49 protein-coding genes, 1 tRNA gene, 2 rRNA genes, 1 other RNA gene, 2 pseudogenes and 1 riboswitch are annotated in these 56,269 nt (G+C 48.8%); of the genes and pseudogenes, 16 read left to right on the forward strand and 39 right to left on the reverse strand.

Features of this window, described 5'->3' with window-relative positions; all coding sequences use genetic code 11:
• The 15 genes from AB4124_RS32640 to rpoE form a co-directional block, all read right to left on the reverse strand.
• Positions 1–99, reverse strand: a 16S ribosomal RNA gene (locus AB4124_RS32640); the annotation flags it as partial.
• A 333-nt stretch (positions 100–432) separates the two neighbouring features.
• Positions 433–702 (reverse strand): pro-sigmaK processing inhibitor BofA family protein, encoded by a 270-nt coding sequence (locus tag AB4124_RS32645; RefSeq protein ID WP_076326396.1) that lies wholly within the window; start codon positions 700–702, stop codon positions 433–435.
• Between the two features lie 43 nt (positions 703–745).
• Positions 746–1,036, reverse strand: a complete 291-nt coding sequence (locus AB4124_RS32650; protein WP_076326395.1) for a hypothetical protein — start codon at positions 1,034–1,036, stop codon at positions 746–748.
• 225 nt (positions 1,037–1,261) lie between these two features.
• Entirely contained in the window at positions 1,262–1,861 is a 600-nt protein-coding gene (gene recR, locus AB4124_RS32655) for a recombination mediator RecR (protein ID WP_071222338.1), read from the reverse strand.
• A gap of 25 nt (positions 1,862–1,886) precedes the next feature.
• Entirely contained in the window at positions 1,887–2,198 is a 312-nt protein-coding gene (locus AB4124_RS32660) for a YbaB/EbfC family nucleoid-associated protein (RefSeq protein ID WP_009595540.1), read from the reverse strand.
• A 40-nt stretch (positions 2,199–2,238) separates the two neighbouring features.
• Positions 2,239–3,951 (reverse strand): DNA polymerase III subunit gamma/tau, encoded by a 1,713-nt coding sequence (gene dnaX, locus AB4124_RS32665; RefSeq protein ID WP_098741282.1) that lies wholly within the window; start codon positions 3,949–3,951, stop codon positions 2,239–2,241.
• A 294-nt stretch (positions 3,952–4,245) separates the two neighbouring features.
• Positions 4,246–4,512, reverse strand: an RNA gene (gene ffs, locus AB4124_RS32670) — signal recognition particle sRNA large type.
• A 117-nt stretch (positions 4,513–4,629) separates the two neighbouring features.
• The gene (gene rpmE / locus AB4124_RS32675) at positions 4,630–4,827 is read right to left on the reverse strand and encodes a 50S ribosomal protein L31 (RefSeq protein ID WP_006207505.1); all 198 of its coding nucleotides are present in this window, start codon (positions 4,825–4,827) and stop codon (positions 4,630–4,632) included.
• 178 nt (positions 4,828–5,005) lie between these two features.
• The gene (locus AB4124_RS32680; RefSeq protein ID WP_430183391.1) at positions 5,006–6,283 is read right to left on the reverse strand and encodes a radical SAM protein; all 1,278 of its coding nucleotides are present in this window, start codon (positions 6,281–6,283) and stop codon (positions 5,006–5,008) included.
• 32 nt (positions 6,284–6,315) lie between these two features.
• Entirely contained in the window at positions 6,316–7,644 is a 1,329-nt protein-coding gene (gene rho, locus AB4124_RS32685; RefSeq protein WP_071222335.1) for a transcription termination factor Rho, read from the reverse strand.
• A gap of 152 nt (positions 7,645–7,796) precedes the next feature.
• Positions 7,797–9,056 carry a UDP-N-acetylglucosamine 1-carboxyvinyltransferase gene (locus tag AB4124_RS32690; protein ID WP_071222334.1) on the reverse strand — a complete coding sequence of 420 codons (1,260 nt, stop codon included), beginning with the start codon at positions 9,054–9,056 and terminating at the stop codon, positions 7,797–7,799.
• A 307-nt stretch (positions 9,057–9,363) separates the two neighbouring features.
• On the reverse strand, positions 9,364–10,218 hold the full coding sequence (gene fba, locus AB4124_RS32695; RefSeq protein WP_441975333.1) for a class II fructose-1,6-bisphosphate aldolase: 855 nt from the start codon (positions 10,216–10,218) through the stop codon (positions 9,364–9,366).
• Between the two features lie 173 nt (positions 10,219–10,391).
• Positions 10,392–10,784, reverse strand: a complete 393-nt coding sequence (locus AB4124_RS32700; RefSeq protein ID WP_339269290.1) for a response regulator — start codon at positions 10,782–10,784, stop codon at positions 10,392–10,394.
• A gap of 249 nt (positions 10,785–11,033) precedes the next feature.
• Positions 11,034–12,635, reverse strand: a complete 1,602-nt coding sequence (locus tag AB4124_RS32705; protein WP_071221150.1) for a CTP synthase — start codon at positions 12,633–12,635, stop codon at positions 11,034–11,036.
• A 642-nt stretch (positions 12,636–13,277) separates the two neighbouring features.
• Positions 13,278–13,844: a DNA-directed RNA polymerase subunit delta gene (gene rpoE, locus AB4124_RS32710; protein ID WP_076326390.1), complete on the reverse strand. Its 567-nt coding sequence runs from the start codon at positions 13,842–13,844 to the stop codon at positions 13,278–13,280.
• A 367-nt stretch (positions 13,845–14,211) separates the two neighbouring features.
• On the opposite strand from rpoE, the gene AB4124_RS32715 reads away from it, so the two are divergent.
• The gene (locus tag AB4124_RS32715) at positions 14,212–15,360 is read left to right on the forward strand and encodes a S8 family peptidase (protein WP_076326389.1); all 1,149 of its coding nucleotides are present in this window, start codon (positions 14,212–14,214) and stop codon (positions 15,358–15,360) included.
• 101 nt (positions 15,361–15,461) lie between these two features.
• On the opposite strand, the gene argS is transcribed toward AB4124_RS32715, so the two are convergent.
• The 5 genes and pseudogenes from argS to AB4124_RS32740 all read right to left on the reverse strand — a co-directional run bounded on the left by argS (position 15,462) and on the right by AB4124_RS32740 (position 20,254).
• Positions 15,462–17,141, reverse strand: a complete 1,680-nt coding sequence (gene argS / locus AB4124_RS32720) for an arginine--tRNA ligase (RefSeq protein ID WP_441975334.1) — start codon at positions 17,139–17,141, stop codon at positions 15,462–15,464.
• A complete protein-coding gene (locus AB4124_RS32725; RefSeq protein WP_076326387.1) occupies positions 17,138–17,563 on the reverse strand; it encodes a DUF1934 domain-containing protein in 426 nt (141 codons plus the stop codon). Before AB4124_RS32725 ends, argS begins: the two co-directional genes overlap by 4 nt.
• A gap of 355 nt (positions 17,564–17,918) precedes the next feature.
• A complete protein-coding gene (locus tag AB4124_RS32730) occupies positions 17,919–18,590 on the reverse strand; it encodes a GNAT family N-acetyltransferase (protein ID WP_076326386.1) in 672 nt (223 codons plus the stop codon).
• A gap of 84 nt (positions 18,591–18,674) precedes the next feature.
• Positions 18,675–19,346 (reverse strand): annotated as a pseudogene (locus AB4124_RS32735) (GNAT family N-acetyltransferase).
• 50 nt (positions 19,347–19,396) lie between these two features.
• Complete coding sequence (locus AB4124_RS32740) at positions 19,397–20,254, reverse strand: carbon-nitrogen hydrolase family protein (protein WP_441975335.1); 858 nt, start codon at positions 20,252–20,254, stop codon at positions 19,397–19,399.
• 342 nt (positions 20,255–20,596) lie between these two features.
• Here AB4124_RS32740 and AB4124_RS32745 point away from each other — a divergent pair, with 342 nt between their 5' ends.
• Complete coding sequence (locus tag AB4124_RS32745; protein ID WP_071221142.1) at positions 20,597–21,121, forward strand: phosphatase PAP2 family protein; 525 nt, start codon at positions 20,597–20,599, stop codon at positions 21,119–21,121.
• A gap of 155 nt (positions 21,122–21,276) precedes the next feature.
• Positions 21,277–23,346 carry a serine hydrolase domain-containing protein gene (locus AB4124_RS32750; protein ID WP_441975336.1) on the forward strand — a complete coding sequence of 690 codons (2,070 nt, stop codon included), beginning with the start codon at positions 21,277–21,279 and terminating at the stop codon, positions 23,344–23,346.
• Between the two features lie 98 nt (positions 23,347–23,444).
• On the opposite strand, the pseudogene AB4124_RS32755 reads toward AB4124_RS32750, so the two are convergent.
• The 3 genes and pseudogenes from AB4124_RS32755 to speE form a co-directional block, all read right to left on the reverse strand.
• A pseudogene (locus tag AB4124_RS32755) lies at positions 23,445–23,804 on the reverse strand (SRPBCC domain-containing protein); the annotation flags it as partial.
• Positions 23,805–24,444: 640 nt separating this feature from the next.
• A complete protein-coding gene (gene speB / locus AB4124_RS32760) occupies positions 24,445–25,314 on the reverse strand; it encodes an agmatinase (protein WP_076326381.1) in 870 nt (289 codons plus the stop codon).
• A 17-nt stretch (positions 25,315–25,331) separates the two neighbouring features.
• Complete coding sequence (gene speE / locus AB4124_RS32765) at positions 25,332–26,159, reverse strand: polyamine aminopropyltransferase (protein WP_441975337.1); 828 nt, start codon at positions 26,157–26,159, stop codon at positions 25,332–25,334.
• A 335-nt stretch (positions 26,160–26,494) separates the two neighbouring features.
• On the opposite strand from speE, the gene AB4124_RS32770 reads away from it, so the two are divergent.
• Positions 26,495–28,555: a transglycosylase domain-containing protein gene (locus AB4124_RS32770; protein WP_441975338.1), complete on the forward strand. Its 2,061-nt coding sequence runs from the start codon at positions 26,495–26,497 to the stop codon at positions 28,553–28,555.
• A 113-nt stretch (positions 28,556–28,668) separates the two neighbouring features.
• On the opposite strand, the gene AB4124_RS32775 is transcribed toward AB4124_RS32770, so the two are convergent.
• Positions 28,669–29,550 (reverse strand): hypothetical protein, encoded by an 882-nt coding sequence (locus AB4124_RS32775; RefSeq protein ID WP_076326379.1) that lies wholly within the window; start codon positions 29,548–29,550, stop codon positions 28,669–28,671.
• 410 nt (positions 29,551–29,960) lie between these two features.
• On the opposite strand from AB4124_RS32775, the gene AB4124_RS32780 reads away from it, so the two are divergent.
• From AB4124_RS32780 to AB4124_RS32790, 3 genes are all read left to right on the forward strand, one after another.
• Entirely contained in the window at positions 29,961–30,344 is a 384-nt protein-coding gene (locus AB4124_RS32780) for an ArsR/SmtB family transcription factor (RefSeq protein WP_076326378.1), read from the forward strand.
• Complete coding sequence (locus tag AB4124_RS32785) at positions 30,345–32,603, forward strand: heavy metal translocating P-type ATPase (RefSeq protein WP_441975339.1); 2,259 nt, start codon at positions 30,345–30,347, stop codon at positions 32,601–32,603.
• A 183-nt stretch (positions 32,604–32,786) separates the two neighbouring features.
• The gene (locus AB4124_RS32790) at positions 32,787–33,956 is read left to right on the forward strand and encodes a copper amine oxidase N-terminal domain-containing protein (RefSeq protein WP_441975340.1); all 1,170 of its coding nucleotides are present in this window, start codon (positions 32,787–32,789) and stop codon (positions 33,954–33,956) included.
• A gap of 95 nt (positions 33,957–34,051) precedes the next feature.
• Here the strand turns inward: AB4124_RS32790 and AB4124_RS32795 are convergent, their stop codons facing one another.
• Positions 34,052–34,570: a YwhD family protein gene (locus AB4124_RS32795; protein ID WP_441975341.1), complete on the reverse strand. Its 519-nt coding sequence runs from the start codon at positions 34,568–34,570 to the stop codon at positions 34,052–34,054.
• Positions 34,571–34,719: 149 nt separating this feature from the next.
• On the opposite strand from AB4124_RS32795, the gene AB4124_RS32800 reads away from it, so the two are divergent.
• The 6 genes from AB4124_RS32800 to AB4124_RS32825 all read left to right on the forward strand — a co-directional run bounded on the left by AB4124_RS32800 (position 34,720) and on the right by AB4124_RS32825 (position 40,586).
• Positions 34,720–36,711, forward strand: coding sequence for a M1 family metallopeptidase (locus tag AB4124_RS32800; RefSeq protein ID WP_430139521.1), 1,992 nt, complete (start codon positions 34,720–34,722; stop codon positions 36,709–36,711).
• An 11-nt stretch (positions 36,712–36,722) separates the two neighbouring features.
• On the forward strand, positions 36,723–37,550 hold the full coding sequence (locus tag AB4124_RS32805; protein WP_076326373.1) for a hypothetical protein: 828 nt from the start codon (positions 36,723–36,725) through the stop codon (positions 37,548–37,550).
• 349 nt (positions 37,551–37,899) lie between these two features.
• Positions 37,900–38,040: riboswitch (cyclic di-AMP (ydaO/yuaA leader) on the forward strand.
• A gap of 4 nt (positions 38,041–38,044) precedes the next feature.
• Complete coding sequence (locus AB4124_RS32810; protein ID WP_076326372.1) at positions 38,045–38,518, forward strand: C40 family peptidase; 474 nt, start codon at positions 38,045–38,047, stop codon at positions 38,516–38,518.
• Positions 38,519–38,955: 437 nt separating this feature from the next.
• A complete protein-coding gene (locus AB4124_RS32815; RefSeq protein ID WP_076326398.1) occupies positions 38,956–39,429 on the forward strand; it encodes a C40 family peptidase in 474 nt (157 codons plus the stop codon).
• Between the two features lie 138 nt (positions 39,430–39,567).
• A complete protein-coding gene (locus AB4124_RS32820; protein ID WP_430204974.1) occupies positions 39,568–40,068 on the forward strand; it encodes a GNAT family N-acetyltransferase in 501 nt (166 codons plus the stop codon).
• 161 nt (positions 40,069–40,229) lie between these two features.
• A complete protein-coding gene (locus tag AB4124_RS32825) occupies positions 40,230–40,586 on the forward strand; it encodes a c-type cytochrome (protein WP_076326397.1) in 357 nt (118 codons plus the stop codon).
• Between the two features lie 99 nt (positions 40,587–40,685).
• Here AB4124_RS32825 and AB4124_RS32830 read toward each other — a convergent pair whose 3' ends face one another.
• Together AB4124_RS32830 and AB4124_RS32835 are read right to left on the reverse strand one after the other, a co-directional pair.
• Positions 40,686–41,000 (reverse strand): 4a-hydroxytetrahydrobiopterin dehydratase, encoded by a 315-nt coding sequence (locus AB4124_RS32830; RefSeq protein WP_098741259.1) that lies wholly within the window; start codon positions 40,998–41,000, stop codon positions 40,686–40,688.
• 109 nt (positions 41,001–41,109) lie between these two features.
• Entirely contained in the window at positions 41,110–41,403 is a 294-nt protein-coding gene (locus AB4124_RS32835; protein ID WP_076326369.1) for a hypothetical protein, read from the reverse strand.
• A 191-nt stretch (positions 41,404–41,594) separates the two neighbouring features.
• Here AB4124_RS32835 and motA point away from each other — a divergent pair, with 191 nt between their 5' ends.
• Entirely contained in the window at positions 41,595–42,395 is an 801-nt protein-coding gene (gene motA, locus AB4124_RS32840) for a flagellar motor stator protein MotA (RefSeq protein WP_339269259.1), read from the forward strand.
• Positions 42,379–43,185, forward strand: coding sequence for a flagellar motor protein MotB (gene motB, locus AB4124_RS32845; protein WP_098741256.1), 807 nt, complete (start codon positions 42,379–42,381; stop codon positions 43,183–43,185). The genes motA and motB overlap by 17 nt, the downstream gene beginning before the upstream one ends.
• Positions 43,186–43,299: 114 nt before the next feature.
• On the opposite strand, the gene rluF is transcribed toward motB, so the two are convergent.
• Together rluF and AB4124_RS32855 are read right to left on the reverse strand one after the other, a co-directional pair.
• Positions 43,300–44,001: a 23S rRNA pseudouridine(2604) synthase RluF gene (rluF, locus tag AB4124_RS32850; protein ID WP_076326366.1), complete on the reverse strand. Its 702-nt coding sequence runs from the start codon at positions 43,999–44,001 to the stop codon at positions 43,300–43,302.
• Between the two features lie 33 nt (positions 44,002–44,034).
• Entirely contained in the window at positions 44,035–46,329 is a 2,295-nt protein-coding gene (locus tag AB4124_RS32855) for an ATP-binding protein (RefSeq protein WP_430183377.1), read from the reverse strand.
• Positions 46,330–46,690: 361 nt separating this feature from the next.
• Here AB4124_RS32855 and tadA point away from each other — a divergent pair, with 361 nt between their 5' ends.
• On the forward strand, positions 46,691–47,185 hold the full coding sequence (gene tadA, locus AB4124_RS32860) for a tRNA adenosine(34) deaminase TadA (protein ID WP_076326364.1): 495 nt from the start codon (positions 46,691–46,693) through the stop codon (positions 47,183–47,185).
• Between the two features lie 87 nt (positions 47,186–47,272).
• Here the strand turns inward: tadA and AB4124_RS32865 are convergent, their stop codons facing one another.
• The 10 genes from AB4124_RS32865 to rrf form a co-directional block, all read right to left on the reverse strand.
• Positions 47,273–48,358, reverse strand: a complete 1,086-nt coding sequence (locus tag AB4124_RS32865; protein WP_339269253.1) for a hypothetical protein — start codon at positions 48,356–48,358, stop codon at positions 47,273–47,275.
• A gap of 307 nt (positions 48,359–48,665) precedes the next feature.
• Positions 48,666–48,815, reverse strand: coding sequence for a spore protein (locus tag AB4124_RS32870; protein WP_076326362.1), 150 nt, complete (start codon positions 48,813–48,815; stop codon positions 48,666–48,668).
• Between the two features lie 107 nt (positions 48,816–48,922).
• Positions 48,923–49,264: a hypothetical protein gene (locus tag AB4124_RS32875; protein WP_076326361.1), complete on the reverse strand. Its 342-nt coding sequence runs from the start codon at positions 49,262–49,264 to the stop codon at positions 48,923–48,925.
• A gap of 169 nt (positions 49,265–49,433) precedes the next feature.
• A tRNA-Ser gene (locus AB4124_RS32880) sits at positions 49,434–49,522 on the reverse strand.
• A 72-nt stretch (positions 49,523–49,594) separates the two neighbouring features.
• On the reverse strand, positions 49,595–50,878 hold the full coding sequence (gene serS, locus AB4124_RS32885) for a serine--tRNA ligase (protein WP_441975342.1): 1,284 nt from the start codon (positions 50,876–50,878) through the stop codon (positions 49,595–49,597).
• 188 nt (positions 50,879–51,066) lie between these two features.
• Positions 51,067–51,654, reverse strand: coding sequence for a pyridoxal 5'-phosphate synthase glutaminase subunit PdxT (pdxT, locus tag AB4124_RS32890; protein ID WP_441975343.1), 588 nt, complete (start codon positions 51,652–51,654; stop codon positions 51,067–51,069).
• Positions 51,655–51,669: 15 nt separating this feature from the next.
• Positions 51,670–52,551: a pyridoxal 5'-phosphate synthase lyase subunit PdxS gene (gene pdxS / locus AB4124_RS32895; RefSeq protein WP_215163952.1), complete on the reverse strand. Its 882-nt coding sequence runs from the start codon at positions 52,549–52,551 to the stop codon at positions 51,670–51,672.
• 163 nt (positions 52,552–52,714) lie between these two features.
• A complete protein-coding gene (locus AB4124_RS32900) occupies positions 52,715–54,133 on the reverse strand; it encodes a D-alanyl-D-alanine carboxypeptidase family protein (protein ID WP_441975344.1) in 1,419 nt (472 codons plus the stop codon).
• A gap of 152 nt (positions 54,134–54,285) precedes the next feature.
• The gene (guaB, locus tag AB4124_RS32905; protein ID WP_441975345.1) at positions 54,286–55,743 is read right to left on the reverse strand and encodes an IMP dehydrogenase; all 1,458 of its coding nucleotides are present in this window, start codon (positions 55,741–55,743) and stop codon (positions 54,286–54,288) included.
• A gap of 422 nt (positions 55,744–56,165) precedes the next feature.
• Positions 56,166–56,269, reverse strand: a 5S ribosomal RNA gene (rrf, locus tag AB4124_RS32910); the annotation flags it as partial.

Genomic DNA, 56,269 nt, shown 5'->3' on the forward strand with positions numbered 1-56,269 from the left:
ACTCTCAGGAGTGCAAGCACTCCATCAAGTCCGCTCGACTTGCATGTATTAGGCACGCCGCCAGCGTTCGTCCTGAGCCAGGATCAAACTCTCCAATAAAGTGTTTGACTTGCTCATTTCTTAACTGACGAGAATTTGTTCAATTCTCTTTATGCTCCGTCATCCAACAAACCAGGGCTTGTAATGATGATTTCGCAATGGATTTCATTAGTGAAATCCTTACTCACTCGTTGTTCAGTTTTCAAAGATCAATCATTTTTTGTTTGTCATCCGCATCTCAGCGGCGACTTTTATAATATATCATACTAGCTTGCTGTTGGTCAAGAAGTTTTTTTGATTATTTTTTCAACCAATTGTCTACCTGACCGGTGAATCTCTATCACCCAGAATCAAACGGGCGAACATTAATGTATCATAGAATATAAGGCTGCGTCAACTACCTAATATCGTTATTTTTAATCCAACAAGAAGGGCCACGCCCGGCAAGCCCAGAACCATGACGGTTCCTATGGTCATCGGGTTCAGTGGAATATACGTTTCGGCCGCCAATCCCGAGAAATTCACAACATAGATAGCCACTGCCGAGAGAGCAAGATGGGCACCGAATACGGTTAACCATCCCAGCCCGAGCTTATTTCTAAACACAACATAGATAAGCAGTAAGAGCGATATGCAAAGCGTGCCCAGAACAATCAATTTCATAGTTACCCTCCTTTAAGTCATTATGGATTCTCTCATCTTTCGGTTAGCCATTCTCTCTTTTTTGCTCGATATATTGCATCCTCGCTCCATCCAGATTGAGCTGCTTGGCCTGTTTGAGATTCATCTGGTATTTGCGCTCCGCTGCCTCCAGCATATAAATCGCATAATCAATCTGATCCTGCCCCGTAGCCTCTTGAAACAGCAAGTGCGCCCGCTCCCACTCCATCTGGGACCTCTGGACATCCAGGAATACGTGCCACATCCGTTCCTGATCCTCTGCCGTGATATACGTTTCCTCCTCTTGCTTCTTCGACTGCTTCCACCATATCTTCATCACGTTCACTCCCTATGAATATGAATGATTAACACTGCCCTTAATAAGACCATCTGTAACATTCATATCGAGAGAGGGACAAACTTAGAACCAAAAGAACTCTTCCACCCTCTACTTTTGCACGATGTAATAAATAAAAAAACGAGCCATCAGAATCTCTTCCGATGCTCGTTCGCGTATATATGCTTTCAAATCTCAAATAGATGTTGCAGGAATCACAAAATATCAGTTCAGTTCTCTTCGGCCCTCGAGTGCCTTGGATAAAGTCACTTCATCTGCATACTCCAAGTCACCGCCAACAGGCAGTCCATGGGCAATTCGGGTCACCTTAATGTCAAAAGGACGGACCAAACGCGATATGTACATCGCCGTTGCCTCTCCTTCGATATTGGCATTCGTGGCCAGAATCAGCTCTTTCACTCTCTCATCGCTAAGACGTGTCAGCAGCTCCTTCAGACGGATTTCATCCGGTCCGATCCCTTCCATCGGAGATATGGCTCCGTGGAGGACATGATAGTAGCCATCGAATTCCTTCGTACGCTCCATCGCCACAAGATCCTTGGCATCCTGTACAACGCAGATGGTCGAAGCATCCCGGGTCTTGTCCTGACATACCCGGCATGGATCCGTATCGGTGATGTTGCAGCAGACGGAGCAGTAGTGCAGATTCCTTTTGACACTGACTAGCGCTTTGGCAAAATCAATAACGTCATCTTCCTTCATGTTCAGAACATGAAAAGCCAGGCGGGCGGCCGTCTTCGGCCCCACACCCGGCAGTCGCGTAAAGGCGTCGATGAGCTTCGCGATCGGTTCAGGATAGTACAAATGTAACTACTCCTTCTAGGTTAGATTAGAACAAGCCCGGAATTTTCATGCCGCCTGTGAATTTGCCCATATCAGCATTTGCGATTTCTTCAGCCTTGGCAAGTGCATCGTTAACCGCAGTCAGTACCAGATCCTGCAGCATTTCCACATCATCCGGGTCAACCGCCTCAGGCTTGATGTTGATGGACAAAATTTGTTTATGTCCATTCGCTTCCACGGTAACCACGCCACCGCCGGAAGTTCCTTCAACGGTTTTCGTAGCGAGCTCTTCCTGAGCCTTCAGCATTTGCTCCTGCATCTTTTTCACTTGCTTCATCATTTGGTTCATATTATTCATGATTCATCTCTCCTTATAATAGGGTGCACGTAGAGACGTGCTAGTCTTTTATGACAACGAGGTCTTCTCCAAACAACTGGATCGCCTCATCAATCCATGGTTTCTCCCCACCGGCCTCGGCTTCTTCATGCTCAAGCTTAAGCTCTTCTGCCTGAGGCTTGCCCACTCCTTCTACCGCGTCACTCCAGTCACGAAGCATCATGGTAACCAGATGATACGGCTTGCCAAGCGTGGACTCAAGAACCCCTTCAATCACCTGTTTGTTGGCAGGTTTCTCCGTGGTTTCGCGGTGGATGTTGTTTTTAAAAGCGACAAGAACCTTGTCTTCCCATACGGACACAGGTTCTCCATCCATCAGCCAAGCGTGGACCGTCACCTTCTCCTCTTTCACATTCTGCAGAATTTGGGCCCACTGTCGATGAACAGAAGTATAATCCTCCCCCGTTCGGCAAGATATATACTGATCCATATGCTGCGGGATCTTGGCTGATGAAGCTGCTTTCGGTGCCGGTGTACGGGTGGACTTGGCCGGTTCACGTTGACCAGATGCAGGAACGCCGTTTTGTATCAGTCGCTCCAGCTTTTTCTCAAGTGAGGCTACATGCTGCTTCAGCTGAGCGAGCTCCCCCGCATCGGCTGTATTCTGAGCTCTGGCCCCACCCGCTGATTGAGTTATACCGGAAAGCTTGAGCAATGCCACCTCAAACAGAGTCTGCGGCTGCGAGGCGTATTTCATCTCACTCTGATACCGGTTCAGCGTATCGATCATTTGAAATAGTTCGTCTCGGCTGAAGGCATTCGCCATCTCCTGAAACTCTGCCGGATTCAAAACCCGGTCGGTCAGCTTATCGGCGCTAGGAACCATCTTGATCATCAGCAAATCGCGGAAATAATACAGGAGATTCTCCATGCATTTATCTGCACTTTTCCCCTCCTGCATGAATTGCTCCACGATCTGCAGCACAAGTCCGGCATCCCCCTGTTTCACGGCACTGGCCAGACGGCCAAACTGCTCCGAGGCAATCCCGCCCGTCATGTCCATGACCTGCTGGTAAGATACCGTGCCTCCTGTGAAGGAGGCAATCTGATCTAGAATGCTCAGTGCATCCCGCATACCGCCATCCGATAGACGTGCGATATACTGCAATGCTTCAGGCTCTGCCGTAATGCCTTCTTCTCCGCAAATCTGCTCCAGACGCCCGGTCTGTTCGTCCAAGGAAACCCTCCGGAAGTCAAACCGTTGACAGCGTGAGATGATCGTTGCCGGAAGCCTGTGGGGCTCTGTTGTCGCTAGTATAAACATCACGTGTGCCGGCGGTTCCTCCAGCGTTTTCAATAAGGCATTGAACGCTTCCGTCGTCAGCATGTGTACTTCATCGATAATATAAACCTTACGCCGCACCTCGGTCGGTGCGTATTTGACTTTCTCCCGCAAATCACGGATTTCTTCGACACCGCGGTTGGATGCAGCATCGATCTCCTGAACATCCATGACGGCTCCGGACGTTATACGCCGGCAGGCCTCGCATTCATTGCAGGGTTCCTCAGCCGGACCATGCTCGCAGTTCACGGCTTTGGCCAAAATTTTAGCGGCACTGGTCTTGCCCGTACCCCGTGGACCGCTGAACAGGTAGGCATGGGAAACCCGCTGCTCGCGAATGGCATTCTGCAGGGTCTGGATAATATGCTGCTGGCCCACCATGTCGCCGAACGACTGTGGTCGCCAAGCACGATATAACGCGATATGTTCCACTGTGCTTTACCCTCTTTCAACTTCCACTTCACGAGATCGAGAAAACCTTAAGTTTATACTAAACCCGATCCTCGCGTGCTTTACTGTTGCATTCATGGTCATTCCCAGCCAAAAAGGCGTGAGTTTAACGGTTATATTATACTACATTCTATACTACTTTCCCCTGCCTTAGCAAAACGTTTACTTGGAAAACTTTATCCAAAGTGCACATGAAGGATCAGCTTGAATGGATAGCCGTTTCGACAAAAAACACCCTTGCCAATATGGCAAAGGTGTTATGTGCAGATATGTATACCGTGCACCTGTTATTGATAATTGCGATCCGAGCGGCAATCCTGAGCAACAACTCGGGCTAGGCACCCCTCCGGCACAAAAGCGATCTTGCTTATGGCTGCTTCCTTCCGGACCTGACCAGGTTCACAAGTGCTCATTGCGGAGGACCCAACCGTCAACGTTGAGCGCAGGGACCAGCCTCACATCGACAATACCTCTAACAGGAATTCAACCTCGCTACAGCGGATTGCGAGTTACAGGGCACCGCTACCTCCCCGTCTAGCACGGCGAACTTTAGTATATCGCATGGCTATCAAAAAAGCAACCGACGGAAGAAGTTGCATACTCCACCAGCCCTGTAAACAGACAAAAACCCTCCGACCACAAGGGCGAAGGGTTTGTTTATTAGATACCGTATTTCTTCTTGAATCTATCAACACGACCGCCAGCATCCAGGAATTTCTGTTTACCTGTGAAGAACGGATGACAGTTCGAGCAAATCTCTACACGAAGATCTGGTTTTACAGAACCTGTTTCAAACGTATTACCGCAAGCACAAGTAACTGTAGTAACGTGATATTTCGGTTGAATATCTTGTTTCATTGTAGCTTTCACCTCTTTCCGCCCTGAGCCTCATGCGGACCCAGAGTTATATGGACACATAAATGGAGTATATCACGAGCAAAATGAATGCGCAATAGCTCATACACAAATCATCAGACAAGTCCACAATTGGAATTTCAACCTGTTTTTAACACATCCGATGTTCAGTACGGTTCTGTTAAATAATCGATGGTCTCTTCTTCGGTCTTGCCTGTCCTGCAGGTGGCACATGCGTATAGGAGCCAATCACCACATCTGGCAGCTCCTCCTGCATAATCTCAATCGCCTGCTTCATCCCCAGAATCTCGCCTTGTGCAGGCGGAATAAGCTCGAGATAGCTCTCAGGGTCAATGTTGAGATTGCGGAGCTGAATCAATTTGAGATCCGTGCGGCGGGCAAACTCAATCATGGCTTCCAGCTCTTCCTCGCGATCAGTTACGCCCGGGAAGATCAGATAGTTGATGGAGGTATATACACCTTGATCGGTTGCATAACGAAGAGATTTCTCCACATTGGCCAGCGTATAGCCCCTTGGCTTGTAGTATGCGTTATAATGATCATCCAATGCACTGATCGTACTGACCCTCATCAGATCAAGACCCGCATCCACGATACCACGGATAAAATCAGTTAATCCCGCATTGGTATTAATATTGATGTATCCCATATCAGTCTGTGCCCGAACTTCTCTCATGGCTTCTATAATGATCTTCGCCTGCGTGGAGGGTTCTCCCTCACAACCTTGGCCAAAGCTGATGATCGACTCCGGTGTCTTCAGATGCTCCAGCATGACCTGCACCAACTCATCCACTCTCGGACGGAAGTTCATACGGGTCTGTGGCGAGACAAAGCCGCTGTCATCCGGCTGTTCCGAAATACAACCGAAGCAACCGGCATTGCAAGAGTACGATACAGGAACAGCGCCTTCCCAGCGATTCAGGAAGGTATTGGATGCCGTCAGGCATTCATATCCTAATGCACAGTTAGACAGATGCTCATAGAGCCGATTCTCCGGATATTTCTCCTTCAGCGTCTTAACCCCAAGCTCAAGATCGTTCAGATCGCAGTTCACCGGGTTCCACTTCTCCGGGTCATCGGATAAACGCGCTGTTGTATAGAAAGCGCCATCCTTCCATACCACCGCCGAGTAACCAAATAGCGGCAGCTTATATTCCTTGTCCGACTTCACGTATCCTGGCAAGCACAACCGGGTATAGCCTTGCGGCAACAGCGCTCCGACAGCAGTGTACCCGTCCTCAAGCGGCATCATATCACCAGTCTCTGGATCCATTCCGATCGCTCGGGTGCTCGGTAGTCCGACCAATGTAGCCCCCTCTGGCAAAGGGATTAATTCATCATCCAATATCTCAACGATCATATCTCCGCTGCGGGCAAGCCCAAACAGATCAGAATGATCATAAACATTCCCTTGCTCATCTGCATAAACCAAATACATGTTGATCTCCTATTCTCCGGTTGATTCAGGATTTAGCTCTGAGGGGCCGTCGCAGCCGATGCGCGCGATGGGCGTCTAGCTGTCTGGCTCTGAGTCCCGGTTCCGCTCCCGTTATTGGCATTCACATCAAATGATGCCAAGAACTCCGCGTTATTCTTGCTGTCACGCATTTTTTTGAGGAATCCTTCCACAAAGTCAGCAGAGTCGTTCATATTTTTACGGATCGCCCAAATGGTATCCAATTCATCTTTGTTCAGCAGCACCTCTTCACGCCGGGTGCCAGAGCGGCGAATGTCGATCGCCGGAAAAATACGGCGTTCCGCAAAGCGGCGGTCCAGATGCAGCTCCATGTTGCCTGTCCCTTTAAATTCCTCATAAATAATGTCATCCATCCGCGATCCGGTTTCAACCAAGGCTGTAGCCAGAATCGTCAAACTTCCGCCTTCCTCCACGTTACGCGCCGAACCGAAGAAACGTTTCGGACGATGGAATGCCGCAGGATCAATACCGCCGCTCAGCGTTCTGCCGGACGGAGGAATGACCAGGTTGTACGCACGGGCAAGACGGGTGATGCTGTCCAGCAATATAACAACGTCCTTCTTATGCTCCACCAACCGCAAGGCACGGGACAATACCAGTTCCGCCACTTTAATATGGTTCTCCGGAAGCTCGTCAAAAGTAGAAGCAACCACCTCGCCCTTAACGGAACGCTGCATATCCGTCACTTCTTCAGGCCGTTCATCGATGAGTAAAACAAACAGTTCAATCTCTGGATTGTTGGTTGAGATGCTGTTGGCGATTTCTTTTAAGAGGAGCGTTTTCCCTGCTTTTGGCGGTGCTACGATTAAACCGCGTTGTCCTAAACCTACAGGTGCAAGCAGATCCATAATTCGGGTTGACAACTGATTAGGGGATGTTTCAAGAACAAGCTTTTCTTGCGGATATAGAGGAGTCAAGGCTGGGAAGTGCAATCGTTCCGCTGCGACGGCAGGATTCTCACCATTCACGGCGTTGACCTGCAGCAGCCCGAAGTAACGTTCGTTCTCTTTAGGTGTCCGGCATTTGCCCGAAACCAAATCTCCGGTCCTTAAATCAAATTTACGAATCTGGGAGGCCGAAATGTAGATGTCCTCCGTGCTCGGTAAATAGTTGATCGGTCTAAGAAAACCGTAACCTTCTGGCAAAATCTCAAGTACGCCCTCCATGAACATCAAGCCGCTCTGTTCGGCCTGCGCCCGGAGAATGGCAAATATCAATTCTTTTTTCTTCAACTGGCCATAATAAGGGATCTGATACTTTTTGGCCAGCTTATACAGATCCGTCAGCTTCATGCCTTCCAAATCGGCTATTTGTAAATCCATTCAATAACCACCTATTCAATTATTTGTTTCTGTCACAGCAAGTCCTGCTGCATGTAGTCTATTATTCTATGAGAGCTTTACTAGGAGCATTACCCAAATCAGAGGGAGATATGCAGTTTTACCCACACATTTCCCTCGTTTTGGTAAAAAAATCATTCTTCCTCAGTCTCACGCCATACGTCGGCACCCAGCATACGCAGATTGGATACCAGATGGTCATAGCCGCGGTCAATGAATTCTACGCCACTTACCTCCGTTACCCCTTCGGGTACGGTTAGTCCAGCAATGACAAGAGCCGCGCCTGCGCGCAGGTCGGTCGCTTTGACTTTGGCTGCGTTCAGCGGACCGCCTTCTATAATAGCAGAGCGTCCCTCCACGCGGATCTTGGCGCCCATGCGAACTAACTCCGGAACATGTTTAAATCGGTTGCTATATACAAAATCACTAAGGACACTGACGCCTTCCGCTTGCGTAAGCAGGCTGGTCATCGGTGATTGCAAATCCGTTGCAAATCCAGGATATATAAGCGCCTTAACGTCCACATGCTGGTATCGATCCTTACCGATCACGCGAATGCTTTCGTCCAGCTCCTCAATACCAACACCCATCTCGATCAGCTTGGCCGTAAGGGCTTCAAGATGTTTCGGGATGACATTGTCAATCAGAACATCGCCGCGTGTAGCTGCGGCAGCAATCATATATGTACCGGCCTGAATCCGGTCTGGAATAATGGAATGTCGGCAGCCATGCATCTCAGTTACGCCTTCAATCCGTATCGTTTCCGTTCCGGCGCCCTTAATGACAGCTCCCATGGAATTCAAAAGTGTTGCAACATCTATAATTTCAGGCTCTTTCGCCGCATTTTCAATAATTGTGGAGCCTTTGGCCTTAGCAGCCGCCAGCATAATATTAATCGTTGCACCAACACTGCTCACATCCAGATAGATCTTCGCGCCCCGCAGCTCTTTGGCATGCAGATGAATCGAACCGTGTTCATTGGTGACGGTTGCGCCAAGCGCTTCAAAACCCTTGATGTGCTGATCGATGGGACGAGGTTCAAAATTACAGCCGCCCGGCAGGCCGATCACGGCTTCTTTAAATCTTCCAAGCATGGCGCCCATCATATAGTAGGACGCGCGCAGTTTCTTAACGGGTCCGTTAGGCATCGGAATAGATTTGATATCAGAAGGGTCAATTCTCATCTGATTGCCTTCCCATGAAACTTGCCCGCCCAATTCTTCCAAAATCTCAGCATATACAGCCACATCGCTGAGAAGCGGCAAATTATCAAGTACGACTTCCGATTCCGCCAGGATTGCGGCGGGAATTAACGCAATAGCACTGTTTTTGGCACCACTGATTGTTACAGTACCTCGCAGTGGGCGTCCACCGCTGATCATCAATTTTTCCATAAGCTTTCGGGTCCCCCTACATCACTTCGCAGCCGGAAATGGTTCTGATGGCCGTCATACAAGAAAAACGTCTTATCGACGTTCCTAAAGGATGACAGACCGCATTTTGCGTTCTTTTTTGTTCTCGATTATCCGGTTGTGAAGCTCACAACCCGCTTGTACTTTTGATACTTAATAAATGAAATGGAAAAACACCGGCTATGCGGTGTGCTTTCCATTTCATTGTATACTACAGCATAAGACAGCCTAAATATCTTAGGTGATTCCAATCATCATGTTGTGGCCACTAGGACTACAAGCGACTTTATTAGGCTTGATTGTTGGAACCAAACTCACGGATTTTGCCAACCACAGTTTCCTTGATTGCCTCACGGCCTGGTTTCAGGAATGTGCGTGGATCGTAAGCTTCTGGTTTAGCAGCAAGCACTTCACGAACAACTTTAGAGAACGAAATTTGGTTCTCGGTGTTCACGTTGATTTTGGAAGTACCCAAGGAGATAGCTTTCTTGATGTCATGCGTCGGGATGCCTGTACCACCATGAAGCACCAACGGAAGTTTCACAGCATTGCGAATCTCTTCCATCTCTTTGAAACCAAGGTTTGGTTCGCCTTTGTAAGGACCATGAACAGAACCAAGCGCAGGTGCCAAAGTGTCGATGCCCGTTTCGTTCACGATGCGAACGCAATCGTCAAGCTTCGCGTACATTACATCACCGATGACGTCATCTTCTTGTCCACCGACCATGCCGACTTCAGCTTCAACGGAAACGCCTTTGGCATGAGCATACTCAACGACTTGTTTCGTTGTTGCAATATTCGTCTCAATCGGGCTGTGGGAATCATCGATCATAACCGAAGTGAATCCTGCATCGATTGCTTCTTTACATTTCTCAACACTTGAACCGTGGTCAAGGTGAATGGCAACAGGAATTGTCACTTTCAGGTCCTCCATCAAACCTTTTACCATGTGTACGACGGTGCTGAATCCACCCATATAACGAGCTGCGCCTTCGGAAACCCCAAGAATTACTGGTGATTTCTCTTGCTCAGCCGCTTCAAGAATCGCATATGTCCACTCCAGGTTATTGATGTTGTATTGACCAACAGCATATTTACCTTCAAGTGCTTTGTTCAGCATGTCTGTCATTGATACTAATGGCATGGTTTCATCCTCCTATAGATGCTTAGTTTGTCTATGGTTTTTAGCCGATATAACACACGGACTTATTATACCACATCGCGTCATAAATACTAAACAAGCATTTCCTAAAATGCTGCGAAGGACCTCACATTCTGACAAAAAAAGAATTCCGCCCTTTGAGCAGAATTCATCATTCAACCGATATTATTGGCGGTCCCTTTCAGCTGCATATTGACGGCTTGCCGCATCTCATCAATATCAAAGGGTTTGGTAAAATGCATCAACGCACCAAGATCGGTTGCTTCCTTGATCATGTCAAGCTCTCCATAGGCAGTCATCATGATCACCTTAATGTCCGGATTCATCTGTTTAATATGCTTCAAAATCTCAAGCCCGTCCATTCCAGGAATTTTCATATCCAGCAGCACCAAATCCGGGGTATGCGTCTTCACAATTTCAAGTGCAGCCTTGCCATTCGCCGCTTGAAACGTCTCATATCCTTCACTGCTGAACACTTCTACAAGCAAGATGCGGATACCATTCTGGTCATCCACAATCAGCACTTTGTGTTTGCTTTCTTTGCTCATCCCTTCAACCTCCCCGATACTTAAATCGTACAATGAGTATATGCAAACTCGAAAGTTCCTAACTTTCCCATAAACCGACCATTATTTGTATTCGCTTGTAGATGTCGAATTCCTTCCTGTCCTAAAAAAAGTAAGAAAAAAAGATGTATGAGCTCTGGACATCCGATCTGAACGTCAGCTTACCCTGTCCACAGTTATGACAACGGCTTTATACGCAAAAAAGAGCCTCTGCAAAAGAGGCTCTTCCCATTATGCCTGATGCTGGATCGAGGCTTTTACAAATTCACGGAACAGCGGCTGCGGACGGTTCGGACGGGACGTGAATTCCGGATGGAATTGCACAGCAAGGAACCAAGGGTGTCCTGGCAGCTCTACAATTTCTACCAGACGTCCATCCGGAGAAGTACCGGATATACGCAGGCCTGCTTTTTCAATATCTTCGCGGTATTGGTTGTTGAACTCATACCGGTGGCGATGTCTTTCATAAACCAGCTCGTCCTGGTAGCAGGACTCTGCAAGCGATCCTGGAACCAGCTTACATGGATACAGACCCAGGCGCATCGTTCCGCCAAGATCCTCAATATCCTTCTGCTCCGGCAGCAGGTCGATGACTGGATATTCGGTAGCCGGATCAATTTCCGAGCTGTTCGCGCCGTTCAGGCCGACAATCGAACGGGCATATTCAATAACGGACACTTGCATCCCAAGACAAATGCCGAAGAATGGAATATTGCGTTCGCGAGCATAACGAATCGCGCTGATCTTGCCTTCGATACCCCGATCTCCAAATCCACCCGGTACAAGAATACCGCCAATGCCACTCAACGCCTCTTCCACGTTGTCTGCCGTAATTTCTTCGGCATTCACCCAGCGGATCTTCACGTCGGCATTAGCATCAAAGCCTGCATGAGACAGGGATTCAACAACACTGAGGTAGGCATCGTGCAGTGCGACATACTTACCGACAATCGCAATCTCAACGGTCTTCTCCAGCTTGGATACACGCTCCACCAGATCCTCCCACTCGCTCATATCCGGCGCAGGGGTGGTCAATTTCAAATGATTGACAACAATTTCATCAAGGCCTTCTTCACGCAGATTCAGCGGTACCTCATACAGCGAGGAGGCATCGCGACATTCTACAACCGCGTTAGGGTCGATGTCGCAGAAGAGCGCGATTTTTGCTTTCATCTCGGTTGAAAGCTCATGCTCCGTACGGCACACGATAACATTCGGCTGAATGCCGATACTGCGGAGTTCTTTTACACTGTGCTGGGTCGGCTTCGTTTTCACTTCACCGGCTGCCTTAATATATGGAATGAGGGTTACATGAATATACATCACGTTCTCACGGCCAACGTCACTCTTAATCTGACGAATAGCCTCAAGGAAAGGAAGGCTTTCGATATCGCCAACCGTACCGCCGATTTCGGTAATAACCACATCCGAACCCGCTTCACGGCCTGCACGGAACACGCGCTCCTTGATTTCGTTCGTAATATGAGGGATTACCTGCACGGTACCGCCCAAATATTCTCCCCGACGTTCCTTGCTGATAACAGAAGAGTATACTTTCCCTGTTGTCACATTGCTGTTCTTCGACAGGTTAATATCGATGAAGCGCTCATAGTGTCCCAGGTCCAGGTCGGTTTCCGCACCGTCGTCCGTAACGAATACTTCGCCATGCTGGTAAGGACTCATGGTGCCCGGATCTATATTAATGTACGGATCGAATTTCTGAATCGTTACCTTGAGCCCTCTGTTCTTAAGCAATCTACCGAGCGAAGCGGCGGTAATTCCCTTACCAAGAGATGACACGACCCCGCCTGTTACAAAAATATACTTTGTCACTGTTAAAAACCCTCCTATATAATCTCCATAACTTCAGGCGACATATGATGTTTATCCTAACCCGTTTTCCCCTGATTCATCAGAGGGACCAACAAAAAGCATCGCTCGCTTCCAAAAATGGTGAGCGAGCTGACCTCCGACCTATTACAAACCGCATATATTGACGCTTAAATGATCCTCATATCGAGCCGCTTAACCCGGCATACGTTATGAGGCTTCAAGACGAGCGGTTCCCATACCTCATCTTAAACAACTTGGAATATTCACTGCAAGAAACCATGAAAGTCCAGTCCACACAAGAAGGATGCTTCCACAGCCCGAAGAAAAAATGTCCATCGACAAACTTCCAGAAGACAGACTGCTTTTGATAAGGTAGTTTCTCTAGCGTTATTAGGTTCAGAAGCTAGCGTCGTTTCCACTTTCTGAGCCTTAAAAACAAAAAAAGTGACCCCGAATAAATAACGGGGCACTTTTATATTAAACATATTTAATCCACAATCATAAGCCCAAGCAATAGTTTACTCTGTGCCTTGTCTGCTTGTCAAGAGAAGAAGCAACCTCAAAATTGCCCAATTGGCTGACACTGTAAAACACAGTCATTATCAGCGCAGACAAGTCCTAAAGACCCTGCTGTATGACGGATTAATCCTTATCGTCTTCCTCAAAGGCTTCCTCTTCCAGATCATCTTCCTCTTCGGATTCCGAATCCTCGTCATCCAATTCGTCATCATCCAGAACAACCTCTTCGTCTACATCGTCCTCGGCATCGTCATCATCCGGGAAGAGATCGTCGTGATCATCATCTTCGTCATCGATGCTGTCGAAATCCTCCTCGGCATCGTCACCGCTGTAAGTCTCCTCTTCATCGGTGAAGTCATCGTCATCATCATCTTCATCATTGATGATCCGCGGACGCTTGGCGTTCGCAATCGGATCTTCGGACTTCTCCAGCGGATACCAGCGCTTTAGTCCCCACAGATTCGTTCCTACACAAGCGAAACGTCCGTCTATATTGATCTCGGTATATAACTGGGCAATCGTTTCGTTAATTTCCTTTTCCGTAAAGCCACGAAGCTTGGCCACCTCATTCATAAGGTCACGGTAATAATACGGCGTATTCGCCGCCTTCAGAACCATAAAAGCCAGGTCAACCATTGGGATTTCCTGAATCTTCTCCGGATCGATCTTTAAATTGAGCGGATTACTCACTAACGCACACTTCCTCTCACACAATCTTCACGTTATACCCTCAACATATCCATTATCAAAACTAAGTAAAACCTATTTGGAAATAAAAATCAAGTTTTTATGCACCATTACCCATCAGATACCAAAAAGGAAAAAGACGGAGACAATTGTCCCCGTCTTCTGACTGTACCCGCCCCAAGGATCGACTCCTTACGGGATTAGATAAGAGAACCTTGATGTTCTCCTCATGTATCTTATGTTAGCCCTGCTGCTTTGACACGGTAAACAGGGCCTATTTCCCGGAAAAAGGGCAACATCCCATTCGGGCACTCTCCCCGGTTCATACAATACTGAAGCAACGGTTCATCGAGAAGGGAGATTGCCACATATGGATTACACCCGGATCATGCAATCACTACTTACAGAGACGAACCCTATGCGGAACGTCCGGGAAATGAACCGGCGGCTCCTTACGTTTCATGACCCTCAGCTGTACCAAGAATGTATCCGAGAATGGAATCGACTTGTCGGGAAAAGGCGTTTTCCGAGTTCAGTCAGCTGTTCGCCGGTTACCCAAACCATCATCGCTCCAGCTCCCCAAACCGCGAAGTTTGAAGCGGAGTTTCAGAATGAACTGATGGTTGAAGAGGATGACCGGGTTCATATCCAAGCCACACAAGGGACAATTGGAACGCTAACCGGAATCCCATGGGGTATCAAGCAAATTAAAGCCCCTCAAGCCTGGTCTATCTCGACAGGACACCGCGTGAAGATTGCCGTTATCGACACGGGGGTGGATTTCGCTCACCCCGATCTGAAGTATTCGCTGACTCGAGGGGTTAACCTCGTCCACCGAAACATACCGCCATATGATGACAATGGGCACGGAACACATATTTCGGGTACCATCGCTGCTGCGAACAGCACACAGGGAATGATTGGCGTTGCTCCAAGATCTGTAGTGTATCCAGTCAAAGCCTTTGATTATAACGGATCCGCCTTTGTGTCGGATATCATTCTGGCCATCGACTGGTGCGTACGAGCCGAGATCGATATCATTAATATGAGTTTCGGTATGCAGACCCGAAGCCGTACGTTGCTGGATATTGTAGGCAAGGCCAACCAAGCAGGCGTCATTATTGTTGCCTCCTCCGGCAATGACGGTAAACGCCGTACCGCGGACTATCCTGCCCGTTATCCTCAAACCATATCTGTCGGAGCTACCGACCGCAACCGGAAAATCCCTTCCTTTAGCAATCGTGGACAATTTGTCGATATTTATGCACCTGGAGATAAAATCGTGTCCGCGTGGCTGCAAGGAAAATACCACGAGATGAGTGGCACCTCCATGGCGACTTCCCACGTCAGCGGAGCGATTGCCCTTCTGCTTGCGCAAAAGCCCGACCTGAAAAAAACGGCTACCCTTAAGGCCCTGCTGCGACGCACCTCCTCTCCCCTAAAGCTCAAAAAAGGACACAGCGCCTCCGATGGAGAGGTAAATGCCTTGAAATTTTTGCGTGAGGGCATGAAATTATAAACTGATTCTTCAACAACTATAAAAGAATGTCCGTTTATAAATTAAAAACAGCCGTCTTTCCTCGGAAAGACGGCTGTTTTCACATATTAAAGCAAAATCCATTACATCCGTTCCGGCGCTGATACGCCCATCAGGCGAAGCACGTTAGCGATGACCGTACGAACAGCTCGAAGCAAAGCCAGGCGAGCCTGCGTTTGATCCGCATCCTCCGTAATCACGCGCTCGGCTCGATAGTAGCTGTGGAACAAGGAAGCCAGCTCATATACATACCGAATGAGTCGGTGCGGAGCATAGTTCTCAGCAGCAAGCGACACTTCCTGCGGGAGCTCTCCTATTTTGCGCAAAATGTCGTACTCATGCTCGGTTGTAAGAACGCTCAGGTTCACTTCGGAAAGCGACAGGAGGTTAACGCCTTGCTCCTCCGCTTGGCGGAATACGCTGCAAATACGTGCGTGAGCATACTGCACATAGAAGACCGGATTCTCATTGGACGTAGACACCGCCAGATCCATATCGAAATCCAGGTGCGAGTCCATGCTGCGCATGGTGAAGAAATAGCGGATTGCGTCCACGCCGACTTCATCCATCAGATCTTCCATCGTGACCGCTTTACCGGTACGCTTGGACATCTTCACTTTCTCGCCATCCTGGAACAGACTGACCATCTGGGCGATCAATACAATCAGTTTGTCTGGATCATTGCCGAGTGCCTCCATAGCAGCCCTCATCCGTGGAATATAACCATGGTGATCGGCTCCCCAAATATTAAGAATCTTGTCATAGCCGCGCTCGTATTTATTACGGTGGTATGCAATATCCGGCGTCAGGTAAGTATAAGTTCCGTCATTCTTCACGAGGACGCGGTCTTTGTCGTCCCCATAGTCAGTTGTACGAAGCCAGGTTGCCCCATCCTTCTCATAAGCTTCGCCCTTCGATTTCAGCTCTTCCAGGGATTTCTCCACGAGTCCATTCTCGTACAGGGATGTCTCACTAAACCATTCGTCAAAATGAACGCGGAATCGAATCAAATCGCGTTTGATTTTATCCAGTTCCTTCTCAAGTCCGAACTGACGAAGGAATGCCGTTCTCTCGCCTGGATCCATGGACAGCAAAGATTCGCCCTTCTCAGCTACAAGCTCTTTGGCAAACCCTTTGATATCTTCGCCGTGGTATCCATCTTCCGGCATTTCGGCATCCTGGCCGAGCTCCTGCAAATAACGGGCTTCGAGGGATTTAATCAGGTTCACCACTTGGTTGCCAGCATCATTGATATAGTATTCGCGCGTAACCTCGTATCCTGCAAAATCAAGCACATTGCAGAGGGCATCGCCTACCGCTGCTCCGCGGGCATGTCCCAGGTGCAGACTTCCGGTGGGATTGGCGCTGACAAACTCCATCTGAACCTTTTGCCCCTCGCCCGTAGCAATCCGTCCGTAGTTGTCACCCTGTTCTTCTACCAATGCAACGATCGGATAGAGGTATCCCTTGTCCAAGGTAAAGTTAATGAATCCGGGTCCGGCTATTTCTGCTTTTTCAATCGAAGCTTTCGCCATGTCCAAATGTTCCAAGATAGACTCCGCAATTTGCCGCGGGTTCTTCTTGGCGATTCGTGTCAACTGCATCGCTACGTTCGTAGCCAGGTCGCCATGCGACTTATCCTTGGGAACTTCCAGCGTTATGCCCGGCAATTCCTCACGGGAAACCAGTCCTGCAGCAACGGCAGCGTCAGCCACCGCTTCTGCAACCAGCCCGTTAATGTGATCTAATGGATTCATTGTCATGATTCATGTGCCTCCTGAATAGTCAAACTAATAGAAAAGTGTCCCGATAACTCGCCCGACACATATAAATCGTACGCCCAAGCCGCTCGTCCGGACACGCCTTCAAGCGCTAGCTCCAGACGCTGCGTGTACGTAGAGAGATTAAATGAAGTGAACGGGGAGCGGTAATACCCCGGCAATCGTTGGCCTAACCGAAACGACTGCTCGGACTCCACCTCGCCGTGACGAATCAATTTCAGCTCGTCCTCCGTCAGCTTAAGCATCGCCCGGGTCTCCCCTTGATGCGGTCCAAGCGCTGGTTCTGTATAGCGAACATACAGGACATTCCCTTTAATAAACGCCTCCGCCGGAAGCTCCTGTATCGTATTCTCCCCTTCGTGAAGGCTTTGAAGACGGATGCTCACTTGTTTTCGGTCGTTCATGTACGTTCCTCTTTTCCTTACCTATTGTATTACTATATCCAGTATAGCCTTGCAATTCAAATGAGGATTTTAGCAAATGTGAAGAAAAAGCCTATCCACGTGCTTACCCGGAAGACCGACCGCATCCTCAATCCCCGTATTTCTCGGCCTATTGCTTGTGCCACTCACTATAACTTAATCCTGTGATTTCCTTGCCAAAATAAGCTGCCTGATCATGGCTCTGCACACTCCATGTTTGAATATAGGGAGTTACGGTCATTCTACGATCAGAATACCAAAATATCACATGCTGTGGGCGTAACTAGACAAGAATATGCCTGATCCGTTACGAATCAGGCATGAGCTATCATATAGGTTACAGCGGGAGCAAGGATACCTTCTCCTGCGTTTCCAGTTTGGCCACCATGTCGTTCCAGGCTTGTGGTTTCTCAGGCAGCACCGAATAGTAACGTTTCAGGAAGTTCACGATCAGCTCTGCAGGCAATTCATTGACAGTATCATCACCCGGCATGAAGCAGAAGTCGAGCCCGCTCACCGCTTCGCCATCATTATTCCAGGATGGGTGAACGTAGGCGATATCCGTGCGTTTGTAGCCAAGATGTGACAGCACCTCGCGGCGAACAAACGGATCCATCGGCTTTACCCCGCCGAATGCATAGTCCTGTACCCGATATGGATCGTAGATTTCGGCAAACATGCCGAACAACGTTTTACCGTTTGCGGCCGCCAGTTGATTCAGATCCTTCAAGCGATGCTGTGCCAGGAATCGGCCAATACCAAGCCCTTCGCGCCCGATAATGGTAAAATCGGTCATCGCTACATTCCAGTCCTCGTAATAGCGGTATTCCGTCGTACCCACCACTTCGTCCTCATGCAGGGCAACAAAGACCCGAATACCCGGATCCTCAAGCGGTTCTTTCCATAGACTGAATTCCAGCACCTCTTCCGGAGGGAACACGTCCTTCATCAGATTGTGCATTTTGCGGAACAAGGGATCGTCGATGCTTGTAATACGGATATATTCCATCAAATAAAAGCCTCCTTATATATGTAATAAAAAAATCCATCTTTATATATGAAGTCCATTCATTATCGTTCAAGCGAAACTTCTTCATCCTCTAAACGGATTCTTCCATTCCATCAGAGCCCCATAATTGCAGGATTCCTCATCCTCCAAATACTCCGCTGCCACCCCGACGGGCGTCCGGCCGCAACGCAGCAGGAAGGTAATCACCGGATCCTTGAGATCTCCTCGGACAACAGCGTCCAGATACTCCGCAGCCGACATTTCATGGGCATGCCGATGATAGCCGGGCATCCGTCCGCCGCCAAGCAGTCGGTCCAGTCCCCGATTCACCGTCACATGATACAGCTACTGAATCAGCCATTTGCCGAGTCCAAGCTTACGGAAGCGCGGCCTGACACAAATGTCGGCAATGTATAGCGTATTCCCGTCCGGCTTATGGGTCCGGATATACCCGTTATCCGTGGTCTCCGCCCAGGAGTGCGCAGGCTCCCATGGATCGTAATCCACAATGAGCGAGGTAATCGACCCGGCGAGCATCCCGCCCACTTCAACGCACAGAGCGCCCTCAGGGAATAAGGTGACGTGCTGATTCAGCTGCTCCTTGTTCCACCACTGCTCCGGCGGATATGGGGGCGGGAACGTCTCGGATTGAATGAAGATCAGCTCGTCAAAATCCGCTTCCGTGTAGCTTCGAATGACAACCGGCACCGGCCGAGCGTCGTCAAATACATAAAACTGTTGATGAAACCGGGCCATTTCCTCTGCACCGCCTTTGTCCTATTTTCCTCACGTGCTGATAAACGGGCTTATTCCCAATCCGGATACAAATCCGTGCGGCGATCGCGCCATGTCGTGACGGATCCCTTCTCGCGCACTTGATACAATAAATCCAGATCAAGATCGGCGGTAATGATCATGTCGTTGTTCAGCTCTCCCTCGGCCAGCAGGCCCTGCGGAGGAAACGGGATATCGTTCGGGGTAATGATGGCCGCCTGTCCGAAGTTGGCACGCATCAGATCCACGGTTGGCAGCGAGCCAACGGTACCGGTCAGCACCACATAGATTTGATTCTCAATGGCGCGGGCATGGCTGGTGTAACGCACGCGGTGGAATCCGTGACGGTCATCCGTACAGGACGGACAGAAAATGACGTCAGCCCCTTTAGCCTTGGCCATGCGCACAATCTCAGGGAATTCGATATCATAGCAGGTCAGCATCGCAATGGTGCCTTTTTCCGTCTCGAACACTTCGAGTCCTTCACCCGCTCCCATATTCCATCCGCTAATCTCCGAAGGCGTGATATGGATCTTGGCCTGCTCCGCAATGCGGCCGTCCGGATAGAACAGATGCGCTACATTGTACAGCTTCCTTTCCCGGCGAATGACGTGCGTCCCGCCAATGATATGCATGTTATATTGCTTCGCAAAGCCTTGAAACAGCTCGCGGTAACGGTCTATGAAATCCGGAAGATCATTGATCGTCAATGCCTTGCCCTGATCATCCCCGATGGACATCAGTTGGGTTGTGAAAAATTCCGGAAACAGCACAAAATCGACTTCAAATTCCTCCGCCGTCCGGATATAATGCTCCGACTGACGGGCAAAATCGTCAAAAGATTGAATGGTGTGCAGATGATATTGCACGGCAGAAACGCGGAATTTCATGCTTCTCCTCCTTAGGCATGGTTAGATGCTTTCATTATATCGGATTCCGGGCTTCGAGAACATGGGGACATGAAGTTATCATCCCTGGGAAACCATAATCTTGTGAAGCGTGCTTACAACACACTCAAAACGGCTATCATCAAACCCACCTGCGACAAAGAAAGTTCAATTTATGAAAAAATACATGTCATTCATACCCACGCTTAACAATTCTCCTGTATACTGTCGTATGTAAGCCTCTTGTCTACACTATGAATCTCGGCCCTTACAAGCATATATCGCAGCCTATTTAACTTTGGGCTGACTGCTTACAAAATTATAATGTGAGGTGTTCTGTTCACAATGATTACTCGTTCGATGGATTGGCTTCAGCAACATGACCACCTTATCTTCCGCTGGTTAAACCGCAAGATCAGCAACAAAACGGTGGATTCGATGCTCGCGCTGGTCACCCATATGGGGGGTGCTATCTTTACCATTGTGCTGACACTTTCGATAGCGTTTTTTGCACCTGAGCCATGGAATACGATGGGGTGGCAGAGTTTTATTGCACTTTCCCTCAGCTTCCTGATTACGGCCCTCATCAAAAGGAAAATGCGGCGCATCCGGCCCTATCTGGCACTTGAAAAGGTACGGTTCGAAAAAAAACCGATGAAGGACCATTCGTTTCCTTCCGGACACTCGACGGCCATCTTTTCCATTATCACGCCGTTTCTGTTTATAACGCCCTGGCTGTCATTGCTCTTGATCCTACTGGCCCTTACGGTCAGCCTGTCACGCATTTATCTTGGCTTTCACTATCCTTCGGATTGTTTGGCAGGCTGTTTCGTCGGAACCACCTCGGCACTGCTTATCGTGCTCAGTTAAAAAACAGGTATCCCCACATGGCTTTACGGCTTTGGATGGGATGCCTGTTTTTTTGTTCCTCCCCGCACTTGTAAATTTTCCGAAAAAAGATTGAACCATTCGGGCTGGTAAATCGTACTAACTAAGTACATTCATAATAAGGAGGTATTTATTCATTGAAGAAAAGACTATCACGGATGCTCGTAACCCTTCTCGCAGTCACACTGGTTCTTCCTGCTGGGGTAATGGCAGCAGATAACAGCCAAGTTGCCGCGGGAGGAGGCCTTCAGAAAACCGCCGCAGAGAAAGCCAAGCTGCTCACCGAGACTTATGGTACGACAAGCGTTCAATATGCCCTTATCGACAACGGAGTGATTACCGTGTCCGGTCAAGCGGGCGTCAATGATATCGAAGGAAAGAAACCGCTGACCAAGGATACGATGTATGGCATCGGCTCCACGAGTAAAGTGTTCACCGCCGCTGCGGTCATGAAATTGGTGGATGAGGGGAAAATCAACCTGGATACGCCTCTGGTTCAGTACATACCCGAATTCACGATGAAAGACGAACGCTACAAAAAAATTACGCCGCGCATGCTGATCAACCATTCCTCCGGACTGCAGGGTTCCAGCCTGAACAATGCATTTTTGTTCGAAGATAATGACCCTCATGCACATGACACGCTGCTCAAGCAGCTGTCCACCCAAAATCTGAAAGCAGACCCGGGTGCGTTCTCCGTTTATTGTAATGATGGATTCACGCTGGCCGAGATACTGGTAGAGAAAGTGAGCGGCAAGGAGTTTACCGCATTCATTCATCAATATTTTACCGAGCCGTTAGATTTGGACCACACGAAGACATCCCAAGATACGTTGGAGTTAAGCCAAATGGCAGGTCTGTATTATCCTACTCACCAAGGGCAACTTCCTAACGAGACGGTCAATGTGATCGGAACCGGCGGCATCTATTCTACGGCTGAAGACTTGGTGCAGTTCGCGCAGATCTTCACCGGGGAAGCCGAAGGCATTCTTTCCGACAAATCCGTCAAAGCCATGGAGCAGGAAGAATATAAAAAGGGTCTGTGGCCCGAAGACGCCGATAACTCGTTCGATTACGGGCTTGGCTGGGACAGCGTAAGACTATTCCCGTTCAATCAATATGACATGAAGGCCGTAACCAAAGGCGGAGACACCATCCTGTATCACGCTTCGCTCGTCGTTCTTCCGGAGCAGAATATGGCTGCCGCTGTATTATCTTCCGGTGGTTCCAGCTCAACCAACCAATTGTTGGCTAATGAGATTTTGCTGAATGCTCTTAAGGAGAAAGGCACGATCAAGGAACTCAAGCCGGAAAAATCCTTCGGCAAACCGGTAAAGGCTGATATGCCAAGCGACATCACCAAATATGCCGGTTATTATGGCGTGACGAATCAGCAAATGAAAGTCGACCTCAAGGACGGCGAACTGTCCATTACCGTTCCCATGATTCCGGATTATCCTGCGGAGAAATATGTGTACACCGCGGATGGAACATTTGTCAGCGCGGATGGCAGCACGAAGGTCAGCTTTGTCAAAGAAAAGAATGACCGCATCTACCTATGGGTAAGACAATATATTTCGATCCCTGGACTTGGACAAATGGCTTTATCGCATTATTCCGCCGAGAAACTGGAAGCAAACCCCTTGTCCAAGGAGACCGCTGCCGCTTGGGCCAAGCGCGAAGGTGAAACGTTCTATCCGTTGAACGAGAAATTCACATCGCTGATGTACTTCATCACGAAACCGACGGTAGAGATTAACAGCAAGAGCGGTCTGGAAGGCTATATGATCGACAAAAAGATCATCGACTCGGACACCGCGGTAAGCCAGCATCAGATTCCAGCTATGGGTGGCCGGGATACGTCCGAATTCCGCTTCTATAAGGAAAAAGGCGTAGAGTATCTCGAAGGGGCAGGAGCCCTGTTTGTGAGTGGTAAGGACGTTAAGCCGCTTTATAAAGGAAAAAAGTCAACCGTCACCCTGCAAGCCGACGGCTATGCCAAATGGTACACCGTCCCTAAACAAACTGCAGGCAAAACCATGACCGTTACCCTGCCAGCACAAGGCGCATTCGCCGTGTATGACGAAAAAGGTGCCGTTGTGAACTACAGCATCGTCAGCGGCAGTAATGAAGTGAAGCTCCCAGCCAATGGAGCTGTCGTATTTGCCGGTGCCCCAAGCTCCGCATTCGGTATCACCCTGAAATAACACGAAAGCAAGCAACCCGATTAGCCGCTAGGCTTAAGTAGGGTTGCTTGCTTTTTTACTGCCCAGGGACGTTGTGAGGCGCGGCAGCCTGTCCGCTATCATTCAGTAAAGACCGCGAGATTCTCAAGCGTAGAATTCAAGCCCTCTTCGTGATCTTCCTGCCGTATGCCCTCAGGAACGTCCTCGCAAACAATCGTCACATCCGTGCCATCCGCAAGTGCTGTCAACGTCCATGTCATGGTCATCAGGCCCCCGTAAGCGGGGTCTTCCGACTCGAATTCAAAACACTGCACGATTTTCTTGTTTGGCACCAACGCCAGGAATTTACCTTGGACGATATCCGTACCTTCCGATGATTTACCGAGGTTGACTTGGTCCGTTCCATTATAGGTGAGTACCATTCGATAAGTCCCGCCTTCACAGGCATCAAAGGTGTCGATTTGACCTGACATCCCCTCTGGCGGAAGCCACGATACTCAGGCCTTGGGGTCAGTAAATGCCTGATATATGGTTTGTGGCGATGCCTTAATCATTCTCGAGGCAGAGTCAACCCTCTTCTTATTGGACGAATCTTCCATTTATGTTAACCTCCTTATTGGCGTCATCAAAATCCGGGTCAAGCTTTCTTAAGTTTATAACATATGACCACCCATAATTTCTTCTCAATTGCTCAGTTGAAAAAGCAAGCAACCCCGATAGCCGTAGGCTTAGGTAGGGAAGGCTTGCTTTTTCTTCATCAGCCGAGGGGCGAATAGTCTCGGCTGCTCATCCACGCAGTGCAGGCCCTCGAGCGACCCGCCAGGGAAGCCGTCGAGGGGGCCGCGACCACGCGAAAAAGCAAGCCGACCCCGATAGCCGTATGGCTTAGATAGGGGAAGCTTGCTTTTTCTTCATCAGCCGAGGGGCAAAGCCTCGGCTGAAATATGGACGCTATAGAGGCCACGAGGACGTCCCCGCCAGGGGAGGACCGAGCGGTGGCCGGGCACAGGCACAAGCCCCACTCAGATCCTCGTACCAACTCCGAACACCAAAGTTCCGGGTGTCCAGAGGGCAGCGCCCTTGGGGCCCTCCCTGGCAGGGAGGGTTTGGGCGGGTGGACTACTTAACGAATCCCAACAACATCTCACGAATCAACTTCGCAGCTACGATCTGGGTCTGCTCCGAAGGATCATAGATCGGCGCCACTTCCACGAGATCGCAGCCGACCACGTTCACGTCGGAGCCCGCAATGAGGTGCACGGCTTCCAGCAGTTCCTTCGATGTGATGCCGCCTGCTTCTGCAGTACCGGTACCCGGTGCGGCAGATGGGTCAAGCACATCGATGTCGATAGTCACGTAGACCGGACGGTTGCCCATGGAAGGCAAGGCTTCCTTAAGAGGCGCCGCCACTTCGAACGGATAAAAGTTAATGTTCTCCCGTCCATATTGGAACTCCTCGCGGGAGCCGGAACGGATGCCGAATTGATAAATATTCTTGCCGCCCATAATGCCCGCCGCCTTGCGGACCGGTGTGGAGTGGGACAACGGCTCTCCCTCATAATGCTCGCGCAGGTCAGCATGGGCATCGATATGGATCAGAATAAGATCCGGATACTTCTCATACACCTTCTGAATGATCGGCCAGGATACGAGGTGCTCGCCGCCAAGTCCGATCGGGAATTTCCCATCATCCAGCAGTTTGCCTACATAATCGCCAATCACTTCGAGACTGCGGCCCGCATTGCCGAAAGGCAGCATGAGGTCGCCTGCATCGAAATACGTCATGTCTTCAATGCTTTTGTCTAAGTACGGGCTGTACTCCTCCAAGCCTACGGAAGCCTGGCGAATACGAGCTGGGCCAAAACGGGAGCCGGGACGGTAGCTAACCGTGAAATCCATCGGCATACCGTAAATGACAGCTTTGGACCCCTCATAATCCTCGGAACTCAAAATAAATACGTTGCCGGAGTAACCTTGATCCAGTTTCATCAGTTTATCGCTCCTCCTTATTTCACCAGGTCTTCAACAAATTTAGGCAGCACGAATGCGGCTTTGTGCAGGCGAGGCGAGTAGTATTTCGTATTCATCTCATCAATCGTGGACTCGTCCACTTCAAGCGGATCATACGTTTTGCTGCCCATGGTGAAGGTCCACAGACCGCTTGGGTAAGTTGGAATGTTCGCTCCATACACTCGGACGATTGGGAAGATTTCCTTCACGTCTTTGTTGACCTGCTGAATCAGGTCCGCTTTAAACCACGGGTTGTCCGTTTGCGCCACGAAAATACCGTCTTCCTTCAGCGCTTCGTAGATCCCTTGGTAGAATCCGCGCTCAAACAATGGAGCGGCCGGGCCCACAGGCTCGGTGGAGTCTACCATAATGACGTCGTATTCGTTCTTATTCTCTATGATGTGCATATATCCATCGTTAACCAGTACTTCGACCTTCGGATCATCCAGCTTGCCGGCGATCTCAGGCAAATACTGCTTCGAATATTCAATAACTTTTCCATCAATTTCAACGAGTACTGCTTTCTCTACGCCCGGATGCTTGATCACTTCGCGAATGACGCCACCGTCTCCTCCGCCGACAACAAGAACCTTCTTCGGATTTGGATGCGTGTTCAGCGCGGGGTGAGCGACCATCTCATGATAGACGAATTCATCCTTAATTGTAGTCATAACCATACCGTCCAGAACGAGCATGCGCCCGAATTCCTCAGTATCGATCATATCCAGTTGTTGAAACTCCGTCTTCTCATGTACAAAAGTCTCCCGGATTTTAGCCGTGATGCCAAAAGTCGGGGTTTGCTTCTCTGTGTACCATAATTCCATCGTCGTCACTACCTTCTTTCCGCTAGAATAATGTTCAGCCGTCCAGATCCAAGCCGCAAAACTTTATTCGGGGCAGATGCCTTTAGCTTACAGTTTCACACTTTTCCTATTGTACCAAACAAATTAGATTATATTAAATCAAGCCCAAATTGCAACCAAAACTTCCGGACAAGCGAATGGAAGCAGAAACATCATCGCTTTCGATGAATATCCTGCCCTCAGCAGCCCCATACTATATAGAAAAAGAAGGCAACCAAGGGGAATTTGAGCATATCTCCATTTTTGGTAGCGCAAAAGCCTCGACTCTACAAAAAGGACTGGAAGGAGAACCACTGATGCCGGGACAAAAAAAATCACCCAAGCGCAAACGTCGTTTCGTCCGGCTTGCTACATTTCTGTTCGTACTCCTTGGCATTTCGATCATCGCCGGCGGCATTCTGCTCGCCTATTTATTTATAACGCCGCTGCCCGTCGCGGAAACATCCCGCTACTCCCGTCTGCTTGACAGCCAAGGAGATTTAATCGCCACTTTCTCGACCACGGGGCATACATCCGAGCAAGTGAGCTTGAACGATATATCTCCTCATCTGATCCAGGCTACCTTGTCGGTGGAGGACCGGAAATTTTATGATCATCCAGGGTTTGATATGAAGGGCATGGCCCGAGCCGTATTGGTCAACCTGCAGCATATGGATCGCAAACAGGGCGCCAGCACATTAACCCAGCAGCTTGCACGAAACTTATACCTGTCTCATGAAAAAACATGGACTCGCAAACTCAAGGAGGCCAAATTCACCGCCCAGCTTGAGATGAAATATACGAAAGATCAAATACTTGAAATGTACCTCAACGAAATTTATTACGGCCACGGGGCTTACGGTATCGAATCGGCGTCCCTGCTCTACTTCGGCAAACCGGCAAAAAAACTGACTTTGGCCGAAAGCGCGATGCTGGCCGGCATTCCAAAGGGTCCGACGTATTACTCGCCCTACAATCATATGGACAACGCGCTCAAAAGACAGCAGATTGTCCTCAATGCCATGGCGGAGACTGGATTCATTACCGAGACCGAGGCCGATAAAGCCGCCTCGGCCAAGCTCGCCCTGCTTCCTCAGGACCGTCAGGAGAATAAGGTGATTGCCTCCTATTTCCGGGATTATGTCCGGAGCCTCGTCACCAAACAGCTGAACATTACGGATCAGCAGCTCGAACAGGGCGGCCTCAACATCTATACGACCCTGGACCCGCGGGCCCAAAAGGCAGCAGAAGAGGCTGTATCCGAAGGTATGGACAACAAGAGCGAGCTGGAAACGGCGCTCGTGTCCGTCGACCCGCGTAACGGGCACATCAAAGCCATGGTTGGCGGTAAGAACTACCGGGAGAATCAGTACAACCACGCGTTGGCCAAAACAAGGCAGCCCGGGTCGTCATTTAAGCCGATTATGTACTTAACAGCCATTGCATCAAAGGAAATGACGAGCACCAGCGTGTTCAACAGCCAGCCCACTCTGTTTCATTACGATAACAACCGCAAAACGTATCAGCCCAGCAACTTCGGCGATAAATATTTAGGGGAAATTCCCATGCGGGAAGCCATCGCCGCTTCGGATAATATTTATGCCGTGAATACCATCATGAAGATAGGCCCGGATAAAGTAGCCGACATGGCGAAAAAGATGGGCATCACAAGTCCGCTTGCGCCTGTCCCCTCGCTGGCCCTGGGAACCTCACCCGTCAGCCCGCTGGAGATGGCCTCCGCTTATGCTGTTATGGCTAACAACGGCAAACGGGTATCACCTGTCGCCGTACTGAACATCACCGATCCCGCTGGCCGCAGCTTGTATACAGCGCCGGAAGAGTCGGGTGAACAAGTGGTTGAACCTGCTGCAGCTTACGTGATGACTCGCATGATGGAGGGGGTATTCGAGACAGGTGGCACGGGCAACCGCGTCTCTACCCTAATGAAACGGCCGGTTGCCGGGAAGACAGGCACCACCGACTCCGACGCTTGGCTTGTGGGCTATACACCGGAGCTGGCAACGGCGGTTTGGGTTGGATATGATAAAGGGCGGGAAATCAGCAAAGTCGACGGACGGCGGGCAGCGCCGATTTTCGCCCAGTATACGGAGAAAGCGCTGGAGAATGTACCGCCCAAGATTTTTCCGATCCCGGATGAAGTCATCAGCGCTTATGTGGATCCCAAGACCGGGAAGCTCGCAGGCACCGACTGTCCTGGCAAAATTCTGGAGGTCTTCGTTAAGGGTACGGAGCCTACCGAATATTGTGATGAACACGGAAACGGAGAGCCTGCGAAGAAGGCGGACCCTGCAGATGCGGCCGAGAAACAGGAAGAACGTTCCTGGTGGAAAGATTTCAAACGATGGTGGGTTGAGTAACTCGGATCGCGAACCGTCACATCAAAAAAACAGCAAGCTCCTATTACGGGACTTCCCCGCAAGAGGACCTGCTGTTTTTCTCTTTTTCACGATAGGTTATGTAGATGGCTTCATTATAAAACGGTTATATATTCGATCATGGAACTACCCAGAATCACGATCACGAGCATCAGTGCAACATAAACCAGCAGGATCGCATACAACGGATCCAAGCCACCGCCAACCATTCTTCTCTTGTAGCTGGTCATGACGAATAACGGCACGGTCATCACGGTGCTGATGAACGAGAGAAGGATGATAACCTTGGATATATCACCATTCAGGAACAGGAACAGAAAACTAACCACATACAATACGAGGAATATGGGCAGCAAAGCCCCGAATCTTGCCATCACTTCTTTTAGCTTAGCAGTCGGGTTGAAGGACAGCTTGACCGCAGCGAAGGTAAAGGCGTTCAACAAGAATAAGAAAATCGCAGTCCAAATGATAGGCTTTAGGACAAGATCTGCAAATGCCCCCTCAGGCAGCCCTTGCAGTTCATGATGAAGCGCTGCATACAGCGCGAGTGGAAAAAGAACAACATAGAGCACCATGGACACGATCGCATTGAAGAACTGACCGCTCTCCGTTCCGGCAGCTGCGCCAAAGGGATGTCTGAGTCCCTTCAGAAAATAATCCCCGTAGAGCTGCCCGTACAATTTTAAGCTGGTCCAATAAGGATTAGGTTCCTCTTCTTCTTCGGCATGCTGCCGGCCTGCCGCTCGGAACGGAATATCCGGCGGGGTATACACCGGAAGAGCAGATTCGATCTGGCGTGCATGAGGTATCTCCCCTTTACTGCTGGCACTTCGTCTATTCACACTATAGACCTCCGACGTTGCTGCTTGCTCTTTCATGGCGGCAAATACGGGTGAATCCTCGATAATCAGCCTTGCCCCGCATTTCTTGCAATACTTCCCATCTCCCGTTTCATATCGACATATTGGACAAGTCATACTCTGGCCTCCCCTATTATACACATCCGCAAATCGAAGGATAGGTATTAGATAATGTACACATTCGAATCGAAACGTTTGGCCCGTGCAAAGATGTTATGCAGCGCATGAGGTGTCCTGGACCCAGGTATGCTTCTTATGAGAATTTACATCTTTTTGCTAATAGTATAAGTTGGCGTGATATGAAATGGAAGGATTTTCTGAGGAGCGACGTTGCACCTAACCGTTGGTATTGGTTAATACTATAGGACTTGTCGATTCATTCTTGGACTGTGAAATGCTTGTGAACAATCAAATATCCGTTTGAATATTGTGTGTAAATCGGGTATATTATGACTAACAATCAAATCAACGTTTGAATATAAAGAATAAAGAGCACTTATTGCTCCTAATCCAAGGAGGTTGTTCCTATGAATGCCCGGACGATGAACGAAGAAGTCTCCCTTGAGCTGTGTGAAACGGAATGTCCTTCAACCGAAAGGGTGGCTTTGTTAAAAGAAACGATCTCCGATGATGATATGATCGGCATGGCAGAAATCTTTAAGGCTTTGGCCGATCCGACGCGGGTCAAGGTAGCCTATATGCTGGACCGTGGCGGCGAGCTATGTGTTTGTGATGTAGCCGAAGTACTCGGAAGTTCAACGGCAACAGCCTCCCATCATCTGCGTACGCTGAAGAACAAAGATATCGCCAAATCGCGGAAAGCCGGAAAGAATGTATACTATTCGCTCAAAGATGACCATATCCGGACACTGCTTCACATGACGCTGGAGCACCAGAAGGAGAAGATGTAGATGAGCACAGACAACCATCAACGTTCCAAATCATCTCCGGAGGCAAGCGGAGAACTTATTGAATACCGGGTACAGGGCCTCTCATGCCCTAACTGTACACGCGAAATGCAGGAAGAGATCCAGAAGCTGGATCATGGAAACAATGCCCGACTTAGTTACAACAGCGGGAAATTGACCCTCTCTCCCCATGTGAATCTAAGCCGGGTAGAGACCATTCTGAAAAGTGACGGTGCACGCATCGTTCATGCTCCGCAGACAGCCTTATCGGCCGCCGGCGCTGAAGCACAGCCTGCCCATTCATCGCATTCTCACGGATCGGCACAAGGTCATGATCACGAACATAGCCATGGTTATGCTCATGAACACAGTCATGGCGGCGAAGGGAACATGAAATGGCTGCTGTCGATCTCCGCTGTTTTCTATCTCTTAACCTTTCTATTAGAAGGAAAAGTCCCTGAACCGATTGTGATCGCATTATATGCAGGGGCTATGATTTTGAGCGGATATACGACATTTTTGCGCGGACTGCGCAATCTGACCCGCTTCAAATTCAATATGGATACTCTGATGACCGTTGCGCTCGTGGGCGCCGTCATCATCGGGGAATGGCGGGAAGCCACGCTGGTTGCCATTCTATTTGGTCTTAACGAGCTGCTGGAAGGTTACGGCATGAATCGGGCCCGACAATCGATGGAAGCCCTGCTGGCTGCTGCACCGAAAGAAGCCGATCTATGGAAAGATGGTCAAACCCAGCGCGTACCGATCGAGAGTCTCTCTCCCGGAGACGTTGTCCGGGTAAGACCCGGGGAGAAGATTCCTTCGGATGGGGCCATAACCCAAGGAACCGGGGCGGTGAACGAAGCCGCCATTACCGGGGAATCGGTACCTGTTACGAAACGGGAGGGCGATGCTGTATTTGGCGGCAGTGTAAGTACCGATGGCGTTCTCTATATCGCCATATCGAAGGCCTATGAGGATTCCTCCCTGGCCAAGATCATGCATCTTGTACAGGAAGCACAGGACAGCAAGACGCCGACAGAGCTCTTCATCGATAAGTTTGCTAAATACTATACTCCGGCGATTATGATCATCGCGCTGGCGGTTACGCTAACTCCTCCACTGCTGCTGAATCAGCCCTGGATGACCTGGATCTATCAGGGGCTGTCCATCCTCATTGTAGGGTGCCCTTGCTCGCTCGTGCTTTCTTCTCCGATTGCACTGGTCAGCGGGATGACCCGCGCGGCACGCAACGGGATTCTGATCAAAGGCGGGGTCCATCTGGAGCAGCTTGGCCGGCTGGAAGCCATCGCTTTTGACAAGACGGGAACCTTGACCAAAGGCGAGCCTGCCGTGTATGCGGAGACGGTATATGATGAAACCAAATTTTATGCCGTTGTAGGCGCACTTGAGCAATCTTCTCTTCATCCGTTGGCTAAAGCGGTCATGAAGCATCTGGAGATCAAGAATCCGCAGTGCATGTTTAATGAACCTCAACAGATAACGGTATTGCCAGGTGAAGGCATTCGAGCTGAAATTGGTGGGAAACTGTTCTGGATCGGAAGCGAGGAAGTGTTGAAGCATGTGAACGGCCCGCAAGATCATATCAGCGCCGTAGAGGAAGACATTCGGCGTATGAAGGCCCAAGGCTATACGATCGTTGCCGCCGTAAGCGAGGATCGCGTATTAGGTCAGTTCGGCCTTGCCGACGAGATCAGACCGGAGACCGAATCCGTTGTCCGCAAGCTCCATGAGGCCGGTATCACGGATACGGTCATGCTGACAGGCGACCACGAGCAGTCCGCACAGGCGATCGCGAAGCAATCCGGTGTATCTCGGGTATTCGCAAGCCTCCTGCCGGAACAGAAGGTTGCCAAGATTAAGGAGCTCTCTTCCCGCAAAAAAACCGGCATGGTTGGTGATGGTATTAACGATGCCCCTGCATTGGCCGCTGCCGATCTGGGTATCGCGATGGGGAAAGGGACTGACAGTGCCATCGAAACGGCCGACGTCGTATTAATGCAGGATCACCTTGGCAAGCTGCCCGGGGCCATCCAAACCGCAAGACGGGTCAATCAGATTATTAAGTGGAATATCGGGCTCTCCTTGTCGCTGAAGGCCATTGCTTTACTGCTTACGATCCCGGGATGGCTGACCCTGTGGATCGCCATCATTTCGGACATGGGGGCAACCATTATCGTTACCTTGTTGGGTCTCACCATTCTGCTTGGCAAGGATCAGGAGCTGAAATCAGGATATTGATATCACCGGAGCTTCGCCCCTTCAGGGCAGCTCCGTTTTTTAGTTCGCCCTTTGGCGCGCCAGCTCTAATCCTTCGCCATCGCGTATATCCTTTTTTACATGATTTTGTGATGGGGTGAAACATTTTCCATTATTTAGCCGTTTATATAGACGGGAGTGTGAAAACCAGAAGGAGGAAATGATATGAAATCCGTGCAAATCATCAAATTAGCAGGTACCGCATCCATAGCCATGTCTTTATTGCTTACGTCCTCATCGCTCACAACGATTCCTGCCCATGCGGCAGCAGCCTCCACATCACAGAGCAAGGTAACATGGAGCACGCTGGATGTGAAACATAAACCTTATACGAATAAAGGCGTTGTATTCATTCCATTGAAGGAAGTTTCCGAACAGCTGCAGCTACATTTGACTACCCCGGGAAAAAACGAGCTGTACATTAACAGCCCGACACAGTCTGTTCGCATTACCATCGGACAGTCGCGCGCAGTCAATGCCAAAGGGACCGCTCTGAAGCTCGAGGCCGCTCCGGTTGTGAAGAAAGGCGTGACTTATGTTCCAGCCAGTCTGATTACCAAGGCCTTCGGCATCCCTCTGAAGTATGACAGCAAATCCGGACTTAGAACGACCTTTGATGCTTGGTCAAAATACGCCTATGCTTCCAAGGCCAATATGCTGTTCTGGGTAAATCGCGAGAATGGGATGCTGTCTATGGGTAAAGCCGGATCCACGCCAGCCCAAGTTGGCATGATCCCCGTTGAGGAGATCGATCAAGTCAGCTTAAGCGCACACCGTATCAACAGCAATACCTATGTCGTTAACTTGTCCAATTATTACGGCGAACCTCATATTCATGAGGGAAGATACCGGGTGCTCATTCAGGACAACAAAATCCTGAAGCTATCCAAAACTAATCATTCCAATTTTGCCGGAATAAACTACAAACCGGACCAACTCAGTTTCCAAGGCAATATTGCCATGATGAACGGCAGTACGCTTGAGCTGGTTCATCCGACAGGCAAAACGGTCAAATCTTATGACCTGGCCGCGCTCACGGGAGTAGAGGATAGTTTTATCGTAGAAGCGATCGAACAGGACTTCCTGCTCGTCCGACCCTACACGAAGGCGACCCTATATATCGTTCATCCGACAGGCAAGACAGCGAAGCTTATCTATCCTGAACTTCTAGATGAGGAAACCATCAAGGTCATTGAGGAAATGCCGCCGAACGAGGTGGGCTTCATTGGTGACGGTTTAACGTATATCGGATATGCCGGTGGCAAGCTGACGTTCCAATACAATAATCCGTTTCTCGGTCAAAAAGAAAAACGGACCTACACCCTTCCATTCTAACCATATGCAATGACAAAAAGACCGGCGGGATTCGTTCACGAATCCAACCGGTCTTTCCACTTTAGCATCTAGAATAATCACTTTTATTTATGGTATCATGCCTCGATTCGAAGGGCTTCCTTGAATTCCTCTGGTGATGCATTCCACCATTCCTCGTTACGTGAAATCAGCAGCTCACGCAGTGCTTTCTTCTCGACGTCGCCAATGCCATCCAGAATGATCTTGCGCTTCATCGCCGCATCCATTTTATTCACATGATCGGCGAGGATCTTCCAGCCGCGGCGGGCCTCCTGGTCGATCCACATTTCACAGGCGGTCATGCCTGCATAATGCTGTCCTTCAGCGGTACGGTCTACAGCCACCCACACGATCCATACCTGGCGTCCATTCGGCACTTCATCCCGGTTCATGCTGAAACGGATACCCTTCTCCACCTTACTCTTCGCGTGCATGGCTCCAATATCCACTCGGGCCTCGCCATTGTCGATAATGACAGGCGACAGACTGTTCAGATCGATGGAGCCTGATCCAAACCCTTTATGCTTACTCTTACTATTAATAATATTCAAAGCAATCGGTTTCTTCGCACCCTGCTTCTGCTCTTCATTCTCCACTGCTGCCGACCTCCTATATCAGAGCCGATTCCTTACGTATCAGCTGCTAAATTGATAACCTTTGTCCCAATAATTTTATTTTAACTAATAATCCCCCAAAAGCAAACATATACATGCACTAGATGCTTGTCAACGGGAGGTTGTTCGATATGGTCCCACCACGTGCTAAAGTCTTTCTATCATCCCTGCTTGCCATAGGTTTGCTTGCAGGATCGATGCCGATATTTCTGAATCCAGGGTCCTCAGCGTCTGCTCTTGCCCCAAATGCGGGCAAGCCCTCCGTCTCTGCTGTGGAGAAGGCCCCTCTCTCACCGCCTAAGGTGCAGCCTAATATTCCTGCTCCGGCCTTAAGCGACCGACTAGTGGAATATCATATGGATGTTCGGTACGAGCCTGAGGAGAACAAGCTTAAGGGCAAACAGACGCTCACTTGGACTCATCCAGGCAAAAAAAGCGTAAACGAGCTGTACTTTCATCTGTACCCCAATGCATTTGCTTCCAATGATACGACTTTTATGAAGGAATCGGGTGGCCGGCTTCGTTCCGATCCCATGCCAGACGACGGATTCGGCTCCATGACGATTACCAGCGTGAAAACAACCGAAGGTCTGGCCCTGACCCATCGCCTTCAATTTGTCCAACCTGACGACGGTAACATCAAGGATCACAGCCTTGTCAAGCTCCGATTGCCTAAACCCATCAAGAGCGGCGAGAGTGTCACCATTCACTTGGAGTTTGAGGTCGAGCTCCCCAAAATATTTGCTCGCATGGGTACCACCGAGAATTTTATTATGGCGGGGCAATGGTTTCCTAAAATTTCGGTCTATGAACCGGCTGGTCTTCGCGGAAGAACAGAGGAAGGCTGGAATCTTCATCAATACCATGGCAACTCCGAATTCTATTCTAACTTCGGCATTTACAGCGTTCGCATCAGAGTACCCGAAAATTACATTGTTGCTGCGACTGGATTCCCTACCAAGCCTGCCCAAAAAATTAACGGGGAAAAAATTTATCAGTTCTATGCGGATGATGTGCATGATTTTGCCTGGTCGGCATCGCCGAACTTTGTCACGGCAGAAGAAGCATTCTCCGCACCAGGCGTACCGGGCGTCCGCATCAAGCTGTATCTCGATCCAGCCCATAAAGACTTAAAGGAGCGTTACTTTGATGCCGCCAAGTCGGCACTCGCTTCGTTTGGAAAATGGTACGGAACCTATCCGTATTCCACGTTGTCCATCGTCGTTCCGCCAGAATCGGGCAACGGTGCAGGCGGCATGGAATACCCGACGCTGGTCACGGCCTTCGGGGCCAAAAACGATTCGCCGGGGTATGAGCTGGAGCGGACCGTCATTCATGAAATTGCCCATCAATATTTTTACGGAATGATCGCAAGTAACGAATTTGAGGAAGCGTGGCTGGACGAAGCCTTCGCAACCTATGCAGAAGAACGAGTGATGGAAAAAGAATACGGGATTACCTCCAATACGGCGGCTCAGGGAGCATCCATCACTTCCCCTGCACCGCTGAAGATGGAATCCTGGAAATACAGCTCGCACGAAAACTACGCACTGAATGTTTACACGAGGGGCAAGCTGGTGCTGCAAGGCATCGAACGGCAGGTCGGTCCGCGGATGATGGAGAAGATTCTTCATACGTACGCCCAGAAATACCGCTTCAAGCACCCGACCACGTCCGACTTCCAGAAAGTTGTAGAGCAAGTAAGCAAAACGTCCTGGCAGCCGTATTTTGACCAATATGTATATGGAAGCCAGATGGCGGACGTTGCCATCGACGTGATCAAAACCAAAAATAAAGGCACGGCGGAACATCCTCGGTATGAATCTACGGTCAAGATAACGAGCAAGGACGGGGATATAACCGATGTGCCAATCGTGTTCGCCTTTGAGGACGGCAAAACGGTGGAGCGAACTTGGAGCGGCAAGGACCGAAAAGTTACTTACACCCTGGAGTACAGCACTCCGCTCGCCTGGGCCATGGTTGATCCGAAATATTCCATCGTCCTAGAGAATAAACACATCAATAACTATATGAAGGCAGGAATGGATCCGAAGGTGGTTACACGCTGGAATCTCAGTATTACCAAGCTTGTGGAGACGCTGTTCGGCAGCCTGTCATGGTGAGGGGGGAGCACATGAAAAGTTACGCAGGCCAAGGGTGGATCAGTGTTAAAGACCAGCTATACGTCTCGATTCTGCTCTTCTTATACCGTTTGCTGTGGGGATACTGCCTGTACCGACTCGTAAAATCGGCAGTCGTTCCCCTTCTTATGCGATATCCGGATTCTGCCCCTAACGAGCTCAGCCGTCTTTTATTCTTCTACGAGGGCGAGATGAGCCTATCCCTGAGCAGCACGGTCCACACCTACGCATGGCTTCTGGCCGGTTTGCTCTTGATCAGGATGATCTTCACCCCGCTCATTCGGGCCGGCATCTTCTACAACCTTCACCAGGAAGCTAAGGGCGAGCGCGGTTTATTCTTCTTCATTGGCATGCGGAAACTGTGGAAACCCGTAACGCTATTCTATCTGATAGAGCTCATTCTCACCTTTGCGCCCGGTTACTGGATTCTGCCCAAAATCCTTCCGATTCTGCTGAATGGGATTCAAGAGCCTGTTCTGCTGCTTCATGCACTGCCCTATGCAGCTGGGTGGTTCTTGTACGCCTATCTGATCCGCCTGTTATTGCTCTATATGCAATTCGGGCGCACTGGGGGGTTCGGTATGATCAGCTCTATTCTGGCACTCTTCCGCCGCTTGGGCACGGCAGTGCTGTTGTCCATCACCATCGGCGGATCAGCCTGTGTCATTCTGTTGCTCCTGAGCTCGGCTTCGCTCTTCTGGGCCGGGTTGATCGGCTTAATTATTCAGCAGGCCTCTTATTTCCTGAATGGACTATTCCAAATTTGGGTAATTTCCACCCAATATCATTTGTGGAGAGATTCCTCCTCACAGCATTCCTAATCGTTACAATTCGTTACCCTGAAATGGTGAATCATGCTCGCGAATAAGCTGTAATCCGAAGTGACACGTTTTTATCTCGAGCTTGATTTTACAAAGAATAAGCATTCATTTATCCTCTATATTACAAATTTCTGAGCGCCAAATTACAAAAAAACCTGTTTCCCCAAGATGGGGACAGGTTTTTTTGTTTAAAAATGATCTTTCCTCGTTTGCCAAATTGTTAATACTCTGCTAAAATAACGAATATGTTAGTAACAACTTTGTCATCTTTACTGTAACTTTTTTGTTGGAACGATGTAAATTCGTTAACTATGTTGGAACGTCAGACGTCAATGAATGGGTTCATCAACATTTTAAGGAGCCGAATTCCCATAACGATATGGGAAGCGGGGGATCCGTTTTGGGTGAATTGATCTCGCAAGAGAGGGATCATAGGGGACCTTTCAACCGAACCCTTAAGCTAACCTCGCAGGCAATGGAAGGAGCTTTTTGTTTTGAAAAAGAAGTTAACGGCTGTTTCTCTCGGCCTCGCACTCGCACTCACATTAGGGACCGGAAGCGCTTTCGCCGATTCCAAATTAAATACAGCAATCAAACCAGCCATTGGTGTCTCTTATAAAACGGGTGGAACCACAACGAATGGTTTTGACTGCTCCGGATTCACCAGCTATGTTTACAAGAAGCTTGGCCTTAGCCTGCCGCGAACGTCTGCAGCTCAATACAAAGTAGGAACGGCAGTATCCAAGAGCAACCTGAAAGCTGGCGATCTCGTGTTCTTCAACACATCCGGTAGAGGTATCTCTCATGTGGGTATTTATGTTGGGAGCGGCAAATTTGCTCATTCCTCATCTTCGCGTGGTGTCATGATCAGTCCGCTAAGCCAGAGCTATTACGCCAACCGATATGTAGGCGCTAAGAGAATTATGAGTCAGAATACGTACAAATCTGTAGCTGTGAACTACAATTAATGTTGGAACTTTATTGATTTACTCTTATAAGAAGCCCTGGGTTTATGAGATTGTGCCGATCTCATCCAGCGGCTTTTTTCTTTTGTTGATTGTGTGTATACCTTTATAACGTTTAAGACAACGAAAAAGTTTCCACTTTTCAAAAAAAAATGAATGCAGATATTGAAATGACTTCGTTTGGTTATTCCATCCTCAATATCCTCTTATTCTTTATATACCCTTCTCTCTCTTCATTAAACACCGTTTTGGAAAAATATTGATTTTATCTGACGCTTCGACAGCTAATGCGATTGAAAAATAGCAAAATCCATCAAGAAATAATTGCCAATCCCGCTTACTGTCTGATAGAATGGACGCAGTAACAACTTTGTCATTAATGTAAGTGCTTTAATACATAGATTGCTATGCCTCGCGGCAGCGAAAAGGAGCTTTCCATGCTGAAGAAAACATTATCAACAGCAGCCCTTAGTATCACACTGCTATTCACTTTGGGCGTTGGCAACGTGTTTGCTGATAGTGCGCTGGATCAGGAAATCGATAAGGTGCTAGGTACACGATACAGCTACGGCGGTACGACCACGAGCGGATTTGACTGTTCCGGCTTCACCATGTATGTATATGCCAAACTCGGTTTGAAGCTCCCGCATCAATCCGGCTCTCAATTCGACATGGGGACAAGCGTGTCCCGTAAGGATCTGCGCGCTGGCGATTTGGTGTTCTTCAACACATCGGGCCAGGGCATCTCCCACGTCGGCATTTATGTCGGCGATGACAAATTTGCCCATGCCTCGACCAACCGCGGCGTGGTTATCAACCGCCTTGCAGAGGAGTACTATGATCAGCGATACGTGGGTGCAAAGCGTATCATGAGCGATGATACGTATGAAGAGTCGGCTGGTGAATCATCCTAAGCTTTAGAGGCTAATCATCCCTATACATACCGCTTGCCCGTTAAAGGAGCCCTTACCTCTCTTTGACGGGCTTTTTGATGCGACTTGGATGTTCGGAAAAGGGTTATCATTCATATATATGATAGGAGGACTTCACCAATGGATGCAACACCGATTTCATTTCACACCGTAGTCATGCGTGAAGAGCACGCAAAGGAAATATGCGCCTGGACCTATCCTCCTCCCTATAATATCTATGGCTTTCTTCCCTGGGAGCAGATGAAAGGACTTGAGGTCGAGTTTGGCGATCCCGACATTCGCCAGAGGCAGTACATCTCGATTCTGGATGAACGGGAGGCCCTGTGGGGATTTGCCCAGCTGTTTCCGATGCACGAGGTGACACGAATCGGACTTGGCATGCGGCCTGATTGGTGCGGGCGCGGAATGGGTAAACGGTTTATGGAGGCAATTGTTCGGGAAGCCAGGCGGAGGCGGCCTGTAGACGAAATCGACCTTGAGGTGTTGACCTGGAATGAGCGCGCGATCCGCACGTATCAAAAGGCAGGCTTTCATGTCACCGATACGTATGAGCGACTTACACCAACGGGAAATGCCCTTTTCCACTGTATGGTGTATGAGCCGCCGGCGAATGAGGAATAGTAATCTTTGTCTATATGAAAAAGCACAATTTTGTGTACTTTTTATGAAGCCACGCCGGATAGTTGCTTTTTTTGTCACAACTGGCTATGCTGTCTATGGATGTTGGTTTATAATGGAGACAAGTGCAAGAGTGCAGTATACATAGAAGGGACGATATGACGATGCAAAAATGGATCATGAGCGGATTGTTCTTCGTCGCATGTGCGTTGGCTATCGCGCTGATGTTTACGCTCCCAGGTAAGGAACAGGTGGCTCAGGAAGAGAAGCCGACCATGCCGGAAGTGACTCTCGATGCTGCCGCAGCGGAAGCCACAATGAAAGCAAGCTGTATTAGCTGTCACGGCGACCAACTTCAAGGCGGCGCTGGGCCGGCTTTGAATCAAGTAGGCGGACACATGGATGCGGACGCAATCTTCAACGTTGTAACCAAAGGTCGTAAGGGAATGCCTTCCTTTAAAGATCAACTTAAGCCTGAAGAAATCGCAAACATCGCGCTATACCTTGCTGAGAAAAAATAAATCAGCTTATACGCAAAACACGCTTGCACCTGGAGTTCTTCCGGCGCAAGCGTGTTTTTATATATTCGGGATCTCTGAGGGGACTAACCGTCCCCCCTCCTATTGTGCCGCCTTGCCATCCTTCGAACGACTCTTCTCATAGGCTTCGTTAAACTGCTGCGCTTCCTTAATATCCACAGCCGTAATGCCACCGTCGTCCCAAGAGGTGAGACGAAGTGTAACGACTTTATAATCTATGGTGATGTAGGGGTGATGTCCGAAAGCTTCTGAAATAGCTGCCACTTCATCAACAAAAGCGATTCCCTTCATGAAGGAGGAGAAGGTATACTTCCGTACAATCCATCTCCCTTGTTCAAATTCCCAACCCTCAAGCTTTTCCAGATGAGCCTCTACTTCTTGCTGCGTATAAAGCATCTTTTATCTTCCTCCCCGAAAAAAACCTATCTTAAAGCCGACTTACACGTAATATGGTCTTTCTGTCATCTATTCTATTCTGCCCTGTATCTGTTGATAACTGGAGTGATTACACAAGAGCCACAAAGGCCAACTCTTCTTCACCAATCAAAATATGTATTCGATGGTTCGTTTGATCATGCATGACCACGCCGCTGCCAACATTAATCACCGGCTCTGTGCCTAGCGCATAGAACAAATCCTCAGCCAGCGCTTCATGAACCTCATTTCTCTCGGCTTCACCCAGATTGCCCCAATCCTCAGCTTCCATTTCAAAGAAGACATAGCTGTCGGTAATTCGTCCGACTGCCTCGGTCAGTTCTGCCAGAATTTCGCCGTAATCTCTTCCGTGTTTAACGCCCATCTCCATCACTCCTTTCCTTGCCGTACTTAGCTTCGTTTCCCTTCCTTCCATTATACCGGAAATTACAACTAAAAAAAAAAGCCCGACCTGACGATAAATAGGATAACGCCCCACAAAAGGGGTCCGGTTCTCCATGAGAACCGTTCTGACGAATGGATTCGTTATTTTATTTCTCACGGATGAGGTGTGGTATGGAAATTTCAACAATTATAGGCTTAATAATCGGTATCGTCGCGGTACTGGTGGGCATGGTTCTGAAAGGTGCCTCCCTTCTCGCTTTGTATAATCCGGCAGCCTATCTAATCATTCTTGGCGGTACGGCAGCAACTTTATTCATCGGGTTTCCGCTAGTCGAGCTGAAAAAGATTCCGAAGCTGGTCAAGATGACCTTTGTGAAACAGAATCTGATGGACAAAACGGAAATGATCAAGCTGTTTATGGAATGGGCTTCGATCACACGCCGTGAAGGTCTGCTGGCTCTTGAAACCAAAGTCGATGAGATCGATGACACCTTCCTGCGTAACGGGATGCGCATGATAATCGATGGCAACGATCAGGAATTCGTACGTGATGTATTAATGGAAGATATTAATGCCACCGAAGAGCGCCATCGTTCCGGCTCATTGATCTTCTCCCAAGCCGGTATGTATGCACCTTCCCTCGGGGTACTTGGAGCCGTTATCGGTTTGATCGCTGCATTATCCCATATGGAAGATATGGGCGAACTCGCCCATGCCATCGGGGCTGCGTTTATTGCAACCCTGCTCGGTATTTTCACCGGTTATGTCCTCTGTCACCCGATTGCGAATAAACTCAAGCGTCTATCCAAACGTGAGGTTGAAATCCGCCTGATGATGGTAGAAGGCCTGCTGTCCATTCAATCCGGTGTATCCACCATTGCAATCAATCAGAAGCTCTCCGTGTTCCTGACACCGTCCGAACGGGCTGAGCTCAGCGAGAGGGAGGCTGGTGCTAGTGAGCAAAAAGACTAGACACGAGCCGCATGAGGAACATGCCGACGAATCCTGGCTTCTTCCTTACGCAGACCTACTGACCTTGCTTCTGGCCTTGTTCCTGGTGCTATACGCCATGAGTGCGACGGATGCACGCAAATTTCAAGAAATGAGCGAAGCCTTCAGTGTTGCTCTCACCGGCGGAACCGGTGTGCTGGATTACAGCAAAACGGAATCCAGCGATGATCCGCCCAATATTAAGGATCATAAAGCGACATCTCCTTCCGTTCCTGCAACAACACCTGACCAACGGCGTGCAGAGCTGATGCGTCAGGAACAACAGGATCTGGAGAAGCTGAAGAAGCAGCTCGATAATTATATTAAAAATAACGGTTTAACCTCGGAGCTCAGCACCAAGTTGAACCACTCCCAGCTTGTCATTACGATACGGGACAACGCCTTATTCCCTTCCGGCGAAGCCGTTGTGAAGCCGGAAGCCCGTAAACTGGCCAAGGCCATCTCGCAAATGCTTCACAAGTTCCCGGACTATGAAATCATTGTATCCGGCCATACGGATAATGTGCCAATCTCTAACAGCCGATATCCGTCGAACTGGGATTTAAGCTCGGATCGAGCCTTGCAGTTCATGAAGATTCTGCTTGCCAACTCGGAGCTGGATCCTAAACGGTTCATGCCGATCGGTTATGGTGAATATCATCCGATTGCTGATAACAACACCGCAGCTGGGCGAGCGAAGAACCGCAGAGTCGAGGTATCCATTATACGTAAATACCAGGATAGCGCCACCTTTACAAGCGTGAATGAATAACCCAAAAGGGAACAGGTCCCTACAGACTATAACACACAATAAACAACCGATGCATCTGGTCTTACAGATCCCATCGGTTGTTTTTGTTTAAGATTATAGAAGTATTTTAGCCAGCTACTCGAGCCTGTAGTTCAGCAGCTGACCAAGCTCTTCCTTCTCCTTCTCGCTAAGATCACGCCATGAACCGATGCGTTGACTTCCAAGACGGATATTCATAATCCGGATTCGCTGCAGCTTTCGGACCTCATAACCAAAAGCGCTGCACATTCTGCGGATTTGGCGATTTTTACCTTCGGTCAGAATGATTCGGAATACGCGCTCGGACATTCGAGTGACCTCACAAGGTAGCGTTATCTCACCCAAAATCTTTACGCCGCTGGACATCCCGCTAAGGAAGGATTCCGTTACCGGGCGATCCACCGTCACAATGTATTCTTTCTCATGTTTCCCCTCAGAGCGAAGGATCTTATTGACGATATCTCCATCATTCGTCAGCAAAATCAGTCCCTCAGAGTCCTTATCCAATCGTCCGATAGGAAAAATACGCTCGTTGTGGCCTACAAAGTCTACAATATTGCCCTTAATATGCGATTCGGTGGTGCTTGTAATCCCGACCGGCTTATTAAGAGCAATATATACATGCTTCTTCTTATCCTGAAGCGGCTTTCCCTGGATCCGGACATCGTCGCCTTCCTCTGCCTGGCTTCCCAGGACAGCAACCACGCCATTAATGGTGACCTTCCCACTCTCCACCAGCTTATCTGCTTCACGACGGGAACAATATCCCGTTTCACTGATAAATTTATTAATTCTCAAGATGCCATCCCCTTATCTGTAACTACTTCTTGCTTAATTCTCAATAGCATTCGGCTGGACTACAGGCAGAACTATGCTCACCTTCGTGCCCACACCTACTTCACTCTCGATTTCCATCATACCCCGGTGACCCTGAATAATACGCTGGCTTACCATCAATCCTAGCCCTGTGCCCGTCTCCTTATTCGTAATAAACGGTTCGCCAAGATGCGGCATCAGATCTTCCGGTATGCCCTGCCCTTCATCCCGAATATCGATTTGTACCCATTCGCCTTTCGGCCTTGAAAGCTCAATCCAGATACTGCCGCCATCGGGCATCGCTTCAATCGCATTCTTGAGCAAATTGATAAACACCTGCTTGAGCTGATTCTCCTCACAGTGTACGTTGGTAAGTTCATCAGTAAATTTCAATTTGAACTCGATGCCGTACAAATGGGCTTGGCTGTCGAGGAATGAAATGACATCTCCCATGATGAGTCGTACATCCCTCTCTTGGAAATGAATCGCCTGCGGCTTCGCTAATATCAGAAATTCACTGACAATGAGGTTAATTCGATCCAGCTCCGACAGCATTAGATCAATATGGTCCGGATTAACCTTGTGGGTCTGCTGCTGAAGCTGCAGAAATCCACGGAGCGTCGTAAGCGGATTCCGGATCTCATGAGCAACGCCAGCAGCCAGCTGGCCAACGGTATTGAGTTTCTCCGAACGACGCAGCAGCTCCTCGATCCGATTGCGTTCCGTCACATCCCGAGACACGCTAATCATGGAGGTGACCTCACCGTTCTCATCATGCACCAGCGAGGTGCTAATACTGACCTCGATCGTGCTTCCATCTTTGTGAAGACGGATCGTCTCCACCGGAGGAAGCCGTTCCCCGGCCCGCAGCCGACGGATGCGCTCCTTTTCTTCTTCCTCCTTGGCCGGAGGCACAAGTGCTGGCTTCCGTCCAACCACTTCGTGCGCTTTCCAACCATACAATTGCTCAAACGCTTTATTCACACTAATAACCCGTTCATAGGTATCGGTTGTATGAATGGCATCTGCTGTCTGATTAATGACCGACTCCAGATATTCCTTAACGGACTGATTCTCATCGACCATTTGCTTCAACTGGCTCGTATAGTTGCCCAGATTACGTGTCATCGCATTGATTCGACCCGCAAGCTGCCCCAGCTCGTCCCGGCTGCTTACCTCCAACCTTCGATCAAAGTGACCATCCGACACATCGTTTACCGTCCCCAGTATGGCCTGAATCGGCTTGGTAAAATACCCTGCAACAATATAACTGCCGAATATCACGATTTCCAATAAAACCAATGAGATGGCCACAAGACTGATCATCTGCTCCCTCATCACGGAGGAAATGGCTTCATAATCCATGACGACACTGATTACACTGGTCGGTTTATTTTCGGTTACGATGGGGATGAAGCTTTTTAGCACCTTCTTGTTATTGATAGTACTGACAAACACCACATTATCGCCGGTAGAAACGGCCCTCTGCACAGCTTCCGCATCTTGGTCCAGGCTCCCATAGTCGTAGGTGCCGAATGTAATCGGTCGATTGCGAAGCTTGCGGTGAACATCATCCGTTCCATCTTCTCTCATATATTCATTGCCAAACGTTTCAGGGTTGATGCCTGTTACTTCCAATATTCGCGGATTCGACTTCAAGGTCTCCTTCACAACCGTATCCGGACTTGTAATCTTCACAAAGTCCTTGATATTCGAATTCCTTATGTAGGGATCAATAATATAATTGCGCTTGCTATCGTAATAGTATCCCCATTTATCAATGAATTCCGGATTGGATGTGGAAAACTCAAACGGTCCTGACCAAAAATGATCGGCGCGCTGACCCTCGGTAACGGAGACAACTTTACCATACTGGAACAATTCCAGAAAAGCCGTATGCCAGTACCCCCAGTTCTTTGTTGAAAGGCCGATTTCATCTGGAGTGGAGGATCGGGCAACAACGACATCATCATTCGTCCGGACCAATAGTGATATGTGGGTGACGCCGATCTCTTTACTCAATTCCACCAATTGCTGATTGGTTATATTGTTAATATCCGGATCCAAAGCTTTTGCCGCATTGACCGCGGCTACCTTCAGCATATCACCGAATATATTATCCACATATGCAGAACTAAAGCCGGTTTGCTGGACGGTGATGGCGATCTGAGTAGCGGCCATCACCATTTTGGTTTCACTATCCTGCTGCAAATTTTCCTGGGTTGTGTAATAGTTCAGCGTAATGTTGAGCAGAAGAATAAATAATACCGATATGGACATGATCATCGATAATTTCGTCTTAATCGACAAGTGGCATCTTCACCTTTCTGCTGTCACATAGACGACTTGCGAATCTAATACCCTCATGATACCTTGATCACGAACGTTTGAAAAGACAAGCAGCTTTACGGCTATATGGTTTTTTTCCACAATCGCATTGCTATTGAAATAGGGAATCCTTACAATATAAGAGGCCATTCCCGGTAAAAAACAACGTATCCACAGATTGCGCACAAATACACAACTTATCTGTGGATAATGTGTATAACTTTGTGCATAACATCTCGGTTGTCCACAATTCTGTCCACAACATGTTAACAAACGAATAAATGTTCGTTGAACATTGGGTATAAATACAGGGTTTTAACCGGCTGTGAAAGGAGACTTTAGTTTGATATCAAATTCAATAGACCCACTGGCTGTGGATAACGATAATCATGAACGCTGGATGAGAGAAGCCATCGCGGAAGCACGGAAAGCCGAAGAGCTCGGCGAAGTTCCTATCGGCGCTGTCATCGTGCGGGGTGATGAGGTTATTGGCCGTGGATACAATTTGCGTGAAACGACTTATGATGGGACGGCCCATGCCGAGATGGTGGCTATCCGTGAGGCAAGCAAACATCTTGGAGCATGGCGGCTGCTCGACTGTCGATTGTACGTGACGCTGGAGCCCTGTCCCATGTGTGCGGGTGCTATCGTCCAATCCCGGGTCCCACAGCTGATCTATGGCACTCGCGATCCCAAAGCCGGTTGTGCCGGCACACTGATGAATTTGCTTCAAGAACCGCGTTTTAATCACCGTACTAACGTGATTGAGGGCGTGCTGCAGGAAGAATGCGCATCACTACTCACTCAGTTCTTCCGACGTTTGCGCGGGAAAATATAATCCTTGTATAGTAATATGTATAGATATGTATAGAAACGTAAAAACCCGGCCATGATGGCCGGGTTTTGTTGTCTACGATGAATGATATTAATAAGTGCCCATTTGGCTCATGGATTCCTCAAATTGCTCCATCGTGATGACATCAGCATCTTTTGGAATACCGATTTTGAACTCTTGTTTAGCGTTGATGTTGTTGTATTGGGTGCTACCCTTCACAGCCAACTTCACGTTCTCTTTCGTTTCTGGATCATTGAAATCAACGTTCAACACAATATCCTGATATGCAGGGAAATCCTTTTTATCGATAGCCGTGTTGATGTTGAATGTGTTGATCTTCAGATACTTCTGCATCTCTTCCAAGCCCGCTTTGAATTCGTCTTGGTTAACGTTGGAAACTTCAGCTTTAGCAGAGTCGATATCTTCTTGGGTCAGACCGAGCATTTCGCGGTACTCGTCTTTAGCTGCAATGTCAACAACCTTAGGTGCAACCTTGTTTACCATAATATCCAATGCTTCATTCAGGTTATCATTGGTTACAAAGAATTGAACCACTTGTTTGGCATCCACGCCTTCTGGAAGGCCAGCATCTTTAACATTGATCTCTTTGAAGTATTTCGCTTGGTCATATTCACTCAGCAAAGCTTCAAGGATTTCGTTTACGAATTTTTGGGATTTCTCGGTATCCAGGCTTTCCGGATTAAATGTTTCACCGGATTGCTCAGCAAGCTCTTTCATATCCATAACGAGGAACTTACCAACAACGTCCTCTGGGAATGGCAGCATTGGAATGCTTGGAATCTTAACGTAGATTTTCTCTTTCGTCATCACCATATCAATGTTGAAGGACATTGCCATGTCACCCTTCAGATTGATACCCATGTTCATCTCGGTTTGCATTGGATCCGCTTGGTAGATACCGTCCAGCGTAACCTCAGCATTCTTCAACATCGTCATCGCCTGTGTTACGCTTGGATCGCCTTCAACTGCAGGTATGTTAACTTGAAGGTCTTCAATGACAAATTTACTCTTCATTTCGTAGGATGTCATCTTCATCGCGTTCGTGGCAGCATTCGTCATCGCTGCCTTAGGCTCTTCTTTTTTGGCGCAGCCGGAAAGTACAACTGTCACTGTGAGCAGCAGTGTCAGCATGATAGCTGCAAACTTCTTGTTCATTAAAATTTCTCTCCCCTCTAACAGTCATAAAAATAACAGACCTTCTAATCATAAACCATTTAACCAAAATGAGAAACACTTTCTGGAATATTTACTGAAATTTTATTTCCTTTCTTTTTCCATCCATCTTAAATTTAAACTTCTTAACATGCGAATAAGGTGGGGCCCCAAAATATTACACTTGAACACTAATACGGAAGTTGGACGCAAAAGGTTTCAAATCGAAAAAAAGAACTTCCTGTCGAAATACAGGAAGTTCCCTCGATTCTTGCTTTCTAGCCTCTCCGTATTTGGCTCCTACAGGCTTCTAGCCCTCCGGATTGAAATGTCCATCCTGTTTACGGATCTTCGCTCTGTGCGAGCCTGACAGCGGCTCCTGGCCGCCACGGTCAGGGTCCTTGCGCTGCTTCGGCTGCTCCTGTGCTTCCGGTACCGGAATCGCCTTTGGTTTGCTCATCTGATAGCCCTCCATTTCGTGGATCACAACGATGTCCTACGCCTATCCTACCTTTGATGTCCATATCATGAAGGACAGTATGGAAACTGTCTCACTCATTCATGGAACTAGTGATGCGTGATTTGCTGCAGCGTTTGGGCACACTCATGAATATGGCGCGTATAATCGCCCACCATGCCCTGAATATTCTCATTACGCTCATCCGTTGTCGCACCCTCACGCTCTACATCGACCAGATCGACCTTTACTTCCCGCGAATCCACATACGTGCATTGAAAATCAAACGAATAATCCTGGCGACCTGCTGCATCAATGTGAATGCGGATGGCGTTCGGATCCCCTTCGTCTGCTGCCACTTCTGCGCGATCTCCCGGCTTTAATATGGTGGACAGCCTTTCCTGCCAGGCATTGACCAGCGTCGACTGATCTACATTCAGTTCTGAGTTCATGTTCACACCTCCCCTTCTCTATAAATTGCGATAACAGGGGATGTTTTATACAGCAGCCTCCATAAAGCAGAAACCTACTGCAGAACAGAACAATCAATACCTTCCTCTAGTAAAAAAGACAATAAAAAAACCGATTCCTTAAAGGAAACGGCTTGCGTTTGATTATGTATGGCGGAGAGGATGGGATTCGAACCCATGTGGGCTTGCACCCTAACGGTTTTCAAGACCGCCCCGTTATGACCGCTTCGGTACCTCTCCACGTGGTAATGATTCATGCAAATGAATCACGTGCAAAAATCATTATACCACAAGACAAACTATTTTATCAACTCATTTTTTCTGTTCGATGATACTAACGTTCCCCATGTACGGGCGAAGTACTTCGGGAATAACTACGGATCCATCAGCCTGTTGATAATTCTCCAGAATCGCAGCGACGGTACGTCCTACCGCAAGCCCGGAACCATTCAAGGTGTGGACAAATTCCGGCTTGCTCTTCGGTTCCGGACGGAAGCGAATGTTGGCACGGCGAGCCTGGAAGTCCCCAATATTCGAACATGAGGAGATTTCACGGTATACGCCGCTCTCTGGAAGCCAAACTTCTAGATCGTATGTCTTCATGGATCCAAAGCCCATATCCCCGGTACAGAGAGCCATTACGCGATAAGGAAGATTCAGCAGCTGAAGCACACGCTCCGCATCTGCCGTCATCTTCTCAAGCTCATCAAAAGATGTTTCCGGGTGTACAATCTTCACCATCTCAACCTTGTTGAACTGATGCTGACGAATGAGCCCTCGTGTGTCACGCCCTGCCGCGCCGGCTTCCGAACGGAAACATGAGCTGTACGCCACGTAATATTTAGGCAGATCCTCACTATTTAAGATTTCCTCGCGATGATAGTTCGTCACAGGAACCTCAGCAGTTGGGATCAGATAGTAGTCGGTATCGCTAATTTTGAATAAATCCTCTTCGAATTTAGGCAGTTGCCCTGTTCCGTACAAGCTGTCCCGGTTGACGATATATGGAGGCAGCATTTCCTCATAGCCGTGTTTGTCGCTGTGCAGATCCATCATAAAACTGATCAAGGCCCGCTCAAGACGAGCACCCAAACCTTTGTAGAACGTAAATCGTGAACCCGTTACCTTCGCACCTGCTTCAAAATCCAAAATACTCAGATTCTGAGCAAGCTCCCAGTGTGCCTTAGGCTGGAAATCGAAAGCTTTTGGCTCCGACCAGCGGCGGATTTCCACGTTCTCCTCCTCCGAAGCGCCAACCGGCACACTCTCATGAGGGATATTCGGAATCGCCAAAGTAAGCTCGGATATGCTGACTTCCAGCTCACGAACTTCCTCATCCATCGCTTTAATCTGGTCTGACACTTGTCGCATTTCCAGAATCAGATCATCGGCATTCTCACGATTCTTCTTCAGCTTGGCTACTTCAGCCGACACGGTGTTGCGGCGATTCTTCAAACTTTCGCTTTCCTGCAGCAATTCCCGGCGCCGGGCGTCAAGCTTAGGAAAATCCGCAATCAGATCAAGCGATTTGCCTCGATTCTTCAGCGCTTCTTCTACACGACTGTACTCGCTGCGCAATATTTTTACGTCTAACACGGGAAACCCTCCTAAAGTAAAACATCCATCAAGTATATCGAAGCAGCTGCCCTATATGTTGATAAAAGCCTTGGGACAAGGCTGCATTGTACGTTATTACATACGATACATCTTATTGTATTTCAGCGAAAAAGACAACTTGACTCCCACATACTGCCAAAGAGTCAAGATGTCTTCTACTGTAACTATTACGTCTGTGGTGCCGTAGACTGCGATTGAACCATCTCCACAAAATATTGATGAAGTCGGTAATCGTCCGTCAGCTCCGGATGATAGGAAGCTGCGAGCAGATGCCCCTGTCTGGCTGTGACGATCTCATCCTTATAAGTGGACAGGACCTCAACGTCCGACCCCACTTCCAGAATGAGCGGCGCACGGATGAAGACAGCCCGTACCGGTTCTTCGATTCCTTTTACAGGCAAATCGGTCTCAAAGCTTTCACGCTGACGTCCAAATGCATTCCGCGCCACCGTAATGTCCATCAGCTTCAGATGAGCCTCTTCGTCGCCTTGAATTCGCTCAGCCAGCACGATCAGTCCGGCGCATGTTCCGAATATCGGTTTACCCTGGGCTGAGAACTGACGAATCGCATCCATAAAATCATACTTGCGCATCAGCTTGCCGATGGTGGTGCTCTCGCCGCCAGGGATGATCAAGCCGTCAATGCAGTCTAGCTGCTCGACCTTCTTAATCGGCACCCCCTCGGCACCAGCAAGCGTAACGCTCCGTATATGCTCTGCAACGGCACCCTGAAGTGCCAGTACTCCGACCTTCATGTTACCCCTTCTCTCTTACCAGCCGCGATCCTGCATTCGCTCAGCTGGACTAAGCTTGGATATCTCGATGCCTTTCATCGGAGTACCCAGGTTCTTGGATACTTCAGCAATCAATTTATAATCATCATAATGCGTAGTCGCTTCAACAATCGCACGAGCGAACTTCTCAGGGCTGTCCGATTTGAAAATACCGGATCCAACAAAGACGCCGTCAGCGCCTAAATGCATCATCAATGCGGCATCTGCAGGTGTTGCCACGCCGCCAGCTGCAAAGTTAACGACAGGCAGCTTGCCTGTCTCATGAATGCCCTTCAGGAGGTCAAAGGAAACACCGAGGTTCTTCGCTTCCGCATACAGCTCGTCCTTCGACATGTTACGAACTTTACGGATTTGACTGTTGATGAGGCGCATATGGCGAACGGCTTCCACGATATTACCTGTTCCCGGCTCGCCTTTCGTACGGAGCATGGATGCACCTTCACCAATACGACGAAGCGCTTCACCGAGGTCCTTCGCACCGCATACGAACGGTACCGTGAAATCCCATTTATCGATATGGAACACTTCATCCGCCGGTGTCAGCACTTCACTCTCGTCGAGATAATCCACGCCAAGAGATTCAAGCACTTTCGCCTCGACATAATGACCGATACGAGCTTTGGCCATAACTGGAATGGATACAACTTTCATGACTTCCTCAACGATGGTTGGGTCAGCCATCCGTGCTACTCCCCCAGCAGCGCGAATATCGGAAGGAACGCGCTCCAGCGCCATAACTGCCGTTGCACCGGCAGCTTCAGCGATCTTCGCTTGTTCCGCATTCATGACGTCCATAATGACGCCGCCTTTTTGCATTTCCGCCATACCTCTTTTTACAGTTGATGTTCCTGTTTCCATGTCCCCTAGCCTCCCGATTATATGTTGTATCTCATCGCCATTACAGCATTACCTGGCGACCTAGTCTGTACCTGTATAGGTGCATGCTTGCAATGAATCTAACTTGATATTTTACCGCATCAAAATCAAATACACAACCCATTTACTCGGAATTTATCGGCGGTTAGAAAAGATTTTTGATGGAATCAAATAAATCAGCGAAAAAGTCTCCAATCGCCCGCAGGAACAAACTGAACCAGCCAGCCTTCTCAACTTCCTCCCCAGTGATAAGATTCACCGTTTCGACCTGGGCTTCCTTCATGCCTTCTATTTTATATGTGTAGGTCACCGTACCAACCTTCGTATCCTTAGCAACAGGAGCCGTCAAGCTGGAGGAGTCCAGCTTGGCTTCGAAGGTAATGTTCTTACCACTTGAGCCTTTCGGTACAACAAAAGTGACTGCTTTATCGGTTACGAGTGCAGCTTCCTTGCCTTTACCCTTCTTCACTTCGACGTTTTCAAAGCCTTGCACGGTTGCTCTGGCAGCTTGAACTTCCTTCACTTCGAAGTTGTCAAAGCCGTAATCAAGGACTTTTTTGGACTCTACAAAACGGGCTCCTTCGGATTTCGTACCCATGACCACACTAATCAGCCGCATGCCATCACGCTCAGCGGTGCCCGCGAAGCAATACTTAGCCGCATTGGTATGACCTGTTTTTAAACCATCCAATCCTTCATAAGCATACTTCTTGAAGTTGGTAATATCTTTATTGGCTTCAAGCATCCAGTTGTAGTTGATGATCGGATTCGTATCCCGATCCCGGAATTTGTGGGATTGTATAGCTGTGAATCTTGCAAAATCAGGGTGATCCTCGACGATGAATTTGGCAAGCAAAGCTGTATCCATTGCCGACATAACCGTTTCCTTATCCTCTTCAGGACGATATTTTTCAGGCATATCCGCACGGCTGAGGCCTGTAGAATTGATGAAAAAAGCTGTTTTCAAGCCCATCTTTTTCGCCGTATCGTTCATCATGGCAACAAACTCTTCTTCGGAACCAGCCACATGTTCAGCCAATGCTACCGTAGCATCGTTCGCTGAACCAACAGCCATAGCTATGTAGAGCTCCTCCACTGTATGTTGGTCACCCTCAGCCAAGAATATCCGTGAGCCTACCGTTTTTGCTGCGTTTTCTTTTACAGTGACCTCGTCATCCCAAGCTAATTCGCCTTGCTTTACTTTCTCTGCAACGATGTATTCCGTCATCATCTTCGTCATGCTCGCCGGTGGTAATGCCTCATCAGCATTAACGGATAGTAGGACTTGTCCTGTTGATGGCTCTATCAATACGGCAGAGCTTACCTCCAGTCCAAGCTGATCAATCGATGGCACTTTATCCGGCTTCGCATTATTTGTTGTCGCCTTCTCGGTTGTCGCTTTGTCCTCTGTGGCGTTCGTTGTATCCGCTGTTGCCAGCATACTGGGTGCCGCGAGTGAAACCGCAGGTGCAGCAGAGAAACAAAGTATATTAAACAGCATCAAGGATGCCAACGTTCTTTGAATGCGTTGTCGCTTATTCTTCTTTACAGACATGTCTATCAATGGAACTACTCCCCTCTAATTCTCAATAAGTCATTAACTTGTTCTATTCTATCATAGGGGGGGTATCAAAAAAAGACAAGCTAGATGAATTTCATCCAGCCTGTCCAGGAAATAAATGACATATATTGTTTATCCTTGTTCTTTCGAGTGAATTACAAGGAATAGTTAGGTGCTTCTTTGGTAATTTGGATATCATGCGGATGGCTCTCACGAAGTCCTGCGCCAGAGATACGGATAAACTGGGTGTCCGCCCGTAGTTCCTCCAGGTTTTGCGTACCACAATAGCCCATGCCGGAGCGCAATCCACCGATCAACTGATGGATAGTATCTGCCAAAGGCCCTTTGTAAGCAACACGACCCTCGATACCTTCCGGAACCAATTTCTTGTCGTCATCTTGGAAATAACGATCTTTACTGCCTTGTTTCATGGCAGCAAGGGAACCCATGCCGCGGTAAGCCTTGAAACGGCGTCCTTGATAGATCTCAGCTTCGCCTGGGCTCTCCTCCGTACCGGCAAACATGCTGCCCAGCATAACGGCATTTGCACCGGCTGCGATCGCCTTCGTAATTTCGCCTGAGTATTTGATACCGCCATCTGCGATAATTGGCACTCCATACTCCTTAGCAACCGTTGCACAGTCATAAATTGCTGTGATTTGCGGTACGCCAATCCCGGCAATGACACGGGTCGTACAGATCGATCCAGGCCCAATTCCGACTTTTACGACGGATGCACCGGCTTCGATAAGCTCTCTTGTGCCCTCGCCTGTAGCCACGTTACCAGCGATAATCGTCAAATCCGGATACACTTCGCGCAGTTTGCGAACGGAGTCAATGATATTGATGTGATGACCGTGGGCAGAGTCAACGGTAATGACGTCTACGCCAGCTTTCACCAGCGCCTCTGCTCTTTCGAAGGTATCCTTGGAGATTCCGATCGCTGCACCTACAAGCAGGCGACCCTGAGCGTCCTTAGCTGCTCTAGGGAACTGAATCGCTTTCTCAATGTCTTTAATGGTGATAAGTCCTTTAAGAACATTATCATCGTCTACCAAAGGCAGCTTTTCAATCTTATGCTTCTGTAGGATCATTTCGGCATCTTGAAGAGTCGTTCCGACCGGAGCTGTCACCAGATTCTCGCTGGTCATCACTTCACTGATTACCGTATTGTAGTCATGAACAAAACGAAGATCACGATTCGTCAAAATCCCGATCAGCTTATTGTTCTCATCTACGATCGGTACACCGGAAATCCGGAACTTACCCATGAGCTCCTCTGCATCGGATACAAGATGATTAGCATGGAGGGAGAAAGGATTCGTAATAACACCACTTTCCGAACGTTTAACCCGATCAACCTCTTCTGCCTGTTGCTCAACGGTCATATTTTTATGAATAATGCCGATTCCGCCTTCTCTAGCAATGGCAATTGCCAGAGGAGCTTCCGTTACGGTGTCCATCCCAGCACTGATGAGCGGGATGTTTAATTTCACATGCTCGCTCAATTTGGTGCTAACATCCACTTCTTTTGGAAGTACCTCGGATTTTCTAGGAACCAACAATACATCGTCAAAAGTGAAGCCTTCCTTGCTAAACTTATCTTCCCACACCTGGGTTATTCCTCCTTTTTGTCGTCTTCCTGCGGACTACAACTACTGTCAGAGCTGGACCGGACGGCATTTTCAAGTATTTTCAGAAATATATTATTGCCATCTTAGCAAAGGGCCCATAGGCTGTCAAGGATTGAAATTCGCCCTTTGCCCGAAGTTCGCAAGTATCCATCCAGCGCGTTATCCTGTCCCTTAGGAATGGACAAACGGCGGGTTTCTTCTATTAAATGGAGAATCACCCGCGTTTAAGCCTCGTCTCCCAATATGCCAATCCCTTAAGGCATTTCCTAGAGGTTCAATGAATAGCTGTCGTTTAGTATCACCCAACCTGGTACGAGATAGTCTCGATTTCATAAATACATGCTATTGAATATAGGAAAAGACCGCTATCGATTACTCGATAACGGTCTTTATGGTTGTTCGCTTGGCGACGTCCTACTCTCCCGGGACCCTTCGGTCCAAGTACCATCGGCGCTGGAAGGCTTAACGGTCGTGTTCGGTATGGGAACGCGTGGAACCCTTCCGC

The organism is Paenibacillus sp. 2KB_20, from assembly GCF_052115765.1.
In the GTDB taxonomy this organism is placed as follows: domain Bacteria; phylum Bacillota; class Bacilli; order Paenibacillales; family Paenibacillaceae; genus Paenibacillus_AQ.

Bases quoted from the DNA above. Each gene is read 5' to 3' on its own strand.
- AB4124_RS32645 (WP_076326396.1), bottom strand. From the start codon at position 702: ATGAAATTGATTGTTCTGGGCACGCTTTGCATATCGCTCTTACTGCTT.
- AB4124_RS32650 (WP_076326395.1), bottom strand. From the start codon at position 1,036: ATGAAGATATGGTGGAAGCAGTCGAAGAAGCAAGAGGAGGAAACGTAT.
- AB4124_RS32660 (WP_009595540.1), bottom strand. From the start codon at position 2,198: ATGAATAATATGAACCAAATGATGAAGCAAGTGAAAAAGATGCAGGAG.
- rpmE (WP_006207505.1), bottom strand. From the start codon at position 4,827: ATGAAACAAGATATTCAACCGAAATATCACGTTACTACAGTTACTTGT.
- AB4124_RS32680 (WP_430183391.1), bottom strand. From the start codon at position 6,283: ATGTATTTGGTTTATGCAGATGAGCAAGGGAATGTTTATGATCATTCT.
- rho (WP_071222335.1), bottom strand. From the start codon at position 7,644: ATGGATTTACAAATAGCCGATTTGGAAGGCATGAAGCTGACGGATCTG.
- AB4124_RS32690 (WP_071222334.1), bottom strand. From the start codon at position 9,056: ATGGAAAAATTGATGATCAGCGGTGGACGCCCACTGCGAGGTACTGTA.
- fba (WP_441975333.1), bottom strand. From the start codon at position 10,218: ATGCCATTAGTATCAATGACAGACATGCTGAACAAAGCACTTGAAGGT.
- AB4124_RS32700 (WP_339269290.1), bottom strand. From the start codon at position 10,784: ATGAGCAAAGAAAGCAAACACAAAGTGCTGATTGTGGATGACCAGAAT.
- AB4124_RS32715 (WP_076326389.1), top strand. From the start codon at position 14,212: ATGGATTACACCCGGATCATGCAATCACTACTTACAGAGACGAACCCT.
- argS (WP_441975334.1), bottom strand. From the start codon at position 17,141: ATGACAATGAATCCATTAGATCACATTAACGGGCTGGTTGCAGAAGCG.
- AB4124_RS32725 (WP_076326387.1), bottom strand. From the start codon at position 17,563: ATGAACGACCGAAAACAAGTGAGCATCCGTCTTCAAAGCCTTCACGAA.
- AB4124_RS32730 (WP_076326386.1), bottom strand. From the start codon at position 18,590: ATGGAATATATCCGTATTACAAGCATCGACGATCCCTTGTTCCGCAAA.
- AB4124_RS32740 (WP_441975335.1), bottom strand. From the start codon at position 20,254: ATGAAATTCCGCGTTTCTGCCGTGCAATATCATCTGCACACCATTCAA.
- AB4124_RS32745 (WP_071221142.1), top strand. From the start codon at position 20,597: ATGATTACTCGTTCGATGGATTGGCTTCAGCAACATGACCACCTTATC.
- speB (WP_076326381.1), bottom strand. From the start codon at position 25,314: ATGAAACTGGATCAAGGTTACTCCGGCAACGTATTTATTTTGAGTTCC.
- speE (WP_441975337.1), bottom strand. From the start codon at position 26,159: ATGGAATTATGGTACACAGAGAAGCAAACCCCGACTTTTGGCATCACG.
- AB4124_RS32770 (WP_441975338.1), top strand. From the start codon at position 26,495: ATGCCGGGACAAAAAAAATCACCCAAGCGCAAACGTCGTTTCGTCCGG.
- AB4124_RS32775 (WP_076326379.1), bottom strand. From the start codon at position 29,550: ATGACTTGTCCAATATGTCGATATGAAACGGGAGATGGGAAGTATTGC.
- AB4124_RS32780 (WP_076326378.1), top strand. From the start codon at position 29,961: ATGAATGCCCGGACGATGAACGAAGAAGTCTCCCTTGAGCTGTGTGAA.
- AB4124_RS32785 (WP_441975339.1), top strand. From the start codon at position 30,345: ATGAGCACAGACAACCATCAACGTTCCAAATCATCTCCGGAGGCAAGC.
- AB4124_RS32790 (WP_441975340.1), top strand. From the start codon at position 32,787: ATGAAATCCGTGCAAATCATCAAATTAGCAGGTACCGCATCCATAGCC.
- AB4124_RS32800 (WP_430139521.1), top strand. From the start codon at position 34,720: ATGGTCCCACCACGTGCTAAAGTCTTTCTATCATCCCTGCTTGCCATA.
- AB4124_RS32805 (WP_076326373.1), top strand. From the start codon at position 36,723: ATGAAAAGTTACGCAGGCCAAGGGTGGATCAGTGTTAAAGACCAGCTA.
- AB4124_RS32820 (WP_430204974.1), top strand. From the start codon at position 39,568: ATGGATGCAACACCGATTTCATTTCACACCGTAGTCATGCGTGAAGAG.
- AB4124_RS32825 (WP_076326397.1), top strand. From the start codon at position 40,230: ATGCAAAAATGGATCATGAGCGGATTGTTCTTCGTCGCATGTGCGTTG.
- AB4124_RS32830 (WP_098741259.1), bottom strand. From the start codon at position 41,000: ATGCTTTATACGCAGCAAGAAGTAGAGGCTCATCTGGAAAAGCTTGAG.
- AB4124_RS32835 (WP_076326369.1), bottom strand. From the start codon at position 41,403: ATGGGCGTTAAACACGGAAGAGATTACGGCGAAATTCTGGCAGAACTG.
- motA (WP_339269259.1), top strand. From the start codon at position 41,595: ATGGAAATTTCAACAATTATAGGCTTAATAATCGGTATCGTCGCGGTA.
- AB4124_RS32865 (WP_339269253.1), bottom strand. From the start codon at position 48,358: ATGAACAAGAAGTTTGCAGCTATCATGCTGACACTGCTGCTCACAGTG.
- AB4124_RS32870 (WP_076326362.1), bottom strand. From the start codon at position 48,815: ATGAGCAAACCAAAGGCGATTCCGGTACCGGAAGCACAGGAGCAGCCG.
- AB4124_RS32875 (WP_076326361.1), bottom strand. From the start codon at position 49,264: ATGAACTCAGAACTGAATGTAGATCAGTCGACGCTGGTCAATGCCTGG.
- pdxT (WP_441975343.1), bottom strand. From the start codon at position 51,654: ATGAAGGTCGGAGTACTGGCACTTCAGGGTGCCGTTGCAGAGCATATA.
- pdxS (WP_215163952.1), bottom strand. From the start codon at position 52,551: ATGGAAACAGGAACATCAACTGTAAAAAGAGGTATGGCGGAAATGCAA.